The 57671-nt window shown below is 63.3% G+C and carries 44 protein-coding genes and 1 pseudogene (2 of these 45 cut by a window edge); 22 read left to right on the top strand and 23 right to left on the bottom strand.

Features of this window, described 5'->3' with window-relative positions; genetic code table 11:
- From M3I56_RS15375 to M3I56_RS15355, 5 genes are all read left to right on the top strand, one after another.
- Positions 1 to 487 carry the final stretch of an ABC transporter permease gene (locus M3I56_RS15375; RefSeq protein WP_254354705.1) on the top strand. Its footprint begins 494 nt before the window's first position, so only the last 487 of its 981 coding nucleotides appear in the window; the start codon falls outside the window, past its left edge; its stop codon occupies positions 485 to 487.
- Between the two features lie 13 nt (positions 488 to 500).
- Positions 501 to 1478, top strand: coding sequence for an ABC transporter permease (locus M3I56_RS15370; protein ID WP_254354704.1), 978 nt, complete (start codon positions 501 to 503; stop codon positions 1476 to 1478).
- 9 nt (positions 1479 to 1487) lie between these two features.
- Positions 1488 to 3200, top strand: a complete 1713-nt coding sequence (locus M3I56_RS15365; protein WP_254354703.1) for an ABC transporter ATP-binding protein — start codon at positions 1488 to 1490, stop codon at positions 3198 to 3200.
- 133 nt (positions 3201 to 3333) lie between these two features.
- Positions 3334 to 4059: a haloacid dehalogenase type II gene (locus M3I56_RS15360; protein WP_254354741.1), complete on the top strand. Its 726-nt coding sequence runs from the start codon at positions 3334 to 3336 to the stop codon at positions 4057 to 4059.
- Positions 4060 to 4109: 50 nt separating this feature from the next.
- Positions 4110 to 7457, top strand: a complete 3348-nt coding sequence (locus M3I56_RS15355) for an AAA family ATPase (RefSeq protein ID WP_254354702.1) — start codon at positions 4110 to 4112, stop codon at positions 7455 to 7457.
- A gap of 126 nt (positions 7458 to 7583) precedes the next feature.
- Here M3I56_RS15355 and M3I56_RS15350 read toward each other — a convergent pair whose 3' ends face one another.
- Entirely contained in the window at positions 7584 to 8723 is a 1140-nt protein-coding gene (locus tag M3I56_RS15350; protein WP_254354700.1) for a porin, read from the bottom strand.
- Between the two features lie 449 nt (positions 8724 to 9172).
- Between M3I56_RS15350 and M3I56_RS15345 the strand changes: the two genes are divergently transcribed.
- The 4 genes from M3I56_RS15345 (at position 9173) to M3I56_RS15330 (ending at position 12568) form a co-directional block, all read left to right on the top strand.
- Positions 9173 to 10771: a tetratricopeptide repeat protein gene (locus M3I56_RS15345; RefSeq protein WP_254354699.1), complete on the top strand. Its 1599-nt coding sequence runs from the start codon at positions 9173 to 9175 to the stop codon at positions 10769 to 10771.
- Positions 10772 to 10990: 219 nt separating this feature from the next.
- On the top strand, positions 10991 to 11191 hold the full coding sequence (locus tag M3I56_RS15340) for a hypothetical protein (protein ID WP_254354698.1): 201 nt from the start codon (positions 10991 to 10993) through the stop codon (positions 11189 to 11191).
- A 408-nt stretch (positions 11192 to 11599) separates the two neighbouring features.
- The gene (locus tag M3I56_RS15335) at positions 11600 to 11905 is read left to right on the top strand and encodes a DUF4148 domain-containing protein (RefSeq protein WP_254354697.1); all 306 of its coding nucleotides are present in this window, start codon (positions 11600 to 11602) and stop codon (positions 11903 to 11905) included.
- Positions 11906 to 12100: 195 nt separating this feature from the next.
- A complete protein-coding gene (locus M3I56_RS15330) occupies positions 12101 to 12568 on the top strand; it encodes a septal ring lytic transglycosylase RlpA family protein (RefSeq protein ID WP_254354696.1) in 468 nt (155 codons plus the stop codon).
- A gap of 66 nt (positions 12569 to 12634) precedes the next feature.
- Here M3I56_RS15330 and M3I56_RS15325 read toward each other — a convergent pair whose 3' ends face one another.
- From M3I56_RS15325 to M3I56_RS15305, 4 genes and pseudogenes are all read right to left on the bottom strand, one after another.
- A complete protein-coding gene (locus M3I56_RS15325) occupies positions 12635 to 13939 on the bottom strand; it encodes an MFS transporter (RefSeq protein ID WP_254354695.1) in 1305 nt (434 codons plus the stop codon).
- Between the two features lie 46 nt (positions 13940 to 13985).
- Positions 13986 to 15094, bottom strand: a pseudogene (locus M3I56_RS41640) (CMD domain-containing protein).
- Positions 15095 to 15126: 32 nt separating this feature from the next.
- On the bottom strand, positions 15127 to 16596 hold the full coding sequence (locus tag M3I56_RS15310; RefSeq protein ID WP_254354692.1) for an NAD(P)/FAD-dependent oxidoreductase: 1470 nt from the start codon (positions 16594 to 16596) through the stop codon (positions 15127 to 15129).
- A complete protein-coding gene (locus M3I56_RS15305; protein WP_254354691.1) occupies positions 16596 to 17573 on the bottom strand; it encodes a LysR family transcriptional regulator in 978 nt (325 codons plus the stop codon). Before M3I56_RS15305 ends, M3I56_RS15310 begins: the two co-directional genes overlap by 1 nt.
- A 1114-nt stretch (positions 17574 to 18687) precedes the next feature.
- On the opposite strand from M3I56_RS15305, the gene M3I56_RS15300 reads away from it, so the two are divergent.
- The 4 genes from M3I56_RS15300 (at position 18688) to M3I56_RS15285 (ending at position 27516) form a co-directional block, all read left to right on the top strand.
- The gene (locus tag M3I56_RS15300; protein ID WP_254354690.1) at positions 18688 to 19974 is read left to right on the top strand and encodes an efflux RND transporter periplasmic adaptor subunit; all 1287 of its coding nucleotides are present in this window, start codon (positions 18688 to 18690) and stop codon (positions 19972 to 19974) included.
- An 11-nt stretch (positions 19975 to 19985) separates the two neighbouring features.
- On the top strand, positions 19986 to 23204 hold the full coding sequence (locus M3I56_RS15295; RefSeq protein ID WP_254354689.1) for an efflux RND transporter permease subunit: 3219 nt from the start codon (positions 19986 to 19988) through the stop codon (positions 23202 to 23204).
- Position 23205: 1 nt separating this feature from the next.
- On the top strand, positions 23206 to 24699 hold the full coding sequence (locus M3I56_RS15290) for an efflux transporter outer membrane subunit (protein WP_254354688.1): 1494 nt from the start codon (positions 23206 to 23208) through the stop codon (positions 24697 to 24699).
- 90 nt (positions 24700 to 24789) lie between these two features.
- Positions 24790 to 27516, top strand: a complete 2727-nt coding sequence (locus tag M3I56_RS15285) for a glucosidase (RefSeq protein ID WP_254354687.1) — start codon at positions 24790 to 24792, stop codon at positions 27514 to 27516.
- A 203-nt stretch (positions 27517 to 27719) separates the two neighbouring features.
- Here the strand turns inward: M3I56_RS15285 and M3I56_RS15280 are convergent, their stop codons facing one another.
- Positions 27720 to 28571, bottom strand: coding sequence for a 3-hydroxybutyryl-CoA dehydrogenase (locus M3I56_RS15280; RefSeq protein ID WP_254354686.1), 852 nt, complete (start codon positions 28569 to 28571; stop codon positions 27720 to 27722).
- A 34-nt stretch (positions 28572 to 28605) separates the two neighbouring features.
- Positions 28606 to 29793: a beta-ketothiolase BktB gene (gene bktB, locus M3I56_RS15275; RefSeq protein ID WP_254354685.1), complete on the bottom strand. Its 1188-nt coding sequence runs from the start codon at positions 29791 to 29793 to the stop codon at positions 28606 to 28608.
- Between the two features lie 316 nt (positions 29794 to 30109).
- Between bktB and M3I56_RS15270 the strand changes: the two genes are divergently transcribed.
- Positions 30110 to 30712 (top strand): phosphatase PAP2 family protein, encoded by a 603-nt coding sequence (locus M3I56_RS15270; RefSeq protein ID WP_254354684.1) that lies wholly within the window; start codon positions 30110 to 30112, stop codon positions 30710 to 30712.
- Between the two features lie 22 nt (positions 30713 to 30734).
- On the opposite strand, the gene M3I56_RS15265 is transcribed toward M3I56_RS15270, so the two are convergent.
- Both M3I56_RS15265 and M3I56_RS15260 read right to left on the bottom strand, forming a co-directional pair.
- Positions 30735 to 31388 carry a response regulator transcription factor gene (locus M3I56_RS15265; RefSeq protein WP_051481388.1) on the bottom strand — a complete coding sequence of 218 codons (654 nt, stop codon included), beginning with the start codon at positions 31386 to 31388 and terminating at the stop codon, positions 30735 to 30737.
- 82 nt (positions 31389 to 31470) lie between these two features.
- Positions 31471 to 32133: a response regulator gene (locus tag M3I56_RS15260; protein WP_254354683.1), complete on the bottom strand. Its 663-nt coding sequence runs from the start codon at positions 32131 to 32133 to the stop codon at positions 31471 to 31473.
- A gap of 614 nt (positions 32134 to 32747) precedes the next feature.
- Here M3I56_RS15260 and M3I56_RS15255 point away from each other — a divergent pair.
- The 4 genes from M3I56_RS15255 (at position 32748) to M3I56_RS15240 (ending at position 36818) form a co-directional block, all read left to right on the top strand.
- Positions 32748 to 33911, top strand: coding sequence for a porin (locus M3I56_RS15255; protein WP_302056856.1), 1164 nt, complete (start codon positions 32748 to 32750; stop codon positions 33909 to 33911).
- 64 nt (positions 33912 to 33975) lie between these two features.
- Complete coding sequence (locus M3I56_RS15250; RefSeq protein ID WP_028203670.1) at positions 33976 to 34968, top strand: YncE family protein; 993 nt, start codon at positions 33976 to 33978, stop codon at positions 34966 to 34968.
- 74 nt (positions 34969 to 35042) lie between these two features.
- Complete coding sequence (oxlT, locus tag M3I56_RS15245) at positions 35043 to 36335, top strand: oxalate/formate MFS antiporter (protein WP_254354682.1); 1293 nt, start codon at positions 35043 to 35045, stop codon at positions 36333 to 36335.
- A gap of 222 nt (positions 36336 to 36557) precedes the next feature.
- Positions 36558 to 36818, top strand: coding sequence for a DUF4148 domain-containing protein (locus tag M3I56_RS15240; RefSeq protein WP_254354681.1), 261 nt, complete (start codon positions 36558 to 36560; stop codon positions 36816 to 36818).
- A 157-nt stretch (positions 36819 to 36975) separates the two neighbouring features.
- Here M3I56_RS15240 and M3I56_RS15235 read toward each other — a convergent pair whose 3' ends face one another.
- Both M3I56_RS15235 and M3I56_RS15230 read right to left on the bottom strand, forming a co-directional pair.
- Positions 36976 to 38541: a carboxylesterase gene (locus tag M3I56_RS15235; RefSeq protein WP_254354679.1), complete on the bottom strand. Its 1566-nt coding sequence runs from the start codon at positions 38539 to 38541 to the stop codon at positions 36976 to 36978.
- A gap of 90 nt (positions 38542 to 38631) precedes the next feature.
- Positions 38632 to 39378 (bottom strand): carbonic anhydrase family protein, encoded by a 747-nt coding sequence (locus M3I56_RS15230; protein ID WP_254354678.1) that lies wholly within the window; start codon positions 39376 to 39378, stop codon positions 38632 to 38634.
- Positions 39379 to 39711: 333 nt separating this feature from the next.
- Between M3I56_RS15230 and M3I56_RS15225 the strand changes: the two genes are divergently transcribed.
- On the top strand, positions 39712 to 41418 hold the full coding sequence (locus M3I56_RS15225) for a site-specific integrase (protein ID WP_254354677.1): 1707 nt from the start codon (positions 39712 to 39714) through the stop codon (positions 41416 to 41418).
- Positions 41419 to 41570: 152 nt separating this feature from the next.
- Here M3I56_RS15225 and M3I56_RS15220 read toward each other — a convergent pair whose 3' ends face one another.
- On the bottom strand, positions 41571 to 42005 hold the full coding sequence (locus M3I56_RS15220; RefSeq protein WP_028203666.1) for a helix-turn-helix domain-containing protein: 435 nt from the start codon (positions 42003 to 42005) through the stop codon (positions 41571 to 41573).
- Positions 42006 to 42037: 32 nt separating this feature from the next.
- Here M3I56_RS15220 and M3I56_RS15215 point away from each other — a divergent pair, with 32 nt between their 5' ends.
- Complete coding sequence (locus tag M3I56_RS15215; protein WP_254354676.1) at positions 42038 to 42661, top strand: FMN-dependent NADH-azoreductase; 624 nt, start codon at positions 42038 to 42040, stop codon at positions 42659 to 42661.
- 288 nt (positions 42662 to 42949) lie between these two features.
- Here the strand turns inward: M3I56_RS15215 and M3I56_RS15205 are convergent, their stop codons facing one another.
- Both M3I56_RS15205 and M3I56_RS15200 read right to left on the bottom strand, forming a co-directional pair.
- Positions 42950 to 44698, bottom strand: a complete 1749-nt coding sequence (locus M3I56_RS15205; protein WP_254354675.1) for a thiamine pyrophosphate-binding protein — start codon at positions 44696 to 44698, stop codon at positions 42950 to 42952.
- A gap of 391 nt (positions 44699 to 45089) precedes the next feature.
- On the bottom strand, positions 45090 to 46820 hold the full coding sequence (locus tag M3I56_RS15200) for a methyl-accepting chemotaxis protein (protein WP_302056855.1): 1731 nt from the start codon (positions 46818 to 46820) through the stop codon (positions 45090 to 45092).
- Between the two features lie 769 nt (positions 46821 to 47589).
- On the opposite strand from M3I56_RS15200, the gene M3I56_RS15195 reads away from it, so the two are divergent.
- Positions 47590 to 47946: a carboxypeptidase-like regulatory domain-containing protein gene (locus tag M3I56_RS15195; protein ID WP_254354673.1), complete on the top strand. Its 357-nt coding sequence runs from the start codon at positions 47590 to 47592 to the stop codon at positions 47944 to 47946.
- 67 nt (positions 47947 to 48013) lie between these two features.
- On the opposite strand, the gene bfr is transcribed toward M3I56_RS15195, so the two are convergent.
- Positions 48014 to 48490, bottom strand: a complete 477-nt coding sequence (gene bfr, locus M3I56_RS15190; protein ID WP_254354672.1) for a bacterioferritin — start codon at positions 48488 to 48490, stop codon at positions 48014 to 48016.
- A 78-nt stretch (positions 48491 to 48568) separates the two neighbouring features.
- Positions 48569 to 49384: an MFS transporter gene (locus tag M3I56_RS15185; RefSeq protein ID WP_254354671.1), complete on the bottom strand. Its 816-nt coding sequence runs from the start codon at positions 49382 to 49384 to the stop codon at positions 48569 to 48571.
- 155 nt (positions 49385 to 49539) lie between these two features.
- Here M3I56_RS15185 and chrA point away from each other — a divergent pair, with 155 nt between their 5' ends.
- The gene (gene chrA, locus M3I56_RS15180) at positions 49540 to 50775 is read left to right on the top strand and encodes a chromate efflux transporter (protein ID WP_254354670.1); all 1236 of its coding nucleotides are present in this window, start codon (positions 49540 to 49542) and stop codon (positions 50773 to 50775) included.
- A 10-nt stretch (positions 50776 to 50785) separates the two neighbouring features.
- Here chrA and M3I56_RS15175 read toward each other — a convergent pair whose 3' ends face one another.
- The 7 genes from M3I56_RS15175 to mtnA all read right to left on the bottom strand — a co-directional run.
- Positions 50786 to 51406: a DAK2 domain-containing protein gene (locus M3I56_RS15175; protein WP_254354669.1), complete on the bottom strand. Its 621-nt coding sequence runs from the start codon at positions 51404 to 51406 to the stop codon at positions 50786 to 50788.
- Positions 51403 to 52431, bottom strand: coding sequence for a dihydroxyacetone kinase subunit DhaK (locus M3I56_RS15170; RefSeq protein WP_254354668.1), 1029 nt, complete (start codon positions 52429 to 52431; stop codon positions 51403 to 51405). The genes M3I56_RS15175 and M3I56_RS15170 overlap by 4 nt, the downstream gene beginning before the upstream one ends.
- A 58-nt stretch (positions 52432 to 52489) precedes the next feature.
- Entirely contained in the window at positions 52490 to 53494 is a 1005-nt protein-coding gene (locus M3I56_RS15165) for an ABC transporter permease (protein ID WP_254354667.1), read from the bottom strand.
- A complete protein-coding gene (locus tag M3I56_RS15160) occupies positions 53491 to 55029 on the bottom strand; it encodes a sugar ABC transporter ATP-binding protein (protein WP_309249159.1) in 1539 nt (512 codons plus the stop codon). The genes M3I56_RS15165 and M3I56_RS15160 overlap by 4 nt, the downstream gene beginning before the upstream one ends.
- A gap of 82 nt (positions 55030 to 55111) precedes the next feature.
- Positions 55112 to 56227: a sugar ABC transporter substrate-binding protein gene (locus M3I56_RS15155; protein ID WP_254354665.1), complete on the bottom strand. Its 1116-nt coding sequence runs from the start codon at positions 56225 to 56227 to the stop codon at positions 55112 to 55114.
- 137 nt (positions 56228 to 56364) lie between these two features.
- Positions 56365 to 57000 carry a class II aldolase/adducin family protein gene (locus M3I56_RS15150; protein ID WP_309249158.1) on the bottom strand — a complete coding sequence of 212 codons (636 nt, stop codon included), beginning with the start codon at positions 56998 to 57000 and terminating at the stop codon, positions 56365 to 56367.
- Between the two features lie 71 nt (positions 57001 to 57071).
- On the bottom strand, positions 57072 to 57671 hold the 3' portion of the coding sequence (mtnA, locus tag M3I56_RS15145) for an S-methyl-5-thioribose-1-phosphate isomerase (RefSeq protein ID WP_254354664.1). It continues 477 nt past the right edge of the window; 600 of the gene's 1077 nt are visible here — the last part of the coding sequence; its start codon lies beyond the right edge, outside the window; the stop codon is at positions 57072 to 57074.

Raw genomic sequence — 57671 nt, 5'->3', positions numbered from 1 at the left:
CCGGCTCGGGTGGCTGCCGAGCGGCGGCAACGTCACGATCGGTGCGGACCTGCACGGCCTCGCATACGTCGCCGATGTTGCAAAGCACGTGTTGCTGCCCGCGGCGACGCTCGCCACCTTCTTCGTCGCGATCTACGCACGCATTACGCGTGCCGCGATGATCGAAGTTCAGCGGCAGGATTTCGTGCGCACGGCGCAGGCCAAAGGTCTGCATCCGTGGCGCGTGACGTTGCGGCACGTGCTGCGTAACGCGCTGATGCCGCTCACCACGCTCGTGGGGCTGCATTTCGGCACGCTGCTTGGTGGCGCAGCGGTGACGGAGACGGTGTTCAGCTGGCCCGGCCTGGGCCGCCTTGCACTCGACGCGGTGCTGGCGCGTGACTTCAGCGTGCTGCTGGGCGTGCTGTTGCTGTCGTCGCTGCTCGTCATCGTCGCGAACGTCGTGGTCGATCTGCTGCAGGCGTGGCTCGATCCGCGCATGGGGTAACGGAGGAACCGCAATGAGTTTCGAATCGCCGGATCTGCCGGTCGACGCACGACGTGCAGACGCGGGCCAGGGCTCGCCTTGGCGGCGTCAGTTGGCGTTCGCGCTGCTTGGCCGCCGCGGCGCCGATCGCGACAGCGCACCCGCGCGCCGCAGCGGGCACGCTTTCTGGCGTGCGCTGCTGCGTAACCCTTCGGCCTGCGCCGGCCTTGTGCTGCTTGCAGCATTCGTTGTGCTCGCCGTGCTCGCGCCGCGGCTCTACCCAGGCGACCCGCTCGACATGGTGGGCGGGCCGTTCGAATGGCCGGGCAGCGACCCGCAATTCTGGCTGGGCACCGATTCGCTCGGGCGCGACGTGGCGGCCGGCATCGCGCATGGCGCACGCGTCTCGCTGCTGATCGGCGCGACCTCGGCAAGCATCGGACTGGTGATCGGCACGCTCGTGGGCGCCATCGGCGGCTATTTCGGAGGCCTGATCGACGACGCACTGGTGCGTCTCACCGAACTGTTCCAGACCGTACCGTCATTTTTGCTGGTGATCGTGCTCGTGGCGATCGGGCGGCCCAACGTGGTGGTGATCGCACTCGCCATCGGTATTGCTTCGTGGCCCACGGTCGCGCGTATCGTGCGTGCGGAATTCCGCACGCTGCGTCGCTCGGACTTCGTGCTCGCCGCGCGCAGCCAGGGGTTCAGCAACACGCGAATCATTTTTGGCGAAATCCTGCCCAACGCGCTGCCTCCCGTGATCGTCACGGCTTCGGTGATGGTGGCGAGCGCAATCCTGATCGAATCGTCGCTGTCGTTCCTCGGCATGGGCGACCCCAATGTGATGAGCTGGGGGGCGATGATCGGCGCCGGACGCGATTCGCTGCGCACCGCGTGGTATCTCACGGCGATTCCCGGCGCGGCCATCGTGCTCGCGGTGCTCGCCCTCAATCTGCTCGGCGACGGCCTGACCGAGGCCCTCAATCCGCGCCAGCGGCAACGACCGTAAAGGTGTCCCGTGAGCCAATTGCTTGAAGTGCGCGATCTGCGCGTGAGTTTTGGGGCGCACGAAGCGGTGCGCGGGGTGAGCTTCGACATCGCGGCGGGCGAGACGCTCGCGCTGGTGGGCGAATCGGGCAGCGGCAAATCCGCCACGGCGCTTTCGCTCATGCAGCTCGTTCCCGAGCCCGGGCGCGTCACGGGTAGCGTGCGCTTCGAAGGGCGCGAGCTGTTGGGCTTGCCGCCCAGGTCGGTGCGCGAGCTGCGCGGCAAACAGATCTCGATGATCTTTCAGGAGCCGATGACCTCGCTGAATCCCGTGCTCAGCGTCGGCGCGCAGATCGTGGAAACGCTGCGCCAGCACGACGCGCTGTCGCGCCGGGCCGCTCGCGCGCGCGCCGTCGAACTGCTCGATCTCGTGCGCATTGCCGAGCCGCAGCGCCGCTTCGACGACTACCCGCACGAGCTGTCGGGCGGCCAGCGACAGCGCGTGATGATCGCGATGGCCGTGGCGTGCCGCCCGCGTCTGCTGATCGCCGACGAACCCACCACCGCGCTCGACGTGACGATCCAGGCGCGCATCCTCGAACTGCTCGATGCGCTGCGGCGCGAGCTGTCGATGTCGCTCCTGCTGATCACGCACGACCTGGGCGTCGTGGCCGATCATGCGGACCGCGTGGCGGTGATGCTGGCCGGGCGCAAGGTCGAAGAAGCGCCGACGGCGGATCTCTTTGCGCGTCCGCGCCACGCCTATACGCGAGGGCTCCTGGGCGCTTCGCTCAATCTCGCCGATGATCTGCACTACCGCTCGTGGACCTTGCCGGAAATCCGCCACACGGCATCGGCCGATCGGGCAGATCACGCCGGCGAGGAGGCGGGCTTCGTGGTGGTGCCGCGCAAGGTGCCCGAGCGTACAGCATCGAGCCTTCAGTCGACAGACGCCGTGCCAATGCTCGCCGTGCGCGACCTGCGCGTGGCGTACCCGCAGCGCCATGGCGCGCCGGCGCTTCATGCCGTCGACGGCGTCTCGTTCGATATCGGCCGGGGCGAATCGGTCGGGCTCGTGGGCGAATCGGGCTGCGGCAAGTCCACGCTTTCGCGCGCGATCATGCGCCTCGTGCCGGTTGCGGGCGGCTCGATCGCGCTTGACGGCACTGAGCTCGTCCCGCTCGGCGAGCGCGCGTTGCGGCCATTGCGGCGCAAGGTGCAGATGGTCTTTCAGGATCCCTATGCATCGCTGAATCCGCGCCGCACCGTGGGCGACATTCTCGAAACCGTGCTGGGCGTGAATGGGGTTGGCGACGCAGCGGCGCGCCGTGTACGTGTGCGCTCGGCGCTCGAGCGCGTGGGCCTTCCCGCGGCGGCGCTCGCGCGCTTTCCGCATGAATTCTCGGGCGGGCAGCGTCAGCGCATCGGCATTGCGCGCGCGCTCGTGCTCGAACCCGCGTTGTTGATCTGCGATGAGCCGGTATCGGCGCTGGACGTCTCGATCCAGGCGCAGATCCTCAATCTGCTCGTCGAACTCAAACGCGAGCTGGGGCTTTCCATGCTCTTCATCTCGCACGATCTTTCGGTCGTGCGCTATATCGCCGACCGTGTGCACGTGATGCAACAGGGCAAGATCGTCGAGAGCGGCGACCATCAGGATATCTGGCGCGCGCCGCGCCACCCTTATACGCGTGCGCTGCTCGCCGCGATTCCAGGGTGCGAGCTGGAGGTCGAAGCGGCCTGAAGCGCGCGGGGTAGTGGCGCAGCAGTCAGCGCGATTCCGGTTTGAGTGCTTGAATGTGTGTTGCGCCGCCTTTGCCGCCTGGCCGAGGCGGTTCGCCATGCCGTGCTCCGATCCACTCCCCATTCTGCCCCCTATGACGAACCCTACCGAAATCAAGGCTCTTGTATTCGACGTCTTCGGCACCGTTGTGGACTGGCGAAGCGGCGTCGCGAGGGAAGCCGCCGCTTTTCTGCAGCGCCACGCGCCGACCCTCGATGCTTTCGAGTTCGCCGACGCCTGGCGGCGCGAGTATTCGCCTTCCATGGAGGAAATCCGCAGCGGACGCCGGCCCTACGTGCGCCTCGACGTACTGCATCGCGAGAACCTCGTGAAGGTGCTGGCGCGTTGCGGTATTGCCGGCGTGACTCACGCCGAGATCGACGAACTCAACCTGGCCTGGCATCGTCTCGATCCATGGCCGGACGCGGTCGAGGCGCTGAATCGCCTGAAACGTCGCTTCATCATCGCCCCCTTGTCGAACGGCAACATCCGGCTCATGGTGGATGTGGCCAGGCGCGCCGGTCTGCCATGGGACGCCATTCTCGGCGCCGAAGTGGTGCGCGCGTACAAACCCTCGCCGCAGGTGTACAGCGAGACAGCGGACATTCTGGGTCTCGCGCCCGCCGAACTGTGCCTCGTCGCGGCACATAACGGCGACCTGGCCGCGGCGCGCCGGCTCGGCCTTTCGACCGCTTTCGTCGTGCGGCCGACCGAGCACGGTCCCGCTCAGAAAACCGACCTGAAGGCGGAGGAGGCCTGGGATTTCGTGGTGGACGACTTAAACGCGCTTGCGAGTCAGCTTGATGCCTCGATCGATTGAGCTTTTAATGGTAATTGCCATGGAGGGCGTCTCTCGAGATCAGGGGCCATATGCGCTGCACAAATTGTGGCTTCGAATGCCGCGACGGCGCGAGATTTTGCGAGCAGTGTGGCGCCATCGTCGCTCATACGCCGTCGCTTCGGCCCCCTGCCGATTACACGCCTTCGCACCTGGCCGAGCAGGTCCAGGCTGCGCAGGCGGCCCTCGAAGCCCGCGGCAAGGCCGTCAGCGAACGTAAGACCATTACCGCGCTGTTTGCGGACATGGCCGGCTCGACGGCACTCATATACGGCCTGGATCCGGAAGAGGCGCATCGGCTGATCGCCCCCGTCCTCGAGTTGATGATGGAGGCCGTTCACCATTACGAGGGCTTCGTAGCGAAATTGCTCGGCGACGGCATTCTGGCCTTGTTCGGCGCGCCGATCGCGCACGAGGATCATCCGCAGCGCTCGCTCTACGCGGCGCTCAGAATGCAGCAGGCGATGCGTCGTCATAGCGACCGCATTCGCCTCGAGCGCGGCATTCCCTTGCAGATCCGGGTGGGTGTCCACACCGGAGAGGTCCTCATGCGGTCCATCCACAAGAACGACTTGCAAGCGGACTATGACCCCGTCGGCAACACGATCCACATCGCCTCGCGCATGGAGGCCATTGCTACCCCTGCGTCGATACTGGTGAGCCAGTCCACCTACAGGCTGACCGAGGGCTATTTCGAGTTCAAGGCCTTGGGCCGGACACAGGTCAAAGGCGTGGTCGAGCCGCTTGCCGTCTACGAGGTGCAGGGGCCGGGCGTGCTACGCACCCGCCTTCAGGTGGCCGAGCGGCGCGGGTTGGCCCGGTTCATCGGTCGCGAGCCTGAACTCGATTCATTGCGCAGGGCGCTCGATGCGACGCGCGCCGGGCAATGCAGCATCGTCGGCGTAGTCGGCGAAGCGGGCGTGGGGAAATCGAGGCTTTTTCACGAGTTCAAACGCTCGGCGCTAAAAGGGTGCCTCGTGGTGGAGACATTCTCGGTCTCGCACGGCAAGTCGTTCGCGTATTTGCCACTCGTCGAATTGCTGAAGAACTACTTTCAGATCACATCGGAAGACGACGAACGGCGATGCCGCGAAAAGGTGACGGGCCGGGTGCTCTCCCTCGACCGCAATTTCGAGGACGGTGTGCCGTATTTGCTTCATCTGCTTGCGATTGGTGAACCCGGTCCGGCTCTCGCGCAAATGGATTCGCAAATCCGGCGCGACCGCACGTTCGAGGCGATCACGCAGCTCTTCGTGCGCGAAAGCGCGAACGAACCCGTGGTCCTGGTGTTCGAGGACTTGCAGTGGCTCGACAGCGAGACGCAAGCCTTCCTTGCTTACCTCGTTGAGCGCGTATCGAGTGCGCACCTTCTGTTGCTGCTGAACTATCGCCCGGAGTATCAGCATGAATGGGGCGATCGCGCCGGGTATGCGCAACGGGTGCTGGAGCCGCTGGATCGTGCCGATGCACAGGGGCTCATCAGCGCGCTCGTCGGCGACGACCGGACGCTCGTTGGCGTCAAGCAGCATGTGCTCGACAAGACGGAAGGCAATCCGTTTTTTATTGAAGAAGTGGTGCAGACATTGGCCGAGGAACGCGTGCTCGTGGGGGCGCCTGGCCACTACCGCATGGAAGTGGCGCCGGCTGCGCTACATATCCCGACCACGGTACAGGGCGTGCTCGCGTCGCGTATCGATCGGCTGCTCGCCGTCGACAAAGATTTATTGCAGACGCTCGCGGTGATTGGGAAGACGTTCCCGGAAAATCTTGTCCGGTGTGTCGTCGACCTGTCCGACGACGAACTGCACGCGAGCTTGTCACGTCTGGAAGCGGGGGAGTTCATTTACGAGCAGCCCGCTTTTCCGGCGGTGGAATACGGCTTCAGGCATGCGTTGACGCAGGAAGTGGCGGGCGGTTCGATGCTTGCCGAGCGTCGCCGGCTGCTGCACGAACGCATCGGTCAGGCGATAGAGGCGCTTTTCGATGGACGCATCAAGGACTACTGGAACGAACTCGCGCATCACTATAGCCTCAGCGGCAACGTACCGAAAGCGGTCGAGTATTTGCATCGCGCCGGTCAACAGGCGTGGCAGCGCTCGGCAAACTCCGAGGCGCTTCGCCAACTCGGCATGGCGCTCGATCTGCTCTCAGGCCTGCCTGAAACGCCCGAACGCGCCGATCGGGAGCTCGCATTGCGGCTCGCCATCGGGCCAGCCTTGATGGCCGCGAGAGGATGGGCCTCGCGCGACGTGGAGGCGACGTATTCGCGCGCGCTGGAGCTGTGCAGGCTGGCTGGGCAAACGCCGCATTTGTTCCGCGCTCAAACCGGGCTGCGGATGTTTTATCAGTTGAGCGCTGAATATAAAACGGCCAAAGAAATCGCCGAGCGGCTGCTCGCACTGGCAGAGCGCGCTGAGAATCCCACGCAAGTCATGGAAGCGCACTATCTGCTCGGCATGAGCTTGTTCAGGCTCGGTGAGCTTCCATCCGCACATGCCTACCTGGCCGGCCTGGCGAAGTCTTCTCTGCTGCAGGACGCCGGGCACCTCGATGAGGAAATCTTTGCGCACGGGCGGGATCCGCGAAGCGTGGGCGAAGGCAGCCTGGGCCTCGTTCTTTGGCATATGGGCTACCCGGACGGGGCGTTAAGGCATGCAGAACAAGCGCTCACTCGCGCCCGCTCGTTACACGATCTGGTCAGTCTCGGACAAACGCTCATTTTCAAGGCCGAGCTTCATCAATTGCGTCGCGAGGCCACGCAAACTGATGCCTGCGCTGAGGCCGCCATCGCCCTTGCGACGGAGCAAGGCTTTCCGATGATTCTCGCGTGGGCGACCATGCTCCACGGCTGGGCGCTATCGGAGGCAGGGAAAAAAGAAGAGGGGATTGCGCAAGTGCGCCGGGGCCTCACCGACTATGAAGCGACAGGCGCTCGCCTTGGCCGCTCGTACTTTCTGGCGTTGTTGTCTGAAACCTATGCAAGGGCGGGTTTGCGCGACGCCGGGCAACATGCGCTGTCCGAGGCACTCTCGGCTTGCGAAACGTCGGACGAACGGTATCACGAGCCCGAGCTGTACCGCCTGAAAGGCGAGCTGTCGCTGCTTTCAGCGGGCCTTGCCACCGGCGCAGCCGCGCAGCGCGATGCAGCGCAGGCGAGTTTCAACGAAGCCATGGCAACGGCTCGCGGCCGGGGTGCCAGATCGCTCGAACTTCGTGCGGCGTTGAGCCTGGCTGCGCTTCTCAAGGAAGAAGGAAGCATGCATGCAGCCCGGCAGATACTCGCTCCTGTGTATGACTCGTTCACGGAAGGTTTCGGAACGGCAGACTTGCAAGAAGCCAGGGAATTGCTTGACGCGCTCGCGACGAACCTGAATCGATAATAGCCTGTGTTTGCGCGTCAGCGTGGCGTATCGGGAAAGCACATGGGCGGGCGGGCGCCGAAACGTCTGCCCGCCCATGCTTAGTCCGCCGCTTGCGCGGCGCTCACGTTGCGAGCGATCGTCGCGTTAGAAGCGATGGCGAATGCCCACGGTCGCCACGGCTTGCGAGTTCGAATCCGACGCGGAAACGCCCATGATGTCCGCGTGAATCTTGCCCTCGCCATCCACGACACGCTGATACGCGGCTTCGGCGTACAGGTCGGTACGCTTCGAAAGCGCGTAGTCGCCCTGCAGCGTGAACTGATGGAACTTCGGATTCACGCCTTCCAGGCTCGCGTCCGTGTACGTATAAGCGCCCGACACGGTGAACGCCGGCGTGAACGCATAGCGGCCATTGAGTTCATAGTTGCTGAAGCGCGCGCTGTTGCCGCCGAGCGAAGTCGTCGAGCTCGAGCCCGAGTTCGACGAGTTGATGGCCGTGAGATTGCTCAGCTGCGTCTGCGTGAACACGAAGCCCACGTTGGCTGCGCCGAAGGCGTAGTTCAGGCCGGCGCCGTAGGTGCGCTGACGCGAAGCGGAGAAGGTGGCGTCGTCGCTGACCGCGCCGCTGCTGTTGATGGTCGAACCCGAGTTGTTCAGCTGAAGATAGCCCGCACCTGCCTTGAGGCCGCCGAACGAGTACGTGGCGCCGACACTGTATGCGCGGTTGTTCGCGAAGCCGCCGGCGGCGTTCGAGAAGCCGTACAGTGCATTGAACTTGAGGCCGCCGTAGTTCACGCTCTGGTACTTGAGCGAATTGCTCACGCGGAACGAGTTGTTGAGGTTGTCGTTGTCGTACGGGTGCGCGGCGAGCGTGCCGCCGTACTGCGTGCCGTTCAGCGACAGTCCGCCCAGGTTGTCGACCACGCTGTCGTACTGACGACCCAGCGTGACCGCGCCGGCCTGGTCGCTCGAAAGACCGATAAACGCCTGGCGGCCAAACATGCGGCTACCTTGCTTCGCCGCGCCGGTCGAGATGCTGAAGCCGTTCTCGAGCACGAAGATCGTCTTGATGCCGCCGCCGAGGTCTTCGCTACCGCGCAGGCCCCAACGGTTGCCGTTGAGCGCGCCGCTCGACTGTTGCACGTTCGCGCTGCCCGACTGGTTGCTCGTGTACAGGACGCCCGCGTCAATCAAACCGTAAAGCGTAACCGAGCTTTGCGCGTGTGCGGCGCTGGCGAAAGAAGCTGCGGCGACTGCGAGAGCGGATAGGGTGTTCTTTTTCATCGTGACTCCATTGCTTTGTTTATCGCTCGAATGCGAGCGAGCGGAGCATAACGCGATATCCAGAATGATTTTCAGAAAATGTGGCATGCCTGCCACGATTATTGGCTAACATTGCCTTACCTGTTCCAGACTATTACATCCGCAGCCTGAGAGATAGAAATATCCAGTAAAACAAGGGGCTTTGCTCACGCCCATGCGCTAATGGAAACGCGCTATTTATCGTATTTTGATCGTAATTTCTGGAAACATTTTGCGATCCATATTCCTGATTATTACCGTGAATGAATAACGCGAAGAAATACGCGTTGTTCCACGTTTCAAATCGACTGCGCGGTTCCCTGGCAAGATTCCCGGCGACGGGGTGCGACGAAACTGAGCGGGCGCGGCTGAGGTAAAATGCCGCCTTGAGCCCTCATCCATGCATTCGGGCGCGAGCGCCCCGCGTACCCATGACTGACACCATCGTCGCGCTGCTCGCCCAGGCGAAGCAGCATTTCACCGCCGGCCGCATCGACGCCGCGGAGCACGACCTGCAATCGATCCTGCAAGCGCATCCCGATCACGCGGGTGCGCTGGAAGCGATGTCCTTCGTCTACGCCGCGCGCGAGGATTACGCGGGCGCCGCCGAGTTCGCCTGGCGCGCAGCACAACCGGCCGCAACGCTTCCGGAGCAGTTGCAGCAGGCCGCGCGCATTTGCCAGCTCGCGCAGCGTCACATCCAAGCCGTGGCGCTCTACGAACGCCTGCTGGCGCTCGCGCCCGATCAGGCCGGAGCGCTGCACGGCGCGGCCATGTCGCTTATCCAGCTGGAGGAGGCCGAGGCCGCGCTCGCGTATCTCGCGCGCCTCGCGCGTCGCTATCCGCACGCCGCGGAAGTGCACTACAACCGCGGCACGCTGCTCGGCGAGCTGGGCCGCTACGACGAGGAACTCGACGCGTATCGGCGGGCGATCGAACTCAAGCCGAATTTCGTCGCCGCGTACGTGAACCTGGGCGTCGCGTTGCGCGATCTGCATCGCTTCGACGACGCGCTGCGCCAGTTCAAGAAGGCAATATCGATCGACACGAACGACGCCGGTGCGCGCACGAATCGCGCGCAGACCAATCTGCTGCTCGGCGAATTCGAGCACGGCTGGCGCGAATACGAATGGCGCTGGCGCGACGGCACGATGACGCACGATTTCCCCGACGCGACGCAATGGAAGGGCCAGCCGCTTGCGGGCAAGACCGTGCTCGTGCACGCAGAACAAGGTCTCGGCGACACCTTGCAGTTCGCGCGCTTCGTCGACCGCCTGCACGCGAAAGGCGCGAACGTGGTCGTGCGCGTGCAGGACGCGCTGCTGCCGTTGCTGCAGAACTTGGCGGGCGCGGCCAGTGTAATTGGCGATTCGTCCGCGCTGCCTGCGTACGACTACCACGTGCCGATGTTGAGCCTGCCACACGCACTCGCGCTGCGCGAAGCGGATTTTGCGACTTCGGGCGCGTATCTCAGCGCGGACGCCGACGCCGCGGCGCGCGCGTCGTGGTTCGACGTGAGTGGCGCCGAAGACAATGACGATCGGCGGCTGCGCGTCGGCCTGGTCTGGTCGGGCAGCACGACGCACGCAAACGATCGCAATCGCTCGATACCGCTTGCGCAACTCCTGCCGCTTTTCGACGCCGATGTGCGCTTCGTGTCGCTGCAAAAAGAGCTGCGCGAGCGCGACCGCGCATGCATGGACGAACTCGTGCAGCGTGGCCGGCTGATCGACGCCGGCGCGCGCCTGACGACGTTTTCGGCGACGGCGTCGCTCGTCGCGCAACTCGATCTGGTAATCGCCGTCGATACGGCGGTCGCGCATCTGGCGGGCGCGCTCGGCAAGCCCGTGTGGATTGCACTGCCGTTCACACCGGACTGGCGCTGGCAACTGAATCGCGACGACAGCCCGTGGTACGCGGATGCGCGTCTGTTCCGCCAAACGCGCCGCGGCGAGTGGGCCGACGTGGTGAGCGCATTGCGCACGGCGCTCGATGCGCGGATCGCCGCGCGCCAGGCTGCCCACGAATGACCGTACCTGGCCGACTGCCGCGCGACGCGGCCGGCCTGTTGGCGATTGCCCAACATCGCCTGGCCAGGTGATGGGCGCGCCCAGACTCGCATCATCGCGATGCACGTCGGGAAGGGCGCTGCGCGGAGCGCTCCCGGTTGGCATGACATCTGCATGGCGTGCTGCAGGCGGCTTGCCGCTTCCCTGTTCCTGCAATCGTCCTGCTCCAGGAGACCCATCATGACCACGCTCACCATCCGCGACATTCAAGAGTCGGTAGAACTCGACTACCGGGAGATGGCCAGGTTCCAGGGTGGCCGGATCAAAATCATCGGCCAGCACCCCGGCTCGCTGCTCACGTCCGCCGATGGCGACCCGGTTGGCGTGTATGTCGACGGCGTGCTGGAAAACTCCGTCGGCGACGGCTACTACCACGGCTGAGCGTCCAACGACACATGAGGCGCGCAAGCGCTGCGATGTAACCGGGGAGGCTGACGTGGACCCAACAGGGCTGGGTATGGCCGCCGGCACGATCGTACTCGCGATCGCGGTGGCTGGCGTGACGGCGCACTACCTCCGAGAGCGTCGCCGCGCCGATTTTCTGCGCAATTTCGATCATCATGCATGGTGGCAACGGACCCACGGTGCAGCCTGCGCTTCGGGTGGATTCGACTCAGGCCGCTGGGCAGTGCAAACAAAAACGTGGCGGACACAACGAACGGGGAATCAGGCCTCCGTCAAGTAATGGAGGCCAGCGGGGGCGCGGGAAAATTTGCGAGAGCGTATTGAACCTGCGCATCAGTTCAAGCTTGTCGCACCCTACGTGGCAATCGTTAGAGGAACCTCATCATGAAATTCTTTGGTCAAACCTTCGTTATCCTTACCGTCCTGGCTGCTCCGGCTGTTTCGTTCGCACAATCGAACAGCGCCGTGACGCCTGAGCAGGTCCGCGCCGAGCTTGTCCAGCTCGAACAGGCGGGCTACCGCCCAGGTGATGGCGACAACACCAACTATCCAGCCGATATCCAGGCTGCCGAAGCACGCGTGGCCGCGCAGAACGGCGCGAGCAGTTACGGCGGGATGGCGGGCGGTGCGTCGGCGTCGGGTGCGCCTACCGCCGGTGACAGCATGAAGCCGATTTACTTCGGCCAGTAAGCCATTGCGTTGGCGAGGCCCTTCCTCCGTATCGAGGGGGGCTTTTTCGGGGGCTCGCCACGATAAGAGGGTCGGACTTGCGAGCCCATTGCATGAAACCTGAAAAGTTGCCAGGATTTTATATCGGCCGGGCACGCGGTATGCTCAGCACCTTTGAGAACGTTGAGCCATTGCTCACTCACTGACATGTGGTCCATGACGCCATCACTGCGCTATTTGAGCGTTTTCGCAATCTGTGCGTTATTCACAGCTTGCGGACAAATGGCGTCCCGGCAAGCGGCGTGCCGGGGTGAATCCTGTCATATGCGGCACGAGGTGGTGCAATCCGGCGAGGCATCCTGGTATGCGGAGAAGTTCCAGGGGCATGAGACCGCAAACGGAGAGCGCTTCAATACCGGCGCATTCACTGCTGCCCATCGAACCTTGCCGCTCGGCAGCTATGTGCGCGTCCGATCGGTCGCAACCGGAAAGTCGGTCGTGGTGCGCATCAACGATCGCGGCCCCTACGTGAAAGGCCGGATCATCGATCTCTCTTATGCCGCGGCGAAAGCGCTGGGGTTGACCGACGCACGGTCGATGCAAGTGCAGATCGAGCGTGTAGGGAACACGTCGAACGCACAGACGGCGTCGGACGGCGACGGAATCCTGACGACAGAAAGGTGACGTGAGGGGCCGCGTCACGGCACGCGCCAGTCCTCACCCCCCTTCAGCCTGGAAAAGCCCGCTGCCTCATCCGGTGGTTTGAGCAGCGTTTGCGCTACCCCGCCTGAAATGACCCGGCTTCAGCGCCACAACGGCCACGAGACTGAGCGCGATGCCGATCATCACATAGAGCACCGGCGCCAGCGGCGAGCCCGTGAGCATGATGAGCCAGGTCACGAACGTCTGCGCAAAGCCGCCGAAGATCAGGACGACGACGTTATTGACCACCGCAAGCGAGGTCGCGCGCGTGCGCTTGGGGAACATCTCGGCAAGCGTCGTGCAATAGACGCCGAGGAACGTCGCGCTCAACACGCCGATCACGATCTGCGCGACGAGGAGCCGCGAGACGGACGGCGCCGCCACGATCCACGCATAGAGCGGATAGATCGCCACCAGGTAGGCGCCCAGCGAGCCGACCAGCAGCGTCTTGCGGTCGTAGCGGTCGGAGAGCGCGCCCGCGATCGGCGTGACGATCAGCATGACGATGGCCGCGATCATTTGCACCATGAAGCTTTCCGATACGGGCAGCTTGAGCACCTGCTTCGCATAGGTGACGGTGTAGCCGAACGTGACGTAGAACGTGACGGTGCTCGCCACCACCATGCCCATCCCGATCAGATAGTCGGACAGTCCGCGCCTGGCGGCGGCCGCCTCCGTCGCGCGGGCATGCGGCGTTGCGTGGATGCGCGCATAGGTTTCACTTGCGTGGCGGCGCAGATAGATGGTCAGCGGCGCGATGAGCAGGCCGACCGCGAACGGGATGCGCCAGGCGCCCGCGAGTTGCTGCCCGGGCGTGAACACCTGCGTGACCACCATACCGAGCGCGGCGCCCAGCATCGTCGACATGAGTTGTCCGCTCATCTGCCACGAGCCGTAGAAGCCGGTTCGATTCGGCGGCGCCAGTTCGATCAGGAACGCGGTCGACGTGCCGAATTCGCCGCCTATCGAAAACCCTTGCAGCAACCGGGCCGCGAGCATCAGGAGCGGCGCGGCGAGACCGGCCGTTGCATACGTCGGCGCGAAGGTCATGATCGCGGCGGCCAGCGCCATGATGCCCATGCCGAGCGTCATGGCCGCCTTGCGGCCATACGTGTCCCCGTAGAGACCGAGCAGCACGCCGCCCACGGGCCGCATGAAAAAACCCGCGCCGAACAGGGCCGTGGTCAGCAGGATCGCGTTCAGATCCCCGCCCGCCGCGCCGTGCGAGGCCGGAAAGAACAGCTTGCTGATGATCGGCGTCATCGCGGCGAAGATGGTGAAGTCGAACCACTCCATCGCATTGGCCAGCACGGCGGCCACGATGACAGGCTTGATGCCAGGTTGAGTGCCCATCGGCTATCCCCGGGTATTGGTTGAAGGACGGTCCAGCGTTGACCGGTCAGGAGGCGGCTGTCGGTTCGGGAAACACGGGTTCGCCGAGATTGAGCATCAGGCGGTTCGCCCACGCGAAAATGGCAATCGAATGGATCAGGTCGAGAATTTCGGCATCCGTTAGACCGGCCTCGCGCAATGCCTGCAACTGGGCCGACCCGATCTCGTTCGGGTGCTCGGTCAACGCGGCCGAGAAGCGGGCGATCGCCTCTTCGCGCCGGGTCGTGCCGGCACTGTGAGGATCGGCGAACACCTGCCGGATCACGTCGTTGCGCCTGGCGAGCTGCTCGAAACGCTGGGCGTGCACCGACGCGCAATACACACAGCCGTTGAGCCGCGAAACCACGGTGGTCGAGAGCTCCCGTTCCGCGCGAGGCAAGCCGCCGGGCGCGTACATGATCGCGTTGAACGCGGCGGAGCGCTGTCGCAGGATTTCGGGCTGATGGACGAGAAACCGGTAGTAGTCCGAGACTTTTGCCTTGGGGTGGCTTTCCTCGAGCACGGCGATCTGACCCGTGGTGGCCTGGTCGAGGTCGACGACGTCGAGCCACGCGTCCCAGTCCAGCGCTTCGTTCGTGAAGCCGTGCGATCGGATAATGTCGCTCATGATGCACGCTCCAGCTGCTTGAGGGCTTGCAGACCCGCGACGAGGCGCGTCTGGTACGAAAGGAAGGCGATCAGCTGTGCGAGCGCGACGACAGCCGGCGTCGTCAAGCCGGCGGCGGGCAGCGTCTGCAGCGCGGCCTTGTCGCCGGCGACCGGATTTTCGATCAGCGTGCGAGTGAACGCGAGGATCGCGCGCAGGCGCGGCGCAGAGAGATCCTCGGGCGTCCCCGTTTCCACGGCGGCGAGCGTCGCCGCATCGACTTCGTGTGCGGCCAGTTCCGCGCGGTAGTGGACAGCGAGCGCCGGTGAAGGCGCGAGGCGGCTCGCGTAAAGCGCGACGAGCAACCGCTCGACTAGCGTGAGGCCTTCCAGCGCGGGGTCGAACAGCGCGTCGTAACTGCCTTGCGTCGCTTCCACCACCTTGGCGCGCTGGTGCCGCAATGCGCGGGTGGGCGAGTCGGGCGCCAGTTCGGCAACGCGATCGACGATGTCGTCAGTGTCGTATGTCATGGTCAACTCCGGAAAACGGCAGATTCACGCGCTCATTTCGCTTCGCGCTCGGCGAGTGCCGGAGGCGGTGGCGCGGGCGTCCATTCGTCGCCTTCGATTTCCGGCTCGGCGAAGGCCGCCATGTTGGCGTAATGCAATTCGACATCCTCTCGATAGAAGGTCGCGGCAAGCCCCTGTGCGAGCCGCTTCGCGCCTTCGCTGACAGCCGGGATATCGCCCGACAGCGCGCCGTGCGAGAGCGTCGCGGGCGCGCAAAAGCAGTGGATGCGTTCGAGGCCGTGACACGCGCCGGGCGTCTTTTCCTGGAACTCGAACACCGGTCCGAGGTCGGGCGAATCGGCAAGCTCGATGTCGTCGTCGCCGGCAGGCGTCGCGTAGCGGTCTTTCCACGCCCGGACGTGGCGCGCAAACGGCGCGAATTCGGGGCGGCTCGCCAGATCGATGCGAAAGCCCGTTGCGAACACAAGGAAGTCCAGTGCGAAGTCGCCCTTCGGTGTGCTGATGATCAGTCCGTCGTCTACCTGTTCAATACCAGTGATTGGCGCACCGAGGTTGAAGCGGGCGTTGGCGTGGCGCGATACGCGCAGCGTACTGCCGCGTGGCGGCGGCACCTGCTGCACGTTGATGTAGTGGCGGATGCGCCACTTCCACTCATCGGACAGCGCAGCATGGCCGTGCGTGAGGCCCGGATTGCCCGCGCCCTTGCCTTTGTTGATGCGCGGAATGTCCGCGCGGCGAATCAGCAGATCGACCGAGGCCGCACCTGCCTCCAGCGCGGTGGCCGCACTGTCCATCGCCGATGCGCCCGCGCCGATGACGCCGACGCGCTTGCCGCGCAGCGTGCCATAGTCCATGACATCGGACGAGTGGGCGTAGAAGCGGCGCGGCAGATCGCGCACGAATGCCGGCACGGCAGGGCCGCCCAGGCCGTCACGGCCCGTCGCGAGGACGACGTGGCGCGCATGGACGGTTTCGCTGCCCGCGGCGCTCGTGACAGACAGCGCGACGCTGCCGTGCGCGCCTGGCGTGATTGCGGTGACCCGGTGTTCGTTGCGCACGTCGATGTCGAGCACGTCGCGATACCAGCGCAGATAATCCATCCATTGCAGGCGCGGGATCTTGTCGAGCGCATCCCAGGCCTCTACGCCGAACTGCGCTTCGAACCACGCACGGAACGTGAGCGAGGGCAGGCCGAGCGCCGGGCCGGTCAGCTGCTTCGGAGAACGTAATGTTTCCATGCGCGCCGTGGTGGCCCAGGGCCCTTCGAAACCGCGCGGCGACTGATCGTAGATGACGGCGTCGATGCCGAGATGGCCGAGCGCGGCAGCCAGCGCAAGCCCGGCCATACCGCCGCCCACGATCGCCACGTCGATCACGGGTCGGCCTTCGAGGGTGCGTTCGGGTATCCAGCGCTTCGCGGGCAGTTCGAGCCACGCGAGATCCTCGCGCAGACGGGCTTCGAGCGCGGCGAGACCTGCGGACGACGGGGTGGTCGGATTCATTACGGCAAAGCTTCCTTGGTGGCGGGCAGATCGCCATACAGCGACTGCAGGACTTGGGCGTGCTCGGCGCTCGAGCGCAGCGCGAAATCGGGCAGCACGGCGCGGGCTGCGTCGGCGAGCGCGTCGATGAGCGTCACGGCCGCGGGGGGCAGCGCGATGGCGTCGCGCGAGATCACGCCGAAGAAATACGGAATGTCGGCGTCGATCGGGCGGATCGCGACGCCGGCAAGCGGCATGCCGTAGGCCGTGACCGGTTCGAGCACCGAGATGCCGAGACCGGCGCGAACCGCGGTCAGCGCGTTCATCGACGAATTCGTCTCGATCAGTCCGGCCGGCGCGACATCGGCCTGCGCGAACGCATGATCGAGCCGGCGGCGCAGGCGATACGGGTTCTGCATCGTGACGATGCGCCGGCCCTCGCAGGCCGACAGCGGCAGCCGGTCGGAGCGGGCTAGCGGATCGTCGTCGCGCAGCGCCGCAACGCACGCGGATTGCCCGATCCAGTGCACGACCACGCCGCGATGTTCAAGCGGCAGGCTCGCCACACCGATGTCGGCCGCGCCGGTCAGGACATCGTGCACGACCTGTTCGGGGGCCATGCTGCGCAACTGGATCGTCTGCGCGGCGACAGCGAGATCGGTGCGCGCGAGCGCGACGGGCACAAGGCCGGCGGCGAGGGCTGACGTCGCGGCAATGCGCAGCGGGCGGCTTTCGCCGCGGCCAATTTCGCCGGCACGCTTGCGTATCTGTTGCACGCCCGTCAGCACGTGCTCGACGTCCTCGTAGAGCAGGATGCCTTGCCCGGTCGGCGTGACGCGCGGGCCGTTGCGCGTGAACAGCGCATAGCCGACCTCGGTTTCGAGCTCCTGGATCAGCCGCGTGATCGCCGGCTGCGAGCGCCCCAGCAGGCGGCCGGCGGCGGTGACGCTGCCGGTCGTGATCACTGCGGCAAAGGCTTCGAGCTGGCGTAGTTCCATCTTCCGGTTGGTGTCGAGATGCACAAGAATGCAGAAATCACATTCTGACGCGGTAAGAATACGATTTTCAAATAATTGATCTACCTATCGTTATTCCGGAAGAGGGGTTTCCCCTAACGAGGGGCAGTGGTATCCGGTCGGTGGCCTTCGCTTGGCACACGACCTACACTCTTTGAGACGGCGACGGGACGGTGATCAACGCTTCATCGATCATGCGCCAGTCACGTTTTGGCAGAACCTTCGGGAGACCGCCATGAAGATCGTATTGCTAGTGGCTTGCTCAATCATCAGTTCAAGCGCATTTGCGGAATGCGCGACCAATAACCGTGGACAAACAGTCTGTGGCAATGGGTCCTCCGCGGGCGGTTACAACCGGAATACGGGCACCGCCTGGACATCCCAGACGAATCAGAACGGCGTTCGGACGACCCAAAACAATCGTGGCGGCGAGGCGAAGACGGCCAACGGAAAAGGCGTCGCGCGTGGGCCCGGCGGCACGACCTGTTATCGGACAGCGAATAGTCACGGTTGCAATTGACAGCGTCCGGCCACACTCCCGGCGTGGCTTTCAACTTCAACGGTTGAGGAAAGTCCCATAGCCGGTTTGCGCCGCCCTCCTGACCTGGGCTTGCCGCGTGGCGGTTGCATTGGCAACCGCTGCGTCTTCGCCGTGAACAGCAAGAGGCTGAACAGCAAGAGGCGTGCTCAGCGGGATATCGGACCAAAGTCTCATTGTTTTTGCCCCGGACCGCTACCAAACTTCACGACTACGAGCGCCGTGACAATCCGGCGCCGATACCAAAGCGCCGGGTGGCGCCGGTGGCGCTTTCGAGCGCGCCGCGTGCGCGGCACCCCAGCCAGTAGACAAAAAGTCATTCCGGTGTTCGCGCAAATCATCGGGACACGATGTATCGAGGAAGTCATAACCGGCGTGGGCAATTGTCCGGGAGCGGCAAGTCGGCTGGCCCCGTCCTGCCTCGGCCGGCGTCGCGTCTAGCGTAGTGTGCGGATCCTTGCCGATCCGGATCGCGAACAGTAAGCGGGCAACGAAGAGGTGACCATGGCGCGCGTACCGGGGCGATGCGCAGGTCCAGCGCGTTGCGGGAGGCCATTCATGAGCGGACCGTTCTTTCCCGAGCATCGACCGTTACCCCGGGTTGCGGCACGCCGGGACCGCCTGCCGCTAATCTTCTTCGCCATTGCGCTGACGCTCTTCGCCGGCTGCAAGAAGGCATCGGGGCCGCCGGCGCTCGGCGCGCCGGAAGTCACGGTGATGACGGTCACGGCTCAGGACACCCCGGTCCAACTCGAGTTCACCGCGCAGGCACAGAGTTCGCGTGAAGTGGAAATTCGGGCGCGCGTGGACGGCTTTCTCGACCGGCGGACGTACTCCGAAGGCGACAAGGTGAAGGCTGGCCAGACGATGTTCCTGATGGATCCGAAGCCGTTTCAGGCCGCGCTGCAAACGGCGCGGGGCGAACTTGCGCAGCAGCAGGCGCGGCTCACGGTCACGCAGCAGAATCTTGCCCGGGTCAAGCCGCTTGCCGCGCAACAGGCATTGAGCCAGAAGGATCTCGACGACGCGATCGGCAACGAGAAGCAGGCCCAGGCCGCGGTGATTTCCGCGCAAGGGCAGGTGGAGACGGCGGAGCTCAACCTCGGCTACACGACGATCAAGTCGCCGCTGGATGGTCTCGCGAGCTATGCGAGACAGCAGGACGGCAGCTATCTGATCGCCAATTCATCTGGGCTCCTTACCTTTGTCTATCAGCTCGATCCGATCTGGGTGAACTTCAGCATTTCCGAAAACGAAATGCTGCACTTTCAGGACGAGATTGCGGCGGGCAAGCTGCTCTTCCCGCCGAACAGCGAGTTCGTGGTGGCGGTGATACTCGCCGATGGCACGGAATTTCCCCAGCACGGCACCATCAGCTTTGCGAATCCGGCGTTCAGTACCGACACGGGCACGTTCCTCGTGCGGGCCTCGCTTGCAAACCCGAAGGGTACGCTGCGGCCGGGGCAGTTCGTGCGCGCGCGCGTGTCGGGCGCCACGCGGCCGAATGCGATCCTCGTGCCGCAACGCTCGGTGCTGCAGGGCGCGAAGAGCCACTTCGTCTGGGTCGTGGACAATGAGTCGAAGGCGAAGCAGCGAGTGGTCGAAGTCGGCGACTGGAGCGGCGACAACTGGTTCATCAACGATGGCCTGAAGGCCGGCGAGCGCATCGTGGTGGACGGCGCGATCCGCGTCGTGCCCGACGTGCCGCTCAAGATCGCCGGAACGCTCCCTTCGACCCAGACCGGCGGCAAAACGGTCGTGGAGAAGGGCGGTGCGTCGGCGCCGCAGGTGAGCGGGGGCGAGCGAGCGATGGCGCCGGCCAAATCCAGCGGCGCGTCGCAGTAAGGGGCGACTCGATGAACATCTCGCACTTCTGCATCGACCGGCCCATCTTCGCGTCCGTCATCTCGATCGTGATCACGCTCGGCGGCGCATTGACGATGCTCGCGCTGCCCATCGCGCAGTATCCGGACGTTACACCGCCGCAGATCACGGTCTCCGCGACCTACCCAGGGGCCAGCGCCGACGTCGTGGCGAACAATGTGGCCGCGCCGATCGAGCAACAGGTCAACGGTGCGGACAACATGATCTACATGTATTCGTCCGGCTCGTCGACCGGCAACTACACGCTCAACGTGTTCTTCGGCATCGGCACCAATCCGGAGCTTGCCCAGGTCGACGTGCAGAACCGCGTGAACCTCGCGCTGCCGCAGTTGCCGCAGCAGGTGCAGTCGCAGGGCGTCCAGGTCCAGAAGAAGTCGAACGCCTTCATGATGGTGATCGCGATCTACTCGCCGGACGAGCGCTTCGATCCGACCTATATCGCGAACTACGCGAACGTCTACGTGCTCGACACGATCAAGCGGATTCCGGGTGCGAACCAGTCGTCGATCTTTGGCACTCCAGATTATGCGATGCGGATCTGGTTGAAACCCGATCGCATGGCGCAGCTCGGCATTACCGCCGGCGACGTGCAAAACGCCGTACGCGGCCAGAACCAGCAATTCGCGGTCGGCACCGTCGGCCAGGCGCCAACCGGCAACCCGGTCGAGCAGTCGTTCGCGGTGACGACCACCGGGCGGCTCGCGACGCCCGCCGAGTTCGACAACATCATCATCCGCGCAGCGAGCACCGGCGCCGCGATCGTCCGGCTGAAAGACATCGGCCGGGCCGAGCTGGGTCAGAAGAGCTATTCGAACCGCACCACCTACCAGGGCAAGCCGGCGACGATTATCGCGGTCTACCAGCAGCCGGGCGCGAATGCGCTCGACGTCTCGAAGCAGGTGCGCGAGACGCTCGCGGAGCTCAAGAGTTCGTTTCCTGAAGGGCTCGACTACCAGGTCGCGATGGACACGACGGAGTTCACGCGTGCGTCGATCGCCGACGTGGTCCATACCTTCTTCGAAGCGCTCGTGCTGGTGGTGATCGTCGTGTACGTGTTTCTGCAGAGCCTGCGCGCGACGCTCATTCCGGTGCTGGCCGTCCCGGTGTCGATCGTCGGCACGGCGATGGGGATGGCGGCGCTGGGCTTCTCGATCAACATGCTGACGTTGTTCGGGATGGTGCTCGCCATCGGCATCGTCGTGGACGACGCCATCGTCGTGATCGAGAACGTCGAGCGCAACATGACCGTCTTCAAGCTCAGTCCGAAAGAAGCGGCCAAGCGGGCGATGGACGAGGTGTCGGGCCCGGTCATCGCCATCGTGCTCGTCATGTGCGCTGTGTTCGTGCCGGTTGCGTTCCTTGGCGGCATCACCGGACAGCTGTACAAGCAGTTTGCGATCACGATTGCGATTTCGGTGGTGTTCTCGGGCATCGTGGCGCTCACGCTGTCTCCGGCGCTTGCCGCCATCCTGCTCAAGCCCACGCACCATGAGAAAAAGGGCTTCTTCCGGTGGTTCGACCATCAGTTCGAGCGCATGACGGCCGGCTACGGGCGCGCCGTGCGGTTCATGATCCGGCGCTACGTGCTGGGCCTCCTTGTTTTCGGTGCCGTGATCGTGCTTGCCGTCATGATGGGGAAGTCGATCCCAGGCGCTTTCCTGCCGCCCGAGGACCAGGGCTATCTGCTTGGTGCGATCATCATGCCCGACGCGGCGAGCCTCGACCGGACCGCGGACGTGGGCGACAAGGTCACCGACTATTTCATGAAGCAGCCCGCGGTCAGCAGCATCACGATCGTGAACGGCTACAGCCTGCTGGACAGCCAGAACAAGAACAACGCGGGCACGTTCTTCGTCGGCCTGAGGAGCTTCGACGAGCGGTACAAGTTCTCGAACATCCGGGAGCAAAACGCGCGCGCCGTGCTGATCAAGGCTTATGAAACGCTCTCGAAAATTCAGGAGGGCCTCGTCATACCGGTGAATCCGCCGTCCATTCCGGGTCTCGGTACGACGGGCGGCAGCGAGATGTGGATCGAAAGTCACGGAGACGGCTCAATTCAGCAGCTCGCGGGCGTTGTGCAGGACTTCATCGCGAAGGCGAGGGCGCGCCCCGAGCTGACCGGCGTGACCACGACGTTCAACGCGAGCTCGCAGCAGTTGCTCGTCAACGTCGACCGCGACCAGGCGGAGACGCTCGGCGTGCCGGTCGAAGAGGTGTACAGCGCGATGCAGACGATGTTCGGCTCGCTTTACGTGTCGCAGTTCAACAAGGACGCGCGGCTCTGGCAGGTGATCGTTCAGGCCGATCCGCGCTACCGGCTCACGCCCGCCGACCTCGACCAGATCTACGTGCGCAGCCGCTCGAACAACATGGTGCCGATCAAGGCGGTGATGACTTACAAGTACGCCACGGGCCCCGATCTGATCACGCGCTTCAACAACTTCCCGGCGGTGAAAATTACGGCGAACGCGGCGCCGGGCTACAGCTCGGGCCAGGTGATCGGCACCTTGAAGGAACTCGCCGCGCAGATGCCGCCGGGCTACGCCGTCGGGTGGAGTGGCGAGGCGTTCGAGGAAATCAAGTCGGGTTCGACCGGGGGGCTCGTGTTCGTGTTCGGGATCATCATGGTGTTCCTGATCCTCGCCGCGCAATACGAGAAATGGTCGCTGCCGGTCGGCGTGCTCATGGCGGTGCCATTCGCGCTTTTCGGCGCGCTGCTCGCGATCCTGCTGCGCGGCCTGAACAACGACGTGTACTTCCAGATCGGGTTGACCATGCTGATCGCGCTCGCCGCGAAGAACGCGATCCTGATCTTCGAGTTCGCGGTGCTGAACCGGGAAGCGGGCAAGACACCGTACGACGCCGCGCTGACCGCCGCGGAAGAGCGCCTGCGGCCGATCGTGATGACGTCGCTTGCGTTCATCCTCGGCTGTGTGCCGCTCGCCATTGCGCTCGGCGCCTCGCAAAACAGCCGCCATTCGATCGGCACCGGCGTGATCGGCGGGATGCTGGGTGCGACCGCGATCGCCGTGTTCTTCATTCCGATGTTCTACTGGGGGATCGAGTCGCTTGGTTCGCGCAAGGGCGGCGGCAAGGACACACCCGTGGCTGGCAGCGGAACGCCGCCGCCGGTATCCGGCGGCTCGGGCTCGCCGACCGTCACGCCGTCCGCGCGGCACAAGGACGATTGACATGCGCGCCGCTGCCTTCGTGCGCATCGCCGCGCCGGTCCTCCTCATCGGCTTGTTGAACGGCTGTCTGCTCGGCCCCAACTACGAGCGGCCGAAAGTGGCCGTGCCGGCGACGTACCGGTTTGCGTACCCGGAAGTGGCCGACGTCGCCAACACCACATGGTGGGAGCAGTTCGACGACCCGGTGCTGAACGACCTGGTGAAGACCGCGCTCGAGAACAACCTCAACGTGAAGCAGGCGGCCGCGCGTGTCGACGAGTTCATGGGCCAGTTCGTGAGCACGCGTTCGGCGCTGTTCCCGCAGGCGAGCGTCGGTTTCAGCGCGGCGCGCGAGCGCGCATCGCAGGACGGACCGACACCGATACCGGCCGGCGTCTCGCCGGTCTTCAACGAATTCCAGCCGAGCATATCGGCCTTCTGGAACATCGACCTGTTTGGTCAGGTACGACGCGAAACCGAGGCGGCACGCGCCAACGTGAACGCGGCCGAACAGAGCCGCCGCGCGACGATTCTGACGCTCGTCGCGTCGGTCGCGACGTCCTATATCACGCTGCGCAGCCTCGATATGCAACTCGAAATCGCACAGAGCACGACCGCGAGCCGCGCCGATTCCGTGCACGTGTTCACACTGCGCCAGCAGTTCGGACAGACTTCGGATATGGAGCTTGCCCAAAGCCAATCGGACTATGCGGCGACGAAAGCGACCATCCCGCAACTCGAGCAGCAGATCGGGCAGCAGGAAGACGCGCTCTCGGTCCTGCTTGGCAGCAATCCGGAGCCGATCCTGCGCGGCCGCGCGCTGGTGGATCTCTCGACGCCCGCCGTGCCTGAGGGCATGCCGTCGGAACTGCTCGAACGCCGGCCCGATCTGCTGCAGGCCGAGCAGAACCTGATCGCGGAAAATGCGCTGATTGGCGCGGCGCGCGCGCTGTATTTCCCGCAGATCTCGCTCACGGGGCTGTTCGGCTCGGTGAGCACGCAGTTCTCCAATCTCTTCACCGGACCTGCGCGCGTGTGGTCGTTTGCCGGCTCGGCCGTGATGCCGATCTTCACGGGCGGCAACATCTACGGTCAGAACAAGCAGGCCGAGGCGCGTCAGCAGGAGGCGTTGTTCGCCTACGAAAATGCAATTCGGGTGGCGTTCCAGCAGGTCGACGACGCGCTGCTCGCCGTGCAAAAGTCACGCGAGCAGTTCGAGATCGAGACCCAGCAGGTCGGCTCGCTGCGCAAGTATCTGCGGCTCGCGCGGCTGCGTTACGAGGGCGGCTACACGAGCTACCTGGAGGTGCTGGACGCCGAGCGCAATCTGTTCAGCGCCGAGCTGCAGCAGACGCAGACCCGGGCCGCGACGCTGACGAACCTCGTCAGCCTTTACATGGCGATGGGCGGCGGGTGGGTCGTTCAGGCGGAGCAGATGAGCGTGCCGCAACCGGCGAGCGGACCGCCGCCGGCGCAGCCCGCAACGCCGGAACCCGTCGCGCAGGTGCCGCAGTGATCCTGGGGGGCCTCGTGCGCGGCCACAAATGCGAGCGCAGGCCCATCACTACGGTAATTCACGACTATCTCGCGGATCGGGAGGCGAGGCATGTGCCCTGCAATCGTCGACGCAGCAGAGGAAAGGCGTCTGAACGAGTCGCGTACCGCGCAGCTGCCGTGGAAGAAGTGGGGGCCGTATCTCAGTGAGCGTCAGTGGGGGACGGTCCGCGAGGACTATAGCGGCGACGGCGACGCCTGGCGTTATTTCACCCATGATCAATCGCGTTCGCGTACCTACCGATGGGGAGAAGACGGGATCGGCGGTCTCTGCGACGACAAGCAAAGGTTGTGTTTCGCGCTTGCAGTCTGGAACGGACACGACCCAATCCTGAAGGAACGCCTCTTCGGTCTGACCAATAGCGAAGGCAATCATGGCGAGGACGTGAAGGAGTACTACTTCTATGTCGACAGCACGCCCACGCACTCGTACATGAAGTATCTGTACAAATATCCGCAGCGGGAATATCCATACCAGGATCTGGTCGAGACAAACGGAAAGCGTTCGCGTGGTGAACTCGAGTACGAACTGCTCGATACCGGCATATTCGATGACGACCGGTATTTCGACGTGTTCGTCGAATACGCGAAGGCGGCCCCAGAAGACATCTTCGTGCGCGTCACCGTGCACAACCGGGCAAGGGAAGGGGCGCGGCTTCGCGTCCTGCCAACGCTGTGGTTCCGCAATACCTGGTCGTGGGGCTACGACGATTACAGACCTTCGCTATGCGAAGCAGATTCGGGCGTGATTCGCGCGACGCATCGGGAACTGGGTGAGTACTGGCTTTATTGCGATGGCGAAACGGAACTGCTCTTCACGGAAAATGAAAGCAACGCACGGCGTCTGTGGAACCAACCCAACGCTTCACCCTATGTGAAGGACGCGTTCCACGCGTATGTCATTGACGGGCAGCGCGACGCCGTGAATCCGGCGAGGGCGGGAACCAAAGCTGCGGCGCATTACGCATGCGAGGTCCCCGCGGGCGGCGCCGCGACCATCAGGCTGCGCCTGAGCGCTGTCAGGCTGGACAACGCCTTCGATGACTTCGAGAGGACTTTCGACGATCGCGTGACCGAGGCGGACGCGTTCTACGAACGTATTGCGCCAACGGTACTGACCGACGATGAGCGACGCGTACACCGTCAGGCGTTGGCAGGCATGTTGTGGAGCAAGCAGTATTACTACTTCGATCTCGAGCGGTGGTTGCGCGAGCACCAGAGCCATCCATTGCTCGAAGCCAGCCAGCATGCAGTGCGCAATACCGAGTGGTTCCCTATGCTGAACGCCGACGTGATCTCCATGCCGGACAAATGGGAGTACCCCTGGTTCGCAGCGTGGGACCTGGCGTTTCATACGATCGCGCTGGCCTCCGTCGATTTCGATTTTGCCAAGGAGCAGCTGCTGTTGATGCTGCGTATCCTGTATCTTCACCCAAGCGGGCAGATCCCGGCCTACGAGTGGAACTTCAGTGACGTGAATCCCCCCGTGCATGCCGCCGCTACGCTCTGGCTCTACAAGTATGAGAAAGCGTTGGGACGCGCCGATCCGCGCTTTCTCGAGCGCTCGTTCCAGGGCTTGATGCTCAATTTCAACTGGTGGGTCAACCGTAAGGATCCTTCGGGTCGAAGCGTCTTCGCCGGAGGCTTTCTTGGACTCGACAACATTGGCGTGTTCGATCGCAGCGCTCAGCTTCCCACGGGGGGTTCGCTCGAGCAGGCGGATGGCACTGCGTGGATGGCGTTTTATTGCCAGAGCATGCTGGAGATGGCCATGCTCCTGGCCGAGCACGACCCCATGTACGAAGAGATTGCGTTCAAGTTCGTCCAGCATTTCATGTGGATTGCCTACGCAATGAACCGGCTTGGAGACCAGCCGGACGACATGTGGGACGAGCAGGACGGATTCTTCTATGACCTGTTGCGTCTGCCTGACGGCCAGACGATGCGCCTGAGAGTCAGGTCGATGGTCGGCTTGCTGCCGCTGTGCGCGTCGACGGTTTTCGAGGCCGATTCAGTCTCGCGCTGTCCGAGACTCATGGAGCTGATCGCCCAGTTTCGAAGTCGTTACCCCGAGTTGCTTGCCCATGTGGCCCCGACCGATGCTGGCTTCATCGGCCATAGAGACCGCAGACTCCTGTCGATCCTGAATACGCGGAAACTGGAGCGCGTGCTCGGATACCTGCTCGACGAGAACGAATTCCTCGGGCCGTACGGTATCCGGTCGCTGTCTCGCTACCATCTCGACCATCCGTACACACTCAACGTGGGCGGGCAGGAATACAAGGTGCAGTATCTGCCGGCGGAATCGAATACCGGCATGTTCGGTGGGAACTCGAACTGGAGGGGGCCGGTGTGGATGCCGGTGAATCTCTTGATCGTCAGGGCGCTGACGAATCTTTACGGCTTTTTCGGTGACGAGTTCAAGGTTCAATGCCCGACGGGATCCGGCCAGATGATGACTCTGTTCGAGGTGGCGCAGGAGATCGTCCGCCGTCTGACGGGTACGTTTCTTCGCGGCGTGGATGGTCGGCGCCCGGTTTATGGCGGGACAGGCAAGTTCCAGGACGACCCGCATTGGCGTGACCTGATCCTGTTCTACGAGTATTTCCACGGCGACAACGGTGCGGGGCTAGGTGCAAGTCACCAGACGGGTTGGACTGGGCTTGTTGCGCCGCTTCTGGATCTGTTCAGGCGCATCGACGCACAGACCGTTCTGGAAAGCGACCGCTGGCGTGTGAAGGCAGGTGTCGTCGGGCAGCAAATGGATGAGGGGCGCTGAGGGAGTCGGGTATCCAGAGCGCGCCGCTGGAAGGTTAGCCGACGCTGCCCGTGGGCCATTTTTCCGCGCGAACATTATTTTACATAATGCAAATTATCGCAGTTTTATAATGTTCGCAAACGTCTAAACTCCTTGCATTACAGATCACCAATGACCTCGACGCCCGCGGGCTGACCGCCCGCGGAACCTCCGCGACAATCTTTCTAGCCGTAACGATACACCCCGCGCCCAGTCTTCCGGCCCAGACGTCCTGCGGCCACCAGTTCACGAAGCAGCGGGCACGCGCGGTATTTCGAATCGCCGAAGTCATTGTAAAAAACGTCCATGACCGAAAGCACCACATCGAGTCCAACGAGATCGGCAAGCGCAAGCGGCCCAATCGGCTGATTCGCTCCGAGACGCATGCCGGTATCGATATCCTCGGCTGGCGCGACGCCTTCGGCGAGCAGGAAGAAAGCCTCGTTGATCATCGGCACGAGAATGCGGTTGACCACGAAGCCCGGCGAATTGCGTACGCTGATCGGCGTCTTTCCGAGCCGCAACGTCAGCTCGTGGACCGCCTCCGCTGCGGCGCTACCGGTTTCGAGGCCCCGGATGATTTCCACGAGCGGCATCAACGGCACCGGATTGAAGAAGTGCATGCCGACGAGGCGCGACGGGTCGGCAAGCGCGGCGCCAAGCGTGGTGATCGAGATTGAAGACGTATTGGAAGCGAGAATGGCGTCGGGACGCGCGACTGCTTCAATCTGCTTCAGGATGCGCAGCTTCAGCTCGAGGTTTTCGGTGGCGGCTTCGATGATCAGCCCAGCAGCACCGAGCCGCTGATAAACCGTGGATGTCTCGATGCGCGCGAGCGCGGCATCGCACGCCGCCGCGTCCAGCTTGTCTTTCGCAATGAGCCGATCGAGGCTTCCCTTCAGCGCGGCGAGACCTTTGTCGAGCGCGGCTTCGCTGACGTCGACCACGATCACTCGCAGGCCAGCGAGCGCGGCGACCTGCGCGATGCCGGAACCCATCGTCCCGGCGCCGACGATTCCCAATGTTTCGATTTGCATGGCTTTATATGGCGCGCCCGAAGGCGCACTCAACTTACTGGACGTTTTCGAAAATGGCGGCGATCCCCTGCCCGCCGCCAATGCACATCGTGACGAGCGCATAACGGCCACCAATGCGCTTGAGTTCGTGCAGCGCCTTCACGGCAATCAGTGCGCCGGTCGCGCCAATCGGATGGCCGAGCGAAATACCCGAACCATTGGGGTTCACCTTTTCAGGGTCGAGACCCAGCTCCTGCGTGACCGCGCATGCCTGGGCGGCAAACGCCTCGTTCGACTCGATCACGTCGAGGTCCGCGACGGACAGTCCTGCGCGCTGCAACGCAAGACGCGTAGCCGGCACCGGGCCGATGCCCATGTAAAGCGGATCGACGCCCGCGTGTGCGTACGCCACGAGTTTCGCCATCGGCGCGAGGCCGCGCGCCTCGGCCGCTGCGCGCGACATCAGCAGGACGGCTGCGCCTGCGTCGTTGATGCCGGAAGCGTTGCCAGCCGTGACCGTACCGTTTTCTTTCGCGAATACGGGCTTGAGCTTCGCGAAGTCGTCGATCGTTGCATCGTGACGCAAATGTTCGTCGGTGTCGAAGACGGTCTCGCGCCCTTTCACCGTGCGCTTGACCGGCACGATCTGGCTGGTGAAGCGGCCCTCGGCGATCGCTCGCGCCGCGCGGCGATGCGACTCAAGCGCGAGATGGTCCTGACGCTCGCGCGTGATGCCGTAGCGGCCCGCGACATTTTCGGCCGTCACGCCCATCGGCACGGCGTGGAAAGGATCATTGAGCGCGCCCAGCATCATGTCGATGAGGCGCGCGTCGCCCATCCGTGCGCCGAAGCGCGCCTCGGTCGAGATGTACGGCGCGCGGCTCATGTTCTCGGCGCCAGCGCCGATCGCCACCTCAGCATCGCCGAGCAGAATGGTCTGGGCGGCGGAAACGATCGCCTGCAGGCCCGAACCGCACAGCCGGTTGACGTTGAACGCAGGCGTCGATTCGGGAATGCCGGCGTTGATCGCGGCGACGCGAGACAGGTAAAAATCCCGCGGCTCGGTGGCAATCACGTTGCCGAACACCACATGCCCCACGTCCTTTGCCTCGACGTGGCTTCGCGCGAGCAGTTCGCGCACGACGATTGAACCGAGTTCGGTTGGCGGCACGTCTTTCAGGCTGCCGCCGAATTTGCCGATCGCGGTCCGCACACCGCCTACCACCACGACTTCCCTGCTCATATGGATTCCTCAATTATCTGTTTGCCGCCTGCTAAGCGCCGGCACAGCCTGTTTCTACGCCTGGTCCCGACCCGTTCAGGAAGTCCCGAGGGCGTGCCGTGGCAATCCTAGCGCCAACAGGTGCCGGACAGACTGATCAAACCGGCCGACATACTGACAAAACTGGCCATGTCATGCCGTCCACGCCGGCCCGACCATGGATCCCGGTCGCCCCTGTTAAGGTTTCGTTAAGGGGCCGGTGCGTAGAATCGCCTCTGACAACCCGAACCACTTGCCAGCGGTCACGCAAGAACGGGCATGAAAACAGAGGGCCCCTATGGATGCAGTCGAAACGTTGAACCGAAGCATTTTTCTCGCACTCAATGCCACACCCGCAACGCCGCATGGGCTCATTGCTGCGGGCACGCTGATCGCGGACTATGCGATCCTGCTGGTCCCGGCCATGCTGGTGGCACTATGGCTGACAGGCTCGGACGAGCGCCGCGCGTTGGCCGTGCGCGCATGTCTTGCCGGCTTGCTGGCCCTCGGCATCAACCAGCTGATCGGTCTGGCGTGGTATCACCCCCGCCCTTTCGTTAGCGCAATGGGCCATACGTTTCTCGCCCATGCTCCCGATTCTTCGTTTCCTAGCGATCATGTGACGTTGCTTTTCGCAGTCTCGTTCACCTTCCTGTCCGGCGGGAAGCGTGGAATCGGCTTGCTTGCCTTGATCGTCGATATCGCCGTAGCCTGGGCTCGCATCTTTGTCGGGGTGCACTGGCCATTCGACATGATCGGCGCGGCGTTCGTCGCCTGGCTGGCCTGCATGGTTGGCAGCCCGTTCTGGCGCATTGCGGGCATGGCGATGACCCGCGCGTTGATCGCGCTGTACAGGAAAGTTCTCGCTGTACCGATTGGCCGGCGGTGGTTACGGCCTTAGTGAGAAGTGAGCCGTGCCTGCGTCACGCGGCCTGGCGCATCCGATAGCCCACGCCTCGTATCGTCACGATCTTCTCCGGGCCAAGCTTGCGCCGCAAGCCGTGAACGACGACATCGACGGCGCTGCCCGAGGCCGCGCGCGTGCGTCCAAACAGATGCAGCGCCAGCTCCGAACGCGAGAAGACTCGCATGGGCTCGTTGACCAGTGCAGTCAACAACCGGTATTCGCTCGGCCTCAAGGTCACCGGCATGTCGTCGAGCAGTACCAGATCGTCGAGTTGGTTCACTGTCAAATTTCCCAGCACCACCGGGCCTTGCACGCGATGCGGCCGCCGCATCAAAACGCGAACCCTCGACCTCAGATCTTCGAGATCGAACGGCGTGATCAGATAGTCGTCGGCCCCGCCATCCAGCACGACCATCGGACTCGCCAGCAGACCGCGTGGAATCAGTGCGACGACCGCGGCATTTCCACCGAGCCTGCGATAACGGCGCAACAGCTCGAACGCGTCCACGCCAGATTCGCCGAAAGCGAGCAACACGATGTCGTGGCATCGATACCGCAAACTCAGTTCTGCTTCGTATTCGCTGCTCGCCCAATCCACCTCGTATCCCGCGAGGTGCATTTGCGTCACGACCTGCAGCGCGATTGAATCGTCGTCATGGACCAGTAGCATCCTCACATGGGTCTCCAGCCACCGGGATGGCATTGTCGCTGCGTCATGCGCAACCGTCTTTCCAGGCCACCGCGCGCCTGCCTCACGCGAGTGTCCCGATGCGATAACCCACGCCGCGCACGTTCAGGATAGCGTCTACCCCCAGTTTGCGGCGCAGATTGTGGATATGCACCTGGATGGCGTTGCTCTCGATTTCCTCGTTCCATCCGTACATCCGTTCTTCGAGTTGCGCCGGCGTGACGACGATTGCCGGATCGCGCATCAATTCATGAAGCAGCGCGAACTCTCGCGTCGTCACCGATACTTCCTTGTCACGCAACCACACACGGTGTTGCGCAGGATCGAGCCGTAGCACGCCCACCTGCAGCGACGACTGCACACGCCCCGTTCGATGGCGGCTCAGAGCGCGCATGCGCGCCAGCAGTTCATCGAGTGCAAACGGTTTGACGAGGTAGTCGTCGGCACCTCCGTCGAGGCCGGCGACTGCGTCCGGACCGGCGTTACGCGCTGTCATCACAATCACGGGCGTCGCATCATTGCGCCGCCGCAATCTCGCGAGCAGCGTCAGTCCGTGATTCCCGGACGACCCAATATCGAGCAGCACCAGACCATACGAGGTCGTTCGAAGTGCAAGCATGGCCGTTTCGACATCATTCGCCCAATCGACGGCAAATCCCTCCTTGCGCAACCCGCGTTTCAACCCACCGTCTATCGAGGCGTCGTCTCCCACCACCAGTATGCGCATGGCGCTCCCCGTTGTTCACTCCTGTGCTGCACATAAAGTGGGTGAGGCTACCGCCGCCAACCTTAAGGGAAGGTTAACGCTCTAGCTCGCCGAATGTTTGAACAACAGCAGGCGCTCAGTGAATTCCCTGACCGTCGCCCCCTTGCGTCGAATCGACCGGCGAACACCGCTCTCTTCTCTTTACGTTTTCCTTCATCCGCTTCTTGCGCAAGCTCGTGCCGTGCGCAAGCAGACGCAGCCAGTGCGAACCGGCGTCTGCCTTTTCCCACGGCGCTTTCCAGCGTTCAGGCATGCAGGCCTTGTCAGGAAACGGTCAGGTTAAGACGGTCGCGCCGTAACCTTCAATCATTTAAACGGCTTTCAGACATAACGAACCTTTTATCGTGCACATAAAATTATTCGATTATCCGAAAGCTGGGCACGCCGTCAAAGTTCGACCCGGGACAGCCGATGCCCGCCTCGCATCCCCGCTGGACAGCACGCACCGCAGCGCACCATCCCTGGCGCCAGACAGGGTGACTCGCGTGGATCCGCAGGCCTGCCGCCCTGGCGCCGGGCACCAGCCCTAAGCACTGAATTCTTCATTACGCACTTCGCACTACAAATTATTATTAATGAAAGGAGAGGTTGTGAGACATTTCGGGTCAGGCTTTATTTGCGTCGGAGTACTTACCGCATTCTCATCCGCTGCCGTGCATGCACAGAGCAGCGTCACGCTATACGGTTCGCTCGACGAAGCCGTCGCCTGGTACAACAACACCGGCGGCCATTCTCTCGTGGCCATGCAAAACGGCGACAACGCAGCGACGTATTGGGGGCTCAAGGGCAAGGAGGAACTCGGCGGCGGTCTGAACGCGATCTTCACCCTGGAAAGCTCGTTCGACATCACGCATGGATCGCTTTCCGGCGGCCGTCTTTTCGGCCACCAGGCCACGGTGGGACTTTCTGACGATGCCTATGGCACGGTGACGATGGGACGCCAGTTCGACCCGACGGTCGACCTGATCCAGCCGATCACCGGCGACAACTTCGCGGGCCCGGTTTTCACCACCCCAGGCGACGCCGACAACAACGACAACTCGGCGTGGATCAATAGCTCGATCAAGTACGCGAGCCCCACTTACGCCGGCTTCCAGTACGAGTTGATGTACGGCGTTGGCGGCATTGCCGGCAATACGACGGGCGGTCACGCGTATGGCGCCGCCGCCGCGTACAACAACGGCGGCCTGACGCTTGCCACCGGCTATCTGTTCATGAAGAACGACGTGAACGGCAACGGCGCGGCGGACCTCATTCAGAACAACTCGGTGACGCCGCTTTACGGGGCGACGCCGATGTTCGGTTCGCGGCAGATCTTTCAGGTCGCCGCCCAATACGTCATCGGCAACCTCACCGCCAACATCCGGTACAGCAACGCGCAGTACAAGCCATACACGGACTACGGCGCGTTCAACCGCACGCAGACCTTCAACGTTGGCGGCGCGGCGCTTCAGTACCAGTTCAGTCCCGAACTGGCCGCCGCGCTCAACTATGTGTACACGCACTCGAGCGGGGCCTCGTCGGCGACGTACAACAACTTCGGCGTGAACGCCACCTACGCGTTGAGCAAGCGCACGAGCTTCTATACGGCCGTGGCCTATTCCCACGCCAGCGGCACGACGTTCAGCGAAGACGGCTCACAAATCGTCGCGGCGGGCGGCACGGTGGGCGATCTTGCGGCGAGTTCGAGCACACGCTCGCAAGTCGTGACGATCCTCGGCATCACGCACAAGTTCTGACCTCGCATCCAGGCCAGTCGATAGAACCAGGCACACAAGCGCATTCATTTCCTATGGAGGCAACATGGCTTTTCTCACGCACAAAGCATTGACGGTTTGTCTGGCAGCAATGGGGCTGTGCTCATTGGCGGCCCACGCGCAAACGTCGCAGTATCAACTCGTCAAGACGATTGATTTGCCAGGAACCAAGGGCGGTCACGGCGATTGGGTCACCTATGACAAGGACACCCACGCAGTTTGGCTGTCCCAGTCGCCCGATCACAACGTCGTTGTGATCGACGCAAACAGCATGGCGGTGAAGAAAACGCTTGCGGGCGTCGATTCCGGCAACGGCATCGATTTCGACGCAGACCACGCCTATGTCACCGACGCGACGACCGGCAAGTTGATTGTCTATGACAAACATTCGTTCGAGCGCATCGCCGCCGTCGACAGCGGCGGCAAGACTCCCGACGGTGTCAACGTCGACACGAAAACGGGCACGATTCTGCTCGCGAATGACGACAGCAACAACGAGGCCGTTTTTGAGCCGAAGTCGCCGTACAAGCTGACCGCAACGTTCAAGCTGAAGCCCGAAGACGACAAGGACGGCCCAGACGTTGCCCTGTATGTGGCTTCCACCGACCGCCTGTATCAGCCGGTCGGCGGCAAGATCGACGTGATCGATCCGAACACGCACCAGATCGAAGCGGTGTGGGACTTCGGTTTGAAGAAGGACGCCAAGGGCGGCGTCTACGACAGCAAAACGAATCACCTGATCTTCGGCACCAGCGACAAGAAGATGCTCGTCGTGGACCCGGCAACGGGCAAGCTGGTCACGACCATCGCCGTTGCCGGCGCGGTCGACCAGACCGCGATCGACACTGACAAGCGCCGCGCATTCATCGGCGACAAGACCGGCAATCTCGAGGTGATCGATCTGGACTCCAATCAGATTGTCGACCACATCCGTACCGAGCCCAAAGTTCACACGCTGACGGTCGACACGGCCACCCATCGCGTCTACGTCTATCTCAACGAAAGCAACAAGGTTGGGGTGTACGAGAAGAAGTCGTGATATCGCAGGCCGGGCCCGGGTGGCGCGGCCCCCTCGCGCCCTAGTCCGAACTTCAATTCGTGGGAGAAGTCGTCATGTCATCCGCTGCCTCGCCGGCAGGCAATGCTTTCCTGAGAAACCGGTGGACTCAACTCTTCATCGGCATTGCCTGTATGGCACTCGTCGCCAACCTTCAGTATGCCTGGACACTTTTTGTGATCCCAATGAAAACGCAAAATCTCTGGTCCGGCGCCGCGGTCCAGCTAGCGTTTTCCATCTTCATTCTGGTCGAAACCTGGCTCGTGCCGATCGAAGGCTGGCTCGTCGACCGCTTCGGCCCCCGCCCCGTCGTCATGTGCGGCGCGGCGTTCGTCGCGCTGAGCTGGGTGCTCGATTCGTTCGCCACGACGCTACCCATGCTCTACACCGCTTCGGTGATCGCCGGACTGGGAGCCGGCTGCGTCTACGGCACCTGTGTTGGCAATGCACTCAAATGGTTCCCCGACCGTCGCGGCCTCGCCGCGGGCCTGACCGCTGCGGGCTTCGGCGCCGGGGCCGCGCTGACGGTGATACCGATTGCCAACATGATTCACGACTCGGGTTATCGGCAAACGTTCTTCGTGTTCGGCGTATTCCAGGGCATCGCCATCTTCATTCTGAGCATTGCGTTGATCCGCCCGAATCCTGGCCCCGGCATCAAGCCCGTCGCGCGCGTCGTGACGAGCAAAGTCGACTACACGCCACGCCAGATGGTCAAAACGCCTCTCTTCTGGATGATTTATCTGTTGTTCGTGCTCGTCGCCGCCGGCGGTCTGATCGCGACCGCCCAACTCGGCCCGATCGCAAAGTCATTTGGCTTTGCCAGGCTGCCCGTACAATTCTTTGGCGCGACGCTGCCGTTGCTGACGCTGGCGCTATCGATCGACAATCTGCTCAACGGGCTGACCCGCCCCATCTGCGGCCTCCTGTCAGACAAGATCGGCCGCGAAAACACCATGCTGATCGTGTTCGTTGGCGAGGGGCTGGCGTTGCTGGGCATGAATGCGTTCGGTCACGATCCTTATGCATTCCTGATCTTCGCGCCGCTGATCTTCCTGTGCTGGGGAGAAATCTTTTCGATCTTCCCGGCAATCTGCGCGGATACGTTCGGTAGCAAATACGCGGCGTCGAATGCGGGCACGCTCTATACCGCCAAGGGCACGGCGTCGTTGCTCGTCCCGATTGCGTCGCTTTTGGCCGCCGGCGGATCGTGGGAGCACGTCCTGATCGGCTCAGCCGTCGTGTCGATCATCGCGGGGCTGTCGGCCAAGTTCATTCTCGCGCCCATGAGAAAGCACCGCTTCGCAGTTACGTCCAGCGAGGTTGCGCCGGCCATGCAAACACAATGAGAAGTTGGGTGGTTGCGACGGTTCGGCTTTGGAGCGTGCCCGGACCGTCGCGGTAGCAGGCAGCGAATTGTCGGGCTTCTGTAAGCAAGGCGGCTTATGTGGAGATTACAAGTCGCCTGCCCGATGTTAACTGTTTCTTAAGTCTGCCGCGTCAAGCTATCGGTGCCAGCTATCGACCCACCCCGGGTCCGTAGCGCTGACGCCTGGCTGGAGGCACAGACCATGAACCGGACACTCAAACTGGCCGCGCTTGCGGCCGCCCTGCTGGTACCGTCCCTTTCTTTCGCCCAACCCTCGAATGGATCGCCCACGCGTGCGCAGGTTCGCGAGGAGTTGGCCCAGCTCGTACGAGCCGGCTACAAACCGACTGGACGCGACAACAAATATCCTGACGACCTGCATGCGGCCCAGGCACGCGTTGCAGCTGAAGCCGCGGCACAGCGAGCGGCACCCGCGCCCGCCTCGAATGGGCAAAGCGATTGATACGATGTCGTACGGTGGTTCCCAGGGTGCTTGACGGACGTTCAACGTTCGTCAAGCACGTCTCAACGCGTGCGGCTGCCAGACTAATCCTTCGAAGCGGCTTCCTGTTCGGGACCTACTCGCTGGCGAGCCCATTGCGCCTTTGAAGCAGCCTGGTCTAAGGCTCATCGGCCCCAACCTGGTCGAGTGCATTCAGGTCATCGGAGAAATCATCAGGCTGCCCGGCAGCAGTTTCATGGGTGCGCGGCGAAGACTTGACGACCGGCGGCGGCACTGCGCCCATGCCTTCATCGATACGCTGCAGCAAGTAAGGAAAGAATGGATTCGACGCGATGCGGAACATCGAATCGAGCGTCAGGATCAGGGTGCCGCGCTCGCCGCGCGGCGCAAGCGTGCCGAGGTGCTCATTGAAATTTTCCGAATCGTCCGGTGCAATGCCGTACAGCGGGTCCGTGATCGGGAACGGTATCGCGACGTGCGATAAGGAGAAGATTTCCTGCGGATAATCGATATCCAGCGGTTTGGTCCTCGTCTGCACTTCACCCGCGTAGGTGCTGCGCTCGACGGTATGCGCGGAGTCCGGCGAGGCGTTGCCAATCACCGTCGTGCGATAGTTCTGGGGACCGGTACGCAGCAGCCGTGAAATCGCCGTGTAGGATGCAACGCGCAGGAACGTCCTGAAACGCACGCTGCGGTTCACGTCGAATAACACCACTTCGCTGCCGTTCTCAGGAAGCTTGTCATAGAGCGACGACATGATCGCCGGCGTGCTGACCGTGAAGTCGGTCACGGACTGGAAGGTCAGGACCGGCGGCAGCGTGTCGAGCCGGTTCTCACGCTCAAGCCTCGCCATTTGCTCCTGGATCGCGGCGGTCAGCAGGTACGATTGACGCGCGCCGTTCACCGGGAACGAGTTGTATTTGAATGGATTGAATTCCGGAATGACGCCAAGCCATGCGGCACGCGCGAACGCCGGCAATATTGCCGGCAATCCGGCGAGGCCGGCAAAGCGCGCGTAACGCGTTACGCCTATCATCGGGGAAATCAGCACCAGTCGGCTCGGGCGCGTCAGCGCGGGATTCTCGATCGCGTCGAGCGCGTATTGCAATGCCAGCGCCCCGCCGTTGGAGAATCCCACCAGTTCGAGCGGCTTGTCCGGGCCCACACGCCGGCGCGCTTCCCGTATGGCGAGCCGGGTGGCCGCAGCCCAGTCCTGCCAGTGGACGTTTGCCAGCCCGGCCGGCACCGTACCGTGCCCCGGCAAGCGGATGCCGATGGCGACGAAGCCGCGATCGCGATAGTGGCGCGCGATGTGACGCAAACTGAACGGCGAATCCGTCATGCCATGCAACAGCACCACGGCGCCAACGGGTGAACCCTGCGGCTCGAGAATGTACGAACGGTTCCAGTCTTGCGCGAAGTGCCCCGGATAGATCGGCGCCCCTTCGTAGTACCGGTTAGTCGGGATGCGCTCGGACGGCTTCAATTTCTCGACGACGTTCACGCGAACCGCCTCGAAAATGCGTGCTTCCGCATTCATGTAGGCGTTCCAGTCCCCCGCATCCATTTCCTCGACAGTCATTTCGCGCGGCACGTAGGTGTGCCAGACCGCGAGATCCGGGCTGCGCTGCGAATACCAGGCGCGCATGCCGAATGCGAGTATCACCAGCAGGACTGCAACCCATGCACCTATCTTTATTACCTTTAGTGAGGTGCGCAACATTGTCGTTCTCTTTCGTTATTGATATCGGGGAATCAAAAATACACGCACCTCGCAATAGCCGCGCATCGCTTGCGAACCGGCTTCGAATTCTCACAGGAACGTTAGCTTGCCGTTTCGAATGTCATACATCGAGCCCGCCATTTTCACGTTCCCCTTATTTTCCAGATCGGACAGAATCTGACTCCCACTGCGGATAGCGGCTATCGCACCCTGAACGTTCGATCGCGCGACAGCATCGACGAATTCATCATTTTTACTGGATCGCTCTCCGGAATATTGCGTTGCGTCGATCGCCGACTGGATCTTCTGAAGCAAACCCGTCAAATTTCCCAGTTGAACGTTGTCGATCGCCCCCTTTATCGCCCCGCATGCGGTATGGCCCATCACCAGAATCACTTTCGCACCCGCAACGGCACACGCAAACTCCATACTGCCGAGTATGTCCTGGTTTGCGACGTTTCCCGCAATCCTTGCATTGAAGGTGTCGCCGATTCCCATATCCAGAATGATCTCGGCCGGCGCGCGCGAGTCGATACAACTGAGGACGATTGCCGCCGGGTACTGGCCACTAGCGCTCGCTCTCTTCTGCGCGAGAAAGTCCTGCTTTTTCATCTTGCCGGTGCGAAACCGTTCGTTGCCGGCTTTCATCATTTCGATGATCTGATCGGGAGTCAGCGCATTGCGCTGCGATTCGGACAACGCCGCCGCCTGTATGTCGCCCGCAGTGAACGGCATGCCGGCAACGAGCGTCGCCACGCTTATGCCAGTCTTGATCCATCTGCGTCTTCCGTCATCCGCCGGGTCGTCGGAAACATCAATCGCCGTGTTTGCAGACATTGGAATCTCCTTTTTGACGGAGGTCGAGCCTTGACTCGGAAAAGGATCTTGATCGACGTTCGCTAACAACCTCAAATCAGCGTGAAGGAAATGTGAAGATGGTCAGACAGAGTATAGGCGGCGCGAGAAATCGTGATATCTGGCTGCGCCACTGTGACGAGGGTTGAAACTTCTTCTGGCGTTCGCCTTCGGCGGCCGCCAGGATGCGCCAGCGCACGTGGGTCGGCTCCTGCGGGAGCATCTCTCGTTTCAGCGGAAAATCCGTACCACCTACAGCTATAAAGATAATCCTTCTTATCACAAGATGACTATTTCTACGCTAAACTTCGTCACATGAAAACGCGTCACACACCCCTTCCCGCACCCGCTTCCGCCGAGCCGCCCGGATTCCCCGACGGGGACGAACTCGCCATGCTGCGCGCGTGGTATGCAGGCCTCGCCGTGCGGCCCGCCGTCGAGCGCTATCTACCCTCGGCGCTCGGCGACGGGAAGTCGGCGCGTGGCGTGCTCGGGCGCATCCGGCGCAGGCTCGTTGCCCTCGCGCGCGCGGCGCATCGCGACGATCTGGTGGCGCTGTTCGAACATCCGGTGGAAGAACGCGAGCGGCACGCCAAGGCAGTCGCGCAGGCAATCGACAGCCTGCGCACCGCGCGCCCTCCCGAACCCCAGATCGCCGACGACATCGCACAGTGGTTCACGCCGCGCGCCGTGCGGGTGCTGTACGCGCACGGCATTACCACACTCGCCGATCTCACCGTGCGTATCCCGCGCCGCCGCCAGTGGTGGAAAGCCGTGCCGGGACTCGGCGTGGCGAGCGCCCGCGCGATCGAGGCGTTCTTTGCGGTCTGGCCGGCACTCACGGAAAAGGCGCGCGCGCTCATCGTGGCGAGCCAGCGCGGCGACATCGCACCGTGGGAGTCCCTGAAGCTGCCGCACGAAGTCGACGGCTCCGAAGGCACCTTCCGCGCACCGCGCGCGACCTGCACGCTGGACGCATCGAACGACTATGAAGCCATCCAGACCTGGCTTGCGCTGCACGAGTCGCCTGCTACGCAGCGGACCTACCGGAAGGAAGCCGAACGCCTGATCCTCTGGGCGATCGTCGAGCGTGGCCGCGCGCTCTCGTCGCTCTCGACCGAAGATGCCATCGCCTACCGCGCGTTCCTGCGCCATCCGGCCCCGCGCGGCCGCTGGGTCGGCCCTGTGCGGGCGCGCACGTCGCCGGACTGGCGGCCGTTCAATGGCAGCCTCTCGGCGCGCTCGGTCGCGCATGCGCTGTCGATCCTCGGCGCACTGTTCCGCTGGCTCATCGAGCAGCGCTACGTGCTCGCCAATCCGTTTTCCGGTGTGAAAGTGCGCGGCGCGAGCGGTGCGCAGGCGCTCGACACCTCGCACGCATTCAGCGAAGGGGAATGGGCGCTGGTGCGCACGATCGCAGACGGCCTCGAGTGGTCGTACGGCTGGTCAGCGCCGGCGGCACAGCGGCTGCGCTTCCTGCTGGATTTCGGCTATGCGACCGGTCTGCGCGCGAGCGAGCTGGTTGGAGCCACGCTCGGCCACGTCGAGACGGATGCACGCGGCGATCACTGGCTGCGCGTGACGGGCAAGGGAAAGAAGCTTGCGCGCGTTGCCTTGCCGCCGCTCGCGTGGGAGGCGCTCGCGCATTATCTGGCCGAACGCGACTTGCCTGTCGTGCCCGTGCGCTGGAATCCGGCGACTCCGGTCATCGGCAGTCTCGAGGCCGACAGCAACGCCGCGATCAGCAGCGTACGTTTGTGGGGGGTGCTGCGGCGCTTCTTCCTGCTGGCCGCGAAAGCCATCGAGGCCGATCATGCGCCGCTTGCGGAGAAGCTGCGCCGCGCGAGTCCGCACTGGATGCGCCACACGCACGCCACGCACGCGCTCGGTCGCGGCGCGGAACTCACCACGGTACGCGACAACCTGAGGCACGCTTCTGTCTCGACCACCTCGATCTATCTGCACAGCGACGAGGTCAAGCGCGCACGGCAGATCGCGGACGCGTTCGGCAAAGCGAAATGAATCCACGTTCACCGGATCATTCGCTGCTCGGCAGGCGGCAAATACGCATAGGCCGTTCGTCACCTCCGCTAGCGAAACCAGCTTCGTCGACAGAAGCTGCCAGGATTGCGCGCGGCCCTATCGCCAACGATGCGTGATATGACCTCTGCTTGTCAGCGCCGCTGGTAGACGACGCCCTGCGGTGAGAAGCGATCCGGTTCAGGTTCTTCGTCGAAGCGTCGATGCGCTTCAGCAATGGCCGGCTGGTTATTGTTCGCCCAGTTGACCAACGCCATTACCGGCTCCAGCAGCGTGCGTCCCATTTCGGTAAGTGCGTAGTCGACACGCGGCGGAATCGTCGCATACATCGTGCGGGTAACCAGCCCGTCGCGTTCAAGCCCACGTAACGTCAGCGTCAGCATGCGTTGCGAGATGCCGTCTATTTTCCGCTTCAGTTCATTGAACCGCCGCGGCTCACTGGCCAGCGTAGCGATGATGTAGAGGCTCCATTTGTCGCCGATCCGATCGAGGATTTCACGGGTGGCCTTGCAGCCACCGGCGTCGGGTTCGGGCATCTCCCAGGGGAGATCAGTGTGACTCAGTGACATACCTAGTTCTTGTTATATACCAAGGAGCCAACATGAGCCACATCCTGCTGATCACTTCGAGCCCTCGCGGTGCCGACAGCCTGTCAACGAGATTCGCCAGCGAGTTCGCCCAAAGACTCCGCGAGCAGCACCCAGGCAGCACACTGACCATTCGGGATCTCTATTCCGATCCGCTGGCCCATATCGATGAAGCCTACGTCGTCGGCCGCACGCTTGCACCAGACGCACGTACCCCAGCGCAGGCAGAGGCTGTCGGCGTGGCAGAAGCCCTGATAGGCGAGCTGGCCGCCGCCGACACGGCCGTGATCGGCTCGGGCATGATCAATTTCGGACCGCCCACGCAACTCAAAGCATGGTTCGATTATGTGACCTGGCCTGGCGTGACCTTCAAGTACGACAACAGCGGCGTAGAAGGCCTGCTGACGGGTAAGAAGGTCTATTTGTTCACTGCCGCCGGCGGCGTTTTCTCGGATGGTCCCTACGCGCCACTGGACTACCAGTCAGGCTACCTGAAGCATCTTCTGGGCTTCATCGGGCTGACCGACGTCGAGCATCTACGCGTGGAAGGCGTGGCTTATGGACCTGAAGCCGCAAAGACGGCAATCGCCAACGCCGAGGCGGCAGTGCAATCGCTGCTGTCGGAGGCTTGCCATTGAGAGCCAATCGCCCCTCTGGAGTAACCATCATGGAAGCGTCTCTGGCTCGAGGACCACGGTACGTGACATCCTGCGGCACGCTTGCGTTTCGACCACCTCGATCTATCTGCACAGCGACGAACTCGAGCGCGCACGGAAGATCGCCACCGCATTTGCGAAGGCAAGGTAGCGCTCAGCGACATCCGGCCCAGCGAGAAACTGCGTGTTGAGCACGCGCTGAAGAGGCGTCAGCGGCCGCGCAGTCCATGAACGAGCCGGGTCTAACGCGAAACACATCAAGGCCGTTGTTCATGACAAGGCTTGCGCTTCCGAATAGTACCGGTTTGGCGCGGGAAAGACTCCTGTCATGACTTCAATCAGGAACGGGCCGTCATATCGACTTGCTTCACCGAGAACATCATCCAGCTCGTCGATTCCGTTAACCACGCGTGCCGCCACACCGAGCGACGATGCAAACTCGGTCCAGCTATGACGGGGCAGTCTGGTGAACTGCTCCGAAACAAGACCGCCCCTCAGCGCGTCGATGTGAATTGCACCGTGAGCCGAGTTGTTGAGGACGACGTAGATCACTTTGACGCCGTAGCGAGCTGCCGTCTGAATCTCCGTTCCGTGCATCATCATGCATCCGTCGCCCGTGACTACGACGCAAGGGCGTTCGGGGGCCGCAAGCTTGACGCCGATTCCGGCTGCGATAGCCCAGCCCATCGGCGCGAGTGCGTTGGACGAAAAGTAGTTGCCCATGCCCGAAGACAGCCAGTAGTGGGCCATGAATATACGATGGGCGCCGGAGTCCACCACGACGTTGCTGTCCCTGGGCAACAGTTGGCACAGGCGCTTGATGACAGCGCCAGGATAAAGCGATTCATTGCCGCTGGAAGCCCTCGCGATGAAATCCTCGAACTGGCTGTCGTATAGGGGAATCTGGTTGACCCCGGTGACCCATGCCCTTCTTCTTTCGAGCACTTTCTGGAACTCGTCGTGGGCGCCCGTGTTCATCCTGGCGAGCAACCGGAAGGTGGCCCCAATCCCGGAGAAAATGCTTCGCTGGGCAATGTGACCCATCGGCGGGTGATCAAAGCTGTCATCGAAGACAAGCAGATCCTTCCCCTCGGTCAGCTTCCTGCTCCAGTTCATGCTGTCACGCTGGTTCAGATCGCTGCCAAATACAACGAGCGCGTCAAGCTCGTCCGAATTGACCACACGTGCGGCGCGCGAATGGCTTGAGAACCCGTAGATGCCCAGCGCGAGTTTGTGTCCCTCGGGAAACGCACCCTTGCCTGCCAGCGTCGTCGCGACCGGAACGTGAAATTTCTCGGCAACCTCAAGAAGCGCACTTGCGGTCTCCGCGTCATTCCCGCGACTACCAATCAAAAACGCGACTTTCTTAGACCGGAGCAAATACAGGCTGCACAGGGCGTCCAGTGCGGTACGGTTGGGAGGCGCTTCACTCATATTGAATTCGTGCTGGGCGTAGGGTTGCCGTGCTACCTGCGGACCGGGAGGAACGTCCTGCTTTTGAACATCAACAGGAATACTGATGAATGACCGCGCCCGACGCATCCAGTTCAGCCCGTCCGTCGCACGACGCAGCTCCGCCTGAACATTTTCCTTGTTCTTCAGCTCGACGACGTTCGTCATTAAGCCTTTGACCACGCCACTTTCAAAAATGCCACCTGAAGTCGCATCCTGGAAGGCACCTTTACCCTCCGCACTCGATGAGATGCCTCCTGCAATATAGAGCATCGGAATCCGGTCTGCGTGAGCTGCGGCCATGCCGGGCACGAAGTTCATCGTGCCGGGACCGGAAATTCCTGCGCAAACGCCGAATTTGCGGCTGGCGCGCGCATAGCCATCGGCCATGAAAGCGCTGCCCGTCTCATGAGCGCCAACGATACCGCGAATGAAAGGCGACTCGTCAATTGCATCCAGCAGCGGGTAGATCAGCTTTCCGGGAACCAGGAACACGTGGTCGATTCCTGCGGACTCCAGCGAATTCACAACCATCTTCGAAACGTTGAGCGGAGCGGAAGATCTCATGGTCTTTGGTTACGATCCGGGCAGAAATCAACAATCGAATCCTGCCGCTCTCCATCCCGGGGTGATGCGCGGCCTTCGGGCATGAAACGCACCGAAGCCGGCGACAACCGGTGCCGGGAGACAGCAGGATGGCCTTTGACGCGCTGCACTTTCCTGCAGTCGCGTCTCGCGCTACTTCCCCGGGCCCGCTCGTAACGGGCCCGCGTGTCTCCATCCAGGGCGTTCCTCGTCGCCGGCTGCGGCGTCACTCGCACGCGCTGTCTGCGCGGCTGATACCGTTTCCGCTGGCCGTCGATGATCATACGGCGAGCGTCATCGTGGATCTGCGTCCACTCGACCTCGACCTGCCTGCGCTCTGTTCTGAATCGCCGCCCAAACCTCGCAGTCCGGTTCAGAACGTCTGCCAGTCCGATGTGCCGGCAGCGGTGGCAGCCAGAACCTTACTCCCGCCCCCGGACGGCTCTGGCATCACCGCGGCCTTTGTCGTTGTTGCAGGAGAGGACGTGAGGCGGTTCCGGGCGACGGTTGGCGGGGCCTTCTCCCGCTTCGTCGCCCGCGATGAAGTCGCTTCGTTGCCATTGAACCTGAAGAAGGCCACGGCTTTGCGCAGGCTCTCCGCCTGCTGCGCCATCGTCTGCGCGGCCGCCGAAGCCTCTTCCACGAGCGCGGCGTTCTGCTGCGTGACCTGGTCCATCTGGTTGACCGCCTGATTCACCTGCTCGATACCAGTGCTTTGCTCGCTCGATGCCGACGAGATTTCGCCCACGACGTCCGTCACGCGCTTCACCGATTGCACGACTTCCTTGATTGCGCCGCCTGCTTCTTCGACGAGCCTCGAGCCTGTTTCCACCCTGTTGATGGAGTCGGAGATCAACTCCTTGATCTCCTTCGCGGCAGTCGCACTGCGCTGCGCGAGCGTGCGGACTTCACCCGCAACGACGGCGAAGCCGCGCCCCTGTTCTCCTGCGCGAGCCGCCTCGACTGCTGCATTCAGTGCGAGGATGTTGGTCTGAAAGGCGATGCCCTCGATGACGCCGATAATCTCGGACATTCGGGTCGAACTCGTGGAGATGTCGCGCATCGTCTCGACGACGCGACCAACGACTTCGCCGCCGCGCTGCGCCACGCCGGAGGCTGCACCCGCGAGCGTGGCAGCCAGCGTTGCATTGTCCGTGTTGTGGCGGACCGCTGCGGTCAGTTGCTCCATGCTCGACGCGGTTTCTTCGAGCGACGCGGCCTGCTCCTCGGTGCGGCTCGATAGATCGAGGTTGCCTTGTGCGATCTGCGCGCTCGCAGTCGCGACACCCTCAGCGTTTTCGCGCACGTCCGACACGACCCGCATCAGGGCCTCGCACATGGACTTCAGCGATGCCATGAGGCTGTTTGTGTCACCGGCGCGCAGGTCAATACTCACGTTCAGGTCACCCGCCGCCACGCTTCTGGCCACGGCGGCGGCGGTCGCAGGCTCCGTACCCAGTTGCCGGGTTACGCTACGCATCATCCAGATGCCGATACCGAGGCCGATCGAGACGGACATCGCCACGAGGACAAGCATCAGATTGCGGCCTTCGCCATACACGGCGTCGTTGGATTCCGCCGTCCTTTGCGCGTCGCCCTGCTTCAGGGTAACCAGATTGCCCATCAGGACGAGCGTCCTGAAACCCTTCGTGTGATACTCACCCAGCATGTATTCAGTCAGGCCATCCCGATCCTGTAACGCGGCGGAATTGATCTTGCCTTTCATTTCGTTGAAGGCCTGGATGTAGTCCTGCCAGCCCTGGTCAAGCTCGGCGAAGGTCGCCTTCCCCTTGTCGGTATAGACAAGAGGCTCTGCCTGGTTGAGGTGATCGCGCGCCTGGGCCAGTGCCTTGTCAGCCTGGTCCAGCGAGCCAGCTCGCTGCTCGGCCGTTGTGGCCAGAACCGCATTGCGTAGATAGGTTCCGACTCGTAGTACGTCCGCATTTGCCTGCTGGATCAGATTCAGTCCAACAAGATCCTGTCGATACGTCTTGTCCGCATTTGCGCTGATTTGCGCCATATTGTGCAGACCGATCCCGCTAACGGCAGCGCTGATGGCCGAAACCAGGATGAAAGCGCCGATCAGTTTGGTGCCGAGTTTCATGTTGCCAATATTCATAGTTCACTTTGGTGAGGATGAAAGAACCAGAATGCATAAGCGGGTTCGTGCACAGGTTGACGCGGTATCAACCCGAATAGTCCAGCAACCGTGTTTCGATCAAACAAACAAGCGCAAACTCCTGGCGCGTGTGACGCCTGGCACCGGTGCACTGCCACGCCAACGCCGGAAGCAGCACGGTACATATCTGGTTATCGGCGGCATTATTTATTTCTTCATACAAATTGTTCATCTGCCGGCGAGTTTTTTTTCTACATCGATGCAAGGCCATTGGAACCCTGCGCGCGGCCCAATGCAGCTGCGAGATGCAGGAATTTCTCGTGCCTTCTCACAGGCGCCTCCTGGGAATCCGAAAGCGTTTCGAGTAACACAGCTGTCATAGACTTGCCATCGATTTCATTACACAAATCTTTCATTATTTCCTGGCGCAACATGGTCCAATGTCCGGCAAAACGAACGGTGGCAACACTGAAAAAAGCTTGCGACAGCGGCTTGATTGCGAGAACTCAGTCGTAATTTTCTGGCGCCATTGTCATTTCCTACAAAGATTATCTGCATATCCAATTGCCGCATTATTTATTTTTAAGGCGCTTTTCCATGGTCTTAGCGGCATTCCCGGTGCTCGTTTCTCTAAAAGAACCACATGCACCTCCAACGGGGAAATAATGAAAGACAATAAGCGGGCGAACCCGCAGCGTTCCAAATCGCAACTCACGCTTCTGGCCAGCGCCATTTCACTGTCATTTCTCGCGGCGTGCGGTGGCGGTGGCGGCAGCCAGTCGGCAACCTCACCTCAACGACCACTCCTTCGAGCATCGGGGGCACCGTAGCGGTCGGCGACGCGCTCGCGGGTGCGAACGTCACGCTGATCGATTCGACGGGCAAGAGCGTTACGACAACAAGCGACGCAGGTGGCAACTACTCGATCTCCATCACCGGCTTCACCGCACCGTTTGTTCGGCTGACGACGACGGTCGCCGCCCCGTTGACGAGTGACGGTACCAGCGCGTGCTCGTTCCCGGCGCTCACAACGGGAGTTTCGCGTCTCGTGCAACTCAATTGGGGAGCCGAAGGCGTGAGCTACTACAACATCTGGAAGTACAACGACTAAACGTTGCCGACCACTGGCTCCCTGAAGCAGGGGTGCGTGGGTGCCCCGCAAGTGGCATCCACGCGTATCAGCTGGCCGAGCCCATCGCCGATTGCTGATAGTTTTCAAGGCCGATCTTGTCGACCAACCCGAGCTGGATTTCCAGCCAGTCGATGTGATCCTCGGTGTCGTCCAGGATCTCGACGAATATCTCCCTCGACACGAAGTCCCGAACCGATTCGCAGTACGCAATGGCTTCCTTGCACTGTGCCTGCGCAGTGCGTTCGAGCTTGAGGTCGCATTCGAGCACTTCGCGAACGTCCTCGCCAATCAGAAGTTTGCTAAGGTCCTGCAGATTGGGCAGGCCGTCGAGCATCAGAATCCGCTCGATCAGTTTGTCGGCATGCTTCATCTCCTCGATCGACTCGTCGTATTCATGTTTGCCGAGTCCTGCGAGACCCCAGTGTCCGTAAAGCCGCGCGTGCAGAAAATACTGGTTAATCGCCGTCAGCTCGTTCTTCAGTTCCGCATTGAGATATTCGATAACTTTCGGATCTGCTTGCATGACTCCCTCCGGGGCGCTGTGTCGGGACAATTTCAACGAGCATAGACATTGGACGCGCGCAGCGCACGAACGAGAGCATCAATAAGAAGAATTCCGTGTGCTATCCGCTCGGTTTACGCAGAGGAATGACGCTTTAACCCGCCCATTGGGCCGTGCGTTGTTTGCGAACAATCGTTCCGATTCCGCCAAGCGCCACGGCCGGAACCGGTCCAAGCCACGCGGCGGCCACGCCGGACTCGAAGGCGCCTGGGGCCCACCTTGAGAATGTCCTGGGCGTAGACCGGCAACAGGGCCGTCGCACCGCCAAGCAGCACGGCGAAGAGATCGAGAGAAAGCGCACCGCGCACGACCGGTTGCGACCGCACAGACCGGATCAGCGACGCTGGAGCCCATCGCGTAGCAGAGGCCACCCACGACCGGCCCGAGGACGATCGCCATCTGCCACGCGGTCGAACTGCAAGCAACCGCGCGCGGCAACCGGTCCGGTGGCACGAGCAGCGGCAACAACGCTTGCGCGGCAGGTTCTGCGACCGCTCGCGCCGTGCCGAGCAACAGCGCCACGCCGTAGAAGAACCCAAGCCCTTTCATATGCAGCGTGGACAACGCGAAGAATGCAAGCGCGCAGAAACCTTGAAGCGCGAGGCCGGCAACAACGAGCGGGCACGGCGACAAGCGATCGCAAAGCTCCCCGACGGGCAGCGTCATCAACGTAGCCGGGATGAACTCCACGATGCCGACGATGCCGAGCGTGAGCGGCGTCTGCGAAACCTTGTAGACGGTCCATCCAACCACGACGGACAACGTAAGCGTCGACGCTTCCGAAAGGAAGCGCACGCCGAGACACACCGGCAGGTCCCGCCGTCGATAAGCCTCTTCGCACGCTTGCGCGTTCACCGAAATCTCCGAGCCCTGCGCACCGGCGCATGCCCGCTGGCGCGCGCTGGACTCTCGCGGCCCCTGAAAGCTTCCCGGCCTGCGAGCGTGCCGGCAGATCGGGTATGATCGCGGCAGCATCGAGTTCCATACGTATTCCTTACGACTGAATTTCCATGGAAACAAATATGTCGACGTCAGAGCCGGACCGTGCGGGCTCCGTGTTCGAAGTCCTGCGAGTCTTTCTGAAGCTGGGCCTGACGTCCTTTGGCGGTCCCATTGCCCATATCGGCTACTTCCGCCGCGAGTTCGTCGAGCGGCGCCGCTGGCTCGACGACGAAACCTTCACGGATCTGGTCGGTCTCTGCCAGTTTCTCCCGGGCCCCGCCAGTAGTCAGACCGGTTTCTCGATCGGTCTGCTGCGCGCCGGCTGGCCAGGCGGGCTCGTAGCCTGGTGCGGCTTCACGTTGCCATCCGTCGCGCTATTGATCGCCTTTGCCATTATCGCGCCTGAACTCGGCGGCCCCGTGGGCAGCGGGCTGATTCACGGACTGAAACTCGTCGCCGTTGCCGTCGTCGCGCAAGCCGTATGGGACATGGCGCGCCGCCTGTGCCCCGACCACCGCCGCGCCGGCATTGCACTCGTTGCGGTCGTGCTTCTCGCGGTCATGACGACGGCGTATGCACAGTTGATCGTCATCGTGCTGGGCGCGGCGCTCGGTATCGTGCTGTGCCGGTCCACGACGTCGGGAACCATCGCCGGTACGTGTCAGCATACGCAGGCGTTTCGCGTGTCGCGCACCGCCGGTCTGTTCGCGCTCGCCCTCTTTTGCGGCCTCCTTTTCGGGCTTCCGGCGCTTGCCGCGTTCGACACGACGCATACCGTCCGCGTGTTCGACGCCTTCTACCGCTCGGGCGCCCTCGTGTTCGGCGGCGGTCACGTGGTGCTGCCGTTGCTGCAGCGTGAGACCGTGGCGACGGGCTGGGTCTCGCCGAACGACTTTCTTGCGGGCTACGGAGCCGCCCAGGCCGTGCCCGGCCCGCTCTTCACGTTCGCCGCTTTCCTTGGATGGATCATGAGCGGTCCGTCCAGTCATGTGCTGGGTGCCTTCGTGGCGCTGGCGGGCATCTTTTTACCGGGCCTGCTTCTCGTGCTCGCCGCGCTGCCCTACTGGCAAGCGCTTCGCGCCCATCCCTCCATGGCGGCCATGCTGGCGGGCGTGAATGCTGCCGTGGTCGGACTGCTCGCCATGGCGCTCTATTCGCCGGTGTGGACGAGCGCCGTTCAGTCACGGTTCGACTTTGCGGTCGCGACCATCGGCTTCTTTTTGCTCACGCGCTGGAAAGTGCCGCCGCTCGTTGTCGTCGTGGTTTCGGCGGCGGCCGGCGTGGCCGAGATGCTTTTTCGCTGAGTGGCGAAACTCACCCTCGCCAGGCTTGAAGAAACCTGAGCCACGCCGTCGCGCCAGGATCGGCGTGACCGATACTGCGTTCCTGCACCCAGGCCGCGCGCCCTTTCTTCGACTGCAACGCGGCCGTGGCGCGCACCTGTCGCTGCGCCGTGTCGATCATCGCGTCGAGAAGCGCGCGCTCGTCGACGCCTGATTCGAACGCTTCGATCGTATCGAGGCTCGGCACGAGTGCATCGAGCACCGTCTTGTCGCCGAGCTGCGATTTGCCCCGCTCGGCTATGCGCGCGGCCACGGCGCGCCCCATGGCGAGCGCTTCGGCCCGGCCCGCAACGTGGCTGCCCACCACGGTCTTCGCCGCGGCGAGCAGCCCGCCGCCCACGAGCGCGCCGAACGTCGAAGGGTTCGCCGTCGAAAACGCCTTGCCCGTAGCGTTCAGCACGTCGCCCAGCGCGGCGTCGGGCGGCAGCTTCGCGATGGCATCGGCTGCCGCGAGCGAGCCTGCCTTCACGGTCACGCCCAGGTCGCCGTCGCCGAGCGCGGCGTCGAGCTCGCGCAGTTCTTCCGCGCTGGCAGGCATCGCATTCAACGCGCCGATGAGCCGCGCTCTTACTTCGCTTACGGAAAGACTCATCGCGCACCTCCCTCGTCCACGCGCCATCCTTCGCGCCAGAACGGCGAGCGCACCGGCGCGTCGAGCAGCGTGTCGAGTTCGTCGTCGAGTTGCATCACGGAGATGGAAGCGCCCGCCATTTCGAGGCTCGTCACGTACTCGCCCACATAGGCGCGTGCCACGCGCAGTCCGGCAGCGGCAACGGCCTGCGCGGCGCGCCGGTACAGCAGATACAGTTCTTCGAGCGGCGTCGCGCCGAGTCCGTTGACGAGCAGCGCCACGCTCGATCCCGCGTTGGCCTGCAAATCGCCCAGGATCGCGCCCGCAAGCCGTTCGGCGATGGCATCCGCGCTCTCCAGCTTGCCGCGGTGCGTGCCCGGCTCGCCATGAATGCCGATGCCGATCTCCATCTCGCCATCGGGCAGCGTGAAGGTGGGCTTGCCTGCCGCCGGCAGGATCGTCGGCGAAAGGCCCACGCCCATCGTGCGCGTCGCGCCGTTTGCCTTCGCGGCAATGCGCGCGACGTCGTCGAGCGTGTCGCCGCGTTCGGCCGCCGCGCCCGCGCACTTGAAACCGAACACCATGCCCGCCACGCCGCGGCGATCCGAGGCCTGCTCGGGCGGTGCGGAAGCGACATCGTCGGCGACGAGCACGGTGCGGGTCTCGATGCCGTCGGCGTCGGCCAGGTCCGCGGCGAGGTCGAAGTTGAAGACGTCGCCGCCGTAGTTGCCGTACAGGTAGAGCACGCCCGCGCCGCCGTGCACCGCCTTGGCGGCCTCGTAGATCTGCTCCGACGATGGCGACGAAAACACGTTGCCCACCGCCACGCCGCTCGCGAGCCCCTTGCCCACGTAGCCGAGAAAGCCCGGCAGGTGCCCGGAGCCGCCGCCCGTCACGATGCCGACCTTGCCCGCGTTCGGCGCGTCGGCGCGCACCAGCGCGCGGCGGTCGGCAGTGACCGGCTTGAGCCAGCCCGGATGGGCGAGCAGCAAGGCGTCGATCATCTCGTCGACAAAATGATCAGGATGATTAATGATCTTTTTCACGTGTCGCGTCTCCAGTAATGGGTGGTCTTCGCACCACCGCTCACGTTGACTTCTCCGTTCAAAGCTTGCGCCGTTGGCTCAGCGCGTCGAGCAAAACGGCCGCGAGAATCACGCCGCCCTGGATGAACTGCGTCCAGAACGGATTGACGCCCAGCAGCGAGAGCCCGACATTGATCACGCCGATCAGCACCACGCCAATGAAAGTGCCGACGATCGAGCCGCGGCCGCCCGCGAGCGAGGTGCCGCCAATCACAACGCCTGCGATCACCTGCAGCTCCAGCCCGTTGGCCGCGGATGGTAACGCCGAATTGAGCCGCCCCGCGAGGACGATGCCCGCAATGGCAGCGGTCACGCCCGCGAACATGTAGGTGAGAAAGATCACGCGGCTCACCGGAATGCCCGCGAGCCGCGCCGCTTCCTTGTTGCCGCCCACGGCGAACACCTGGTGCCCGAACTCGGTCTTGCGCAGCAATACGTGGCCAATGACGAATACGGTCAGCATCACGAGCATCGGCGCGGGCAGGCCCGCAAACGTCTTCGCGCCGAACGCGCTAAACACGGTGGGAAAGTCGAATTTCGTACGCCCGTCCGAAATCGCGAGCGTGAGGCCGCGCCCCATCGCCATCATCGCGAGCGTGACGATGAACGGCACGAGTCGCAGCCACGCAATACCGAAGCCGTTGAGCGCGCCCACCGCCGCGCCGGTGACGAGCGCAATGGCGAGCCCCGCCACGCCGAGCCCGACTGCGTCCGGGCTTGCGCCGGCCATGACGGTCGCGGCCACCATGCCGCTCAGCGCGACGAGCGAGCCCACCGAAAGGTCGATGCCCGACGTGATGATCACGAACGTGCCGCCCACTGCCGCGATGCCGACCACGGACACCTGCACCATGATGTTGGTGAGCGTGCTCGTGGTGAGAAATTCGGGCGACGCCAGCGAGAGCGCGACACAGATCAGCACCAGCGCCGCAATGAGCGGCCCGAGGCCGCTGCGCAGCTGGCGCAGTACGCGCTGTTGCAGGGTTGGCGTTTCTTCACGCGGTCGAACCGTGGTAGACGTCATGCTGCAACTCCGGTGGTAGCCCATTGAATGATCGTCTCCGAGCTGGCGTGCTCGCGCGCGACTTCGCCGACGATGCTGCCGCGATACATCACGAGCACGCGGTCCGACATGCCGAGCAGTTCGGGCAGTTCGGAGCTCACGAGCACGACGGCTGCACCCGCGCGCGCCATCGCGACGATATGCGCATAGATCTCAGTCTTCGCGCCGACGTCGATGCCGCGCGTGGGCTCGTCGAGCAGGATCACGGCCGGCGAGGTCGCGCTCGCGCGCCCGAGAATCACCTTCTGCTGATTGCCGCCCGAAAGATTGCCGGTGAGCGACGTGACCGAAGGCGCGCGCACCGCGAAGCGCTCGACCGCCTCGCGCGCGAGCCGGCGCTTTCTCGCCGCGCTCACGAAGCCGCCGCGCACCAGCGCCCGCAAGCTCGAAAGCGCGACATTCTCTTCGATGCTTGCGTCGAGCACGAGCCCTTCGAGCTTGCGGTCCTCTGCGGTGTAGACAATGCCCGCGCGCGTGCCTTGCGCGGGCGAGCGCAGCGCGAGCCTGCGCCCGCGCAGCCGCAGTTCGCCGCCGGTGAGCGGCAGCGCGCCGCAAAGCGTCTTCAGAAGCTCGGTGCGCCCCGCGCCCGCGATGCCGCCAATACCCACGATCTCGCCCGCGCGAATGCCGAAGCTCGCGTCGCGCAGCACGGGCGCGCTCGCCACGTTGTGCGCTTCCAGCACGACGTCGCCATAAGGCCGCGCCTCCCACGGATAGAACGAGTCGAGATTGCGCGCGACCATCGCCTGCACGAGCGCCGGTTCGTTCCATTCAGACATGGGCCGCGCGCCGACCGTTGCGCCGTCGCGCATCACCACGGCCGAATCGGCCAGTTCGAACACCTCTTCGAGATGGTGCGAAATGAAGATGATGCCCATGCCCGCCGCACGCAGTCGCCGCACGACGGCGTAGAGATGCTCGATGTCGTGATGCTGGAGTGCGGCCGTGGGCTCGTCCATCACGAGAATGCGGGCGTCGCGCGCGAGCGCCTTGGCGACCTCCACGAGCTGGCGTTTGTTGAGCGGCAGATCGCCCAGGCGCATGGCGGGCGGCACGCCTTCCAGCCCGACCTGGGCCAGCGCCTCGCGCGCCATGGCGTTGGCGCTGCGATGATCGACGAGGCCATAGCGCCGCGGCATGCGGCCGAGAAAGAGGTTTTCGGCCACCGTCATGTCGTTGACGAGCGAAAGCTCCTGATAGATCACGGCCACGCCCGCGTCGATCGCGGCCTGGGTCCCGCGCGCGAGGCGTACGCCGTCGATCTCGATCGTGCCTTCGTCCGGCTCGTAAGCCCCGGAGAGCGTCTTGATGAGCGACGACTTGCCCGCGCCATTTTCGCCGACGATCGCCATCACGTGCCCCGCATGCAGTTCGAGGCTCACGCCGCGCAGCGCCTTCACGCCGGGAAAGCTCTTGACGATGCCGCTCATGCGCAACAGCGGCGGCGCGCCTGTCCTGCCGCCCGCGCTGGTGTTCTCCTGCTGCGATACGTCCATTGCGGAACCTGATTCGCGTTTCATCCGTTCATCCCGGGCGCCGGCGCACGCGTCGCGCGCGGCCGGCGCTTAAGACCGCCCGTTACTGCTTGACTTCGAGAGCCCACAGACCGTATTGCTTCGCGGCGTCCGAATCGATGTTCGACTTGTCGATCAGATAGGTCGGCCACGCGTAGTTCGCGGGCACGTCCTTCTTCGCCTCGTAGTCGGTGATGAACGTCATCGCCTTCGCGGACATGCCGATCGGGTTCTGCGAGATCGTCGCGTCCTGCTTGCCCGCGCGGATCGCCGACAGCGCCTGCGCCGTGCCGTCCGCGCCGATCACCATGATGTGGCCGGGGTCGCCGAGCGGCTTGTAGCGGCCCGCATTGTCGATGGCTTTTTCCGCGCCCACCGTGTTGTCGTCGTTGGCGCCGAATACCGCGTCGATCTGCGGATACTTCTGCAGAATGCTCGTCATCGCGTTGAGCGACTTCTCCTGGTCGAAGCCTCCTTCCTGGCGCGCGACGACCTTGATGTCGGGATACTTCGCGATCTCTTCCGAGAAGCCCTTCTCGCGATCCGTCGCCGCCGTGGTGCCGATAAGGCCGATCAAATCGACCACGTTGCCCTTCGGCGAGCCATAACGCTTGCTCAACTGATCGGCGATCCACTTCGCGCCGGTGGCGCCAAGCGCTACGTTGTCCGAAGCGACGAACGAGGTCACCTTGCCGCCGTCCGAACCCCGGTCGAGCATGAAGACCGGCACGTTCATCGAATTGGCCTTCTCGACGGCCGGAATGATCGCCTTCGAATCAATCGGATTGAGCACGATCGCCTGCACGCCCTGGCTCAGCAGATTGAGCGTGTCGTTGACCTGCTGCTGCGCGTCGCCGTTGGCGTTCGTTTGCGCGAGATCGAAGCCCTGCTTATCCGCGCCGCGCTCCACACCATTCTTCAGGCCGACGAAGAACGCGTTATTGAGCGTGGCGATCGAGAAACCAACCTTGATCTTCGTGACTGCCGGCGCCGCCGCTGCGGCCTGCGCCGGTGCGCTCGCGGCGGCGGCGTCGGACGCAGCCGCGGTAGTTGAAGGCGACTCGCTCTTCGAGCAGCCTGCCAGCATTGCCGCGGCGGCGAACATCGTCACGCCGGCCGCGGCTCCCATGCGCGCGCTGCGCGCCACCCATCTGTCGAACCCTGCTGAACTCCACGCCATCACCGTCTCCTGTCTTTGATCTGCTGGTTTTTGACTGACCTGCGAACCGCCAACCGACTGCGTAATCGTTTGTACCGCGTATCTACCGCGTGTGTTTTGCATTGCAACGACTGCCTGGACGCGCGAGCGAGTGCGTATTACTTGCGCGGGCCGTAGCCCTTGAACTTCTCGATGACTTCCGCCATTTGCGCGTCGGAAAGCAGCGGCGGCTCGCCGAGCTGGCAGGCCAGCAAATACTGCTTTGCGAGCACCTCCACTTCGTTCGCCAGCCACAACGCCCGTGCAAGATCGCGCCCCAGCGCAATAACGCCGTGATGCGCGAGCAGGCACGCGAGCCGCTCGTGCAACGCTTCGAGCGCGTGATCGGAGAGCGCCTGGCTGCCGAAGGTCGCATACGGCGCGCAGCGAATCGAATTGCCGCCCGCCGCGGCCACCATGTAGTGGTGCGCGGGTATGCCGCGGCCGTGAATCGCGAGCGCCGTCGCGGCTTGCGAATGCGTGTGGACCACGGCGTTCACGTCGGCGCGCGCGCGCAGGATGTCGCGATGAAAACGCCACTCTGACGACGGCCGGTGCGCTTCGAAGAGCGGATCGTCGTCGCGCACGTCGAGCGGCATCCAGACGATGCCCTCGCGCGTGAGCGCGGCGCTCGGCACGCCGCTCGGGGTAATCAGGAGTCCGTCATGCCAGCGCGCGCTCACGTTGCCCGACGTGCCCTGATTGATGCCGAGACGCTCCATCTCGCGCGCGGTATCGACGATCTGCTGGCGCACTTCGGTTTCCGCACGCGTGTCGCGCGCACGTTCCGCCGTCTCGCCCGCACGACGGCCTTCGCTCGCGCCGCTCACGCTGCCGCTCCGGTCGCGAAAAGCGCGGCAAGACCCGCCTCGAACGGCGCGCGCACGATGCCCCGCTCCGTCACGATGCCGGTCACGAGCGCATGGGGCGTCACATCGAACGCGGGGTTGCGCACCTGTATGCCCTCGGGCGCGGTGCGTTGTCCTGCGAGATGTGTCACCTCCGCCGCGCCGCGCTCCTCGATCACGATGTCCGCGCCGCTGGCGGTGCGCAGATCCAGCGTGGACGAAGGACACGCCACATAAAAGGGAATGCCAAAATGCTTCGCGGCGATCGCCACGCCGAGCGTGCCGATCTTGTTCGCGACGTCGCCGTTCGCGGCCACGCGATCCGTGCCGACGATCACGAGATCGATGAGACCCTGGGCCATCAGGGTCGGCGCCATGCTGTCGGTGATCAGCGTGATGTCGAGGCCCGCCTGCTGCAGTTCGTAAGCGGTGAGCCGCGCGCCTTGCAGGAGCGGCCGAGTCTCGTCTGCATAGACACGAAACGCCACGCCCTCGCGGTGCGCGCAATAGAGCGGCGCGGTCGCCGTGCCGATGCCGGCCGTGGCGAGCGCACCGGCATTGCAGTGCGTGAGCACGCC

Origin of the sequence: Paraburkholderia sp. CNPSo 3281, from assembly GCF_024206515.1 — a bacterium.
In the GTDB taxonomy this organism is placed as follows: Bacteria; Pseudomonadota; Gammaproteobacteria; order Burkholderiales; family Burkholderiaceae; genus Paraburkholderia; species Paraburkholderia nodosa.
The sequence above is the reverse complement of the archived record's forward strand: the minus strand, read 5'-3'. Positions and strand labels throughout refer to the sequence as shown.

Bases quoted from the DNA above. Each gene is read 5' to 3' on its own strand.
- M3I56_RS15240 (WP_254354681.1), top strand. From the start codon at position 36,558: ATGAACCGGACACTCAAACTGGCCGCGCTTGCGGCCGCCCTGCTGGTA.
- M3I56_RS15345 (WP_254354699.1), top strand. From the start codon at position 9,173: ATGACTGACACCATCGTCGCGCTGCTCGCCCAGGCGAAGCAGCATTTC.
- oxlT (WP_254354682.1), top strand. From the start codon at position 35,043: ATGTCATCCGCTGCCTCGCCGGCAGGCAATGCTTTCCTGAGAAACCGG.
- M3I56_RS15295 (WP_254354689.1), top strand. From the start codon at position 19,986: ATGAACATCTCGCACTTCTGCATCGACCGGCCCATCTTCGCGTCCGTC.
- M3I56_RS15255 (WP_302056856.1), top strand. From the start codon at position 32,748: ATGAAAGGAGAGGTTGTGAGACATTTCGGGTCAGGCTTTATTTGCGTC.
- M3I56_RS15230 (WP_254354678.1), bottom strand. From the start codon at position 39,378: ATGTCTGCAAACACGGCGATTGATGTTTCCGACGACCCGGCGGATGAC.
- M3I56_RS15265 (WP_051481388.1), bottom strand. From the start codon at position 31,388: ATGCTACTGGTCCATGACGACGATTCAATCGCGCTGCAGGTCGTGACG.
- M3I56_RS15340 (WP_254354698.1), top strand. From the start codon at position 10,991: ATGACCACGCTCACCATCCGCGACATTCAAGAGTCGGTAGAACTCGAC.
- M3I56_RS15335 (WP_254354697.1), top strand. From the start codon at position 11,600: ATGAAATTCTTTGGTCAAACCTTCGTTATCCTTACCGTCCTGGCTGCT.
- M3I56_RS15370 (WP_254354704.1), top strand. From the start codon at position 501: ATGAGTTTCGAATCGCCGGATCTGCCGGTCGACGCACGACGTGCAGAC.
- M3I56_RS15225 (WP_254354677.1), top strand. From the start codon at position 39,712: ATGAAAACGCGTCACACACCCCTTCCCGCACCCGCTTCCGCCGAGCCG.
- M3I56_RS15235 (WP_254354679.1), bottom strand. From the start codon at position 38,541: ATGTTGCGCACCTCACTAAAGGTAATAAAGATAGGTGCATGGGTTGCA.
- M3I56_RS15200 (WP_302056855.1), bottom strand. From the start codon at position 46,820: ATGAAACTCGGCACCAAACTGATCGGCGCTTTCATCCTGGTTTCGGCC.
- M3I56_RS15300 (WP_254354690.1), top strand. From the start codon at position 18,688: ATGAGCGGACCGTTCTTTCCCGAGCATCGACCGTTACCCCGGGTTGCG.
- M3I56_RS15290 (WP_254354688.1), top strand. From the start codon at position 23,206: ATGCGCGCCGCTGCCTTCGTGCGCATCGCCGCGCCGGTCCTCCTCATC.
- M3I56_RS15280 (WP_254354686.1), bottom strand. From the start codon at position 28,571: ATGCAAATCGAAACATTGGGAATCGTCGGCGCCGGGACGATGGGTTCC.
- M3I56_RS15220 (WP_028203666.1), bottom strand. From the start codon at position 42,005: ATGTCACTGAGTCACACTGATCTCCCCTGGGAGATGCCCGAACCCGAC.
- M3I56_RS15270 (WP_254354684.1), top strand. From the start codon at position 30,110: ATGGATGCAGTCGAAACGTTGAACCGAAGCATTTTTCTCGCACTCAAT.
- M3I56_RS15360 (WP_254354741.1), top strand. From the start codon at position 3,334: ATGACGAACCCTACCGAAATCAAGGCTCTTGTATTCGACGTCTTCGGC.
- M3I56_RS15215 (WP_254354676.1), top strand. From the start codon at position 42,038: ATGAGCCACATCCTGCTGATCACTTCGAGCCCTCGCGGTGCCGACAGC.
- M3I56_RS15175 (WP_254354669.1), bottom strand. From the start codon at position 51,406: ATGAGTCTTTCCGTAAGCGAAGTAAGAGCGCGGCTCATCGGCGCGTTG.
- M3I56_RS15260 (WP_254354683.1), bottom strand. From the start codon at position 32,133: ATGCGCATACTGGTGGTGGGAGACGACGCCTCGATAGACGGTGGGTTG.
- M3I56_RS15330 (WP_254354696.1), top strand. From the start codon at position 12,101: ATGACGCCATCACTGCGCTATTTGAGCGTTTTCGCAATCTGTGCGTTA.
- M3I56_RS15160 (WP_309249159.1), bottom strand. From the start codon at position 55,029: ATGGACGTATCGCAGCAGGAGAACACCAGCGCGGGCGGCAGGACAGGC.
- bfr (WP_254354672.1), bottom strand. From the start codon at position 48,490: ATGCAAGCAGATCCGAAAGTTATCGAATATCTCAATGCGGAACTGAAG.
- M3I56_RS15310 (WP_254354692.1), bottom strand. From the start codon at position 16,596: ATGAATCCGACCACCCCGTCGTCCGCAGGTCTCGCCGCGCTCGAAGCC.
- chrA (WP_254354670.1), top strand. From the start codon at position 49,540: ATGGAAACAAATATGTCGACGTCAGAGCCGGACCGTGCGGGCTCCGTG.
- M3I56_RS15355 (WP_254354702.1), top strand. From the start codon at position 4,110: ATGCGCTGCACAAATTGTGGCTTCGAATGCCGCGACGGCGCGAGATTT.
- M3I56_RS15325 (WP_254354695.1), bottom strand. From the start codon at position 13,939: ATGGGCACTCAACCTGGCATCAAGCCTGTCATCGTGGCCGCCGTGCTG.
- M3I56_RS15155 (WP_254354665.1), bottom strand. From the start codon at position 56,227: ATGGCGTGGAGTTCAGCAGGGTTCGACAGATGGGTGGCGCGCAGCGCG.
- M3I56_RS15350 (WP_254354700.1), bottom strand. From the start codon at position 8,723: ATGAAAAAGAACACCCTATCCGCTCTCGCAGTCGCCGCAGCTTCTTTC.
- M3I56_RS15285 (WP_254354687.1), top strand. From the start codon at position 24,790: ATGTGCCCTGCAATCGTCGACGCAGCAGAGGAAAGGCGTCTGAACGAG.
- M3I56_RS15165 (WP_254354667.1), bottom strand. From the start codon at position 53,494: ATGACGTCTACCACGGTTCGACCGCGTGAAGAAACGCCAACCCTGCAA.
- M3I56_RS15205 (WP_254354675.1), bottom strand. From the start codon at position 44,698: ATGAGATCTTCCGCTCCGCTCAACGTTTCGAAGATGGTTGTGAATTCG.
- bktB (WP_254354685.1), bottom strand. From the start codon at position 29,793: ATGAGCAGGGAAGTCGTGGTGGTAGGCGGTGTGCGGACCGCGATCGGC.
- M3I56_RS15305 (WP_254354691.1), bottom strand. From the start codon at position 17,573: ATGGAACTACGCCAGCTCGAAGCCTTTGCCGCAGTGATCACGACCGGC.
- M3I56_RS15250 (WP_028203670.1), top strand. From the start codon at position 33,976: ATGGCTTTTCTCACGCACAAAGCATTGACGGTTTGTCTGGCAGCAATG.